Below are 55631 nucleotides of genomic sequence, written 5' to 3' on the forward strand. Positions count from 1 at the left end.
TCAGCTCGGGGAACTGGTCGGCCAGCGCCATGATCGTCATGCCGCCCATGGAGTGTCCGGCGAGCACGATCGGACCTTCGGGCACGGCCGCGTCGATCACGGCCTTGAGATCGCGCCCGAGCTGGTCGATGGAGACGGGCGTGCCGTCGGCCTGCGCCTTGCCACGCCCGGAGCGGCCATGGCTGCGCTGGTCCCAGTGCACCGTCCGCACGACACCGCGCAGCGCGGCCCGCTGGAAGTGCCAGGAGTCCTGGTTGAGGCAGTAGCCGTGGCTGAAGACGACGGTGACCGGGGCCGGGGTCTTGCGGCCGAAGAGCCTGCGGCGGCGCGGTATGGAGCCGCCCTCCGGCTCGACGTCGTCCACCTCGTAGTACAGCTCGGTCCCGTCGTCCGCGTACGCCTTGCCGGGGGTGCCGCGCAAGCCGCCGTAGGGGCCCGCCGAGTCGAGGACGAGCCGGGCCTTGCGGCGCATGTTGCGGCCGACCGTCAGCCGTTCGATGGCCACACCGGCGGCGGCACCCGCCGCGACCATGCCCAGCGCCGCGCCCGCGAGACCGGCGACGCGCCAGTTCCCGGCGGCGGAGGCGGCCTCGCCCGCGACGGCCTCCACGGCCCCGGCGCTGCTCTCGCTCACGTCCCGCTCCTCCCCGAGAGCTCCGCTCGTGCTGCCATGACGTGGGGCCTGTTCCGAGGTGTCCGTCGTCCGCGCGGACGACGGGCACCTCGGAACAGGCCCCTACCGGATTCACCCGGACGGGTCAGCCCTCGTGTTCGGTATCCACCTTCACGTAGACGCGCGGGATGCGGGCGCCGATCCGGGTCACGATTTCGTATGCAATCGTCCCGGCTGCCTGCGCCCAGTCCTCGGCGGTGGGCTCGCCGAGGTCGCCGGAGCCGAAGAGGACGGCCTCCGTGCCCGGCGCCGGCTCGTCGCCGCCCAGGTCGACCACGAACTGGTCCATGGCGATCCGGCCCGCGACCGTACGCGGCTTGCCGTCGACCAGGACCGGGCCCGCGCCGGAGGCATGGCGCGGGATGCCGTCGCCGTAGCCGACGGGGACCAGGCCGAGGGTGGTGGTGCCGGGGGTGGTGTAGAGGTGCCCGTAGCTGATGCCGTGGCCGCCGGGGACCTGCTTCACCAGGGCGAGCGAGGCCTTGAGCGCCATCACCGGGCGCAGTCCGAGGTCGGCCGGGGTGCCGAGGTCGGGGCTCGGCGAGATGCCGTACATCGCGATGCCCGTGCGGACGAGGTCGAAGTGGGCCTCGGGCAGGGTGAGCGTGGCGGGCGAGTTGGCGATGTGCCGCACCTCGGGCCGCACCCCCTGCGCCTCGGCGTACGCCACCATCTCGCGGAAGCGGGTGAGCTGGGCCTGGATCGAGGGGTGGCCGGGCTCGTCGGCACAGGCGAAGTGCGACCACAGGCCGACCACGGTGAGCAGGCCGTCCGCCTGGGCGCGCAGGGCCTCGGCGACGAGTTCGGGCCAGTCGTCGGGCTGGCATCCGTTACGTCCGAGGCCGGTGTCGGCCTTGAGATGGACGCGGGCGGGCGCGCCCGCGGCGGCTGCCGCCTCGCGCACCTCCGCGAGGGCCCACAGGCCGCTCACGGACACGTCGACATCGGCCTCGATCGCCTGCCGCCAGGGACCGCCGGGCGTCCAGAGCCAGCACATGAGACGCCCCGGAAGGCCCGCCTCGCGCAGGGCGAGGGCCTCCTCGGGCGTGGCCGTACCGAGCCACTTCGCACCGGCTTCGAGGGCCGCACGGGCGCACGGCACCGCGCCATGTCCGTACGCGTCCGCCTTGACCACGGCCATCAGGGCCGCGCCCGGCGTGCGGGCGCGCAAGGCTCGTACGTTCGCTCGAAGGGCCGCCAGATCGATCTCGGCGCGGGCGCGAAAGGGTGCTGTCTTTGAACTTGTCATGGCGCCCCAGTGTCTCAAAAGCCGTCGACGGTGATCCGGCACCGGTACCGCTCGGGTCTCAGGTGCCGGGCTTGCGCCCCCATACGTACACGCGGTCACCCTCCTTCAGGAACCCCCACAGCGCGCGGGCGTCGGCGGGGCGCATGTTCACGCAGCCGTAGGAACCGTCCCCGCTCGCGAGGTCGTCGTCCACGGCGTGGAAGGCCTGGCCGCCGCTGAAGAACTGGCTGTACGGCATGGGGGTGTCGTAGAGCGTCGACCAGTGGTTCCGGTGCTTCCAGACGATCTTGTGCCAGCCGGTGCGGGTCCGGTACCCCGGGCCGCCGGTGCGGACCGGGACGGGGCCGTAGACCACGTTCTCCCCCTTCTGCACCCAGGTGAGCTGACGCGTGAGGTCGACGCAGGCGACGCGGTACGCGCGTACGGGGCACTTCCTCGGGGCGTCGGGGGCGGCGGCGACTGTGGTGGCCGAGGAGAGGGCGGTGGCGACGGTGAGGAGGACCGTGGCACTGCGACCGGCCATGCGTGTACTGATCATGTGATCAGACAAGCGCGAGCGCGCCGGTGCGACGGAGCCGCCGCGCTCGCGGGTCACCCGTACGCGGGCGCCACGCGGGCGCGTGGCCCCGGCGGGTGGTCGCTCAGTCGCGTACGTCCCGCCAGGCCTCCGGGAGGGCGTCCGCCACGTCGTGGGCGCCCGCGGGGGCGCCGTCCGCCGCGTACCGGCCCGCGAGGCCGTGCAGATACGCCGCCGTGCTCCCGGCGTCCCGGGGCGAGAGACCGGCCGCGAGCAGCGAGCCGGAGAGCCCGGAGAGCACGTCCCCGCTGCCCGCGGTCGCCAGCCACGGCGTGCCCGTCGCGTTCACCCGCACCGGCCCGCCCTGGGGGTCCGCCACCAGCGTGGTCGAGCCCTTGAGCAGCACCGTCGCGTCGTAGCGCGCCGCCAGTTCCCGTACCGCCGTGAGCCGGGCGCCCTCGACCTCCTCGCGCGAGACCCCGAGCAGGGCGGCGGCCTCCCCGGCGTGCGGGGTCAGCAGGGTGGGGGCCGAGCGGCCGCGCACGGTGCCCCGGTCGGCCAGCCGCAGCCCGTCCGCGTCGATGAGCACGGGCACCTCGGCCTTCAGCACCTCCGCCACGGACCGCGCCTCGTCCCCGGCGCCGGGCCCGACGACCCAGGCCTGCACCCGCCCGGCCTTCGCGGGGCCCTTGTCGGACACGAGCGTCTCCGGGAAGCGGGCGATCACCGCGCTCGCGGCGGGCCCCACGTACCGCACGGCCCCGGCCCCGCCCCGCAGCGCGCCCGCCACCGCGAGCACGGCCGCGCCGGGATAGCGGGCGGACCCGGCGGCGATCCCGACCACCCCGCGCCGGTACTTGTCGCTCTCCGCGCCCGGCAGCGGCAGCAGCGCCGCCACGTCCGCGTGCTGAAGCGCCTCCAGTTCGGCCTCCTCGGGCAGTTCGAGCCCGATGTCGACGAGGCGTACGGTGCCGGCGTACTCGCGTGCCGGGTCGACGAGCAGCGCCGGCTTGTGCGTACCGAAGGTCACCGTGAGGTCCGCCCGTACGGCCGCCCCGCGTACCTCCCCGCTGTCGGCCTCCACCCCGCTCGGCAGGTCCACGGCGACGACGGCCGCGCGCGAGCGCGAGGCGAGCGCGGCGAGCCGTGCGGCGTCCGTCCGCAGGCCGCCCTTGCCGCCGATCCCGACGATCCCGTCCATGACCAGGTCGGCCCGCCGGATCGCCTCCTCGGCAGCCACCGCGGGGTCCGCGACCGTGCCACCGGCGCGCCGCAGGGCCGCGAGCCCGCCCTGGTGCGCGCGGTCGGGCGTGAGCGGCAACGCGGTGACACCGGCCCCGCGCCGGGCGAGCCGCGCCCCCGCGTACAGGGCGTCCCCGCCGTTGTCCCCGCTGCCGACCAGCAGCACCACCCGGCTGCCGTACACCCGGCCCAGCACCTGGGCGCAGGTCGCGGCCAGTCCGGCGGCGGCGCGCTGCATCAACGCGCCTTCCGGTAGCCGCGCCATGAGCGCCCGCTCGGCCGCCCTCACCGTCTCCACGCTGTACGCAGTACGCATACGCCGAGTCTCCCGCACGGCTGTCGCGGCACGGCGGAGGCGCTACCCCTCGGCGACGACCACCGCGGACGCGACACCCGCGTCATGGCTGAGGGACACATGCCAGGACCGCACGCCGAGTTCGGCGGCACGGGCCGCGACCGTGCCCGTCACCCGCAGCCGCGGCTGCCCGCTCTCCTCGACGTACACCTCGGCGTCCGTCCAGTGCAGCCCACTGGGCGCGCCCAGGGCCTTGGCCAACGCCTCCTTGGCCGCGAACCGCGCCGCCAAGGAGGCGAGCCCCCGCCGCTCCCCACTGGGCAGCGACAACTCCCGCTCCACGAAGAGCCGTTCGACCAGCCCCGGGGTACGCTCCAGCGCGGCCCGGAACCGATCGATCTCGGCCACGTCGATACCGACTCCGATGATGCTCATCCGGGCACTCTACGATCCGCCCGGCGCCCCGGCCCGGTCGCCTTACGCGCCGCTCTTCTCCGCGAGGGTGTGCGCCACCAGGGCGTTGGCGTGGCCGTGGCCCAGGCCGTGCTCGGACTTGAGCCAGTTGACCAGTTCCATGTGCTTGGTCAGCGGCGAGGAGCGGATGAGGTCCGTCCACTCGGCGATCGGGCGGCCGTACTTCTTCTCGATGGAGGGGAAGTAGCTGGCGGGGCCATTGGCGGGTGCGGTCATGGCGGGTGGTCCTTCCTGGCGGCTGCGTCCGTGCGGTCGTTGGTGTGGCGTGTGTACAACGTACGTAGTGATGACCGGAGTTGGGACGGGAATTCATCGGTCGGGCCCGGAGGCCGCCTCGGAGATCGCCCGGACGTCGGCTCGGAAGTCGGCTCGGACAGCGCCGAGTTCGGCAGGTTCGGCGGGTTCGACGAGCGCCCCCTCGCCGTCACCTGAAATCCAGTCACCTCATGTCAGACACCCCTGCTAACCTGCGCAGACTCGATCACACCGTGCACACCAGCGGTTCACATTCGCGCCCGTTCGTGCACTTGTGGATCACATCGCGCGCCCTGGGGGTCAGTCGGCGCGTGCTGCGGTCGGAACACATTCCTTACGCCAAGGGGGCGAAGCCATGAGCAGGAGCAGCAGCGGCAGAGAGGGCGGCGACGAAGGCAGAGCCGAGCGGGCCCCGGCGCTGGTGACCGACCCGTTCGACGCGCTTCGCGGACTCGCCCCGCTGCGCACCGCCGCTCGGGCCGGTGACTGGGCGGCCACCCAGGACTTCTTCGCCGGGCTCGACTCCGTCGACAAGACCTCCGTCGCCGTCGGCGCGTTCGGCGGTATCGACGGGACCGAGACCTACCTGGAGAAGGCCGTGGCGGCCCGGCCCGGCGATCCGCTGCCGCGCACGCTGCTGGCCGAGCGGTACATCCGCATCGGCTGGGAGATCCGCAGCGGTGCCCGTGCCGAGCACGTCTCGCGCGACCAGTTCGCCGAGTTCCACTCCTGGCTGCGCAAGGCCGAGCAGTTGCTGATCGAGGTCTGCGCGGAGCAGCCCGCGTACGCCCCCGCCTGGACGTCCCGCATCACCCTCGCCCGCGGTCTGCAACTGGGGCAGTCCGAGACCCGGCGCCGCTACGACCGGCTGTCCGCCCATCACCCCCACCACTTCAGCGCGCAGGCGCAGTTGCTCCAGCAGGTGTGCCCCAAGTGGGGCGGCTCCTGGGAGGACGCGCACGGCTTCGCCCAGGAGTGCGCGGCCTCCGCGCCGGACGGCTCGCACGCCGGGATCCTGGTCGCCGAGGCCCATGTCGAGCACTGGCTGGAGCTGGAGGGCAGCGAGGCGACGGCGTACATGCGCGGCGTACCCGTCCGTGACGACCTGCGCCACGCCGCCCTGGTCTCCGTCCTGCACTCGGCCTACCGTCAGGACTGGCACTGGATCACGGGTCACAGCACCTTCGCCCTCGCCTTCTCGCTGGGCGGCCATCTCGAGGACGCCGCCCGGCACTTCGCCGCCCTGGGCAATACGGCCTCCGCGTCCTCGTGGCAGTACCTGGGGGACTGGCAGAGCCGGTTCATGAAGTTCCGCAAGGCCGCGCTGGCGACGCTCTGAGAGGGAGGACGACCGATGACCACGTACGACCGGACGACCACGTACGACGCGACCACGTACGACACGACGACGGGCCGCGACAGCGCCGAACTCGCCGCCCTCGACGGCCTGATCGCCCACACCACCGCCCAGGGCGTTCCCGTCCTCCACGCGCCGCGCCCCGGCGAGATCACCGCCGGTCTCTTCTTCCGCGTGGGCCGGGCCGACGAGACGCTGCCCACCTCCGGCATCACCCACCTCGTCGAACACCTCGCCCTGCACCGCCTCGGCCTGTCCGACCTGCACTACAACGGCGCCACGGCGAACGCGTACACCCTCTTCCACGTCACCGGCAGTGAGGAGGAGGTCGTCGCGTACCTCAACGCCGTCTGCGCGGCGCTGCGCGACCTACCGCTTGACCGGCTGGAGACGGAGAAGGAGATCCTCCGTACCGAGGCCGCGGGGCGCGGCGCCGGTCCGGGCACCTCGATGCCGCTGTGGCGTTACGGCGCCCAGGGCTACGGCCTGTCCAGCTACGACGAACTCGGCACCCTGCGACTGACCGCCGACGAGGTACGGCAGTGGGCCGAGACCCGCTTCACCCGGGACAACGCGGTGCTGTGGATCACCAGCGACCACGTACCGGACGGCCTGGACCTCACGCTGCCCGCCGGCCGCCGTGTCCCGGCACCGGACCCGTCCAGCGCGCTGCCCGTCACGCCCGCCTACATCCGCGGCGAGGACGGCCATGTCGTCCTCACCTCGGTCCTGCGCCGCACCACCGCGGCGGCCGTCTTCGCCGACGTCCTCGGCCGCGCCCTCTACCAGGATCTGCGGCAGGAGGGCGGGTACTCGTACACGGCCGACGCCGACTACAGCCCGCGCGACGCGGACTTCGCCACGCTCACCGCGTACGCCGACGCGTTGCCCAGGAAGCAGGCGGCGGTGGTCGGCGGGTTCGTGGACACGCTCGCCCGGCTGCGCGCGGGCCGTATCGAACAGGCCGAACTGGACGCCGTACGCGGCAAGATGCTCAAGATGTACGACACCCCCGACCTCGGCGCCGCCCTGCTGCCGACGTACGCGCTCAGCCTGCTGCTCGGCCACCGGCTGCTCTCCCCCGAGCAGCACAAGGCCGAGCTGAACGCGGTCACGGTCGCGGATCTGCGCGAGGTCGCCCGCGAGGTGTGGGGCGGCGCGCTGCTCCAAGTGCCCACCCGGGAGGCCGAATGGGCGGGGTTCACGCCCGCTCCGCAGTACTCGTCGACTCCGGTCGTCGGCACCCGGCACCCCTCCCTGGAGGACGACGACGTCACGCTGGTCATCGGCGAGCAGGGCGTGAGTCTGCTGCTGCCGGGCGGCCCGGTCACCGTGCGCTTCGACTCCTGCGCCGCGATGACCGCCCGCCCCGACGGGGCCCGCGAGCTGACCGGCCTCGACGGCTTCCGCGTGGCCATCGAGCCCACCCTGTTCCGGGGGGTGACGGCCCAGCGGATCGCGGCCCTTGACGCGGCCGTCCCCGCCGAGTTGGTGGTCCCCCTGCCGGCCCGTGACCCGGAACGGATCCCGCGCCCGCGCGAGCGGCAGAGCGCCGCGCGGACGGCCGGGAACACCAACGGCGGCAAGGCGGCGCGGAGGTGGCCGCTCGGGCTCATCGGCATGGTGGTGCTGGACGTGGTGTTCGTCGTGGCGATGCTGTTCGCCGCCTTCGGCACGCACGACACGGAGCACCCGGCGTGGTACTACCTCGCCCGCGCGATCGTGCCGGGCGCCATGCTGGCCTACTACACCCACCGGTCCTACCACCGCGCGCAGGACGCCCGCGGCTGAGCACGGATCGCGCCCGGCCCCCCGGCTTCCGGGGGCCGGGCGGCGGCTCGCTACTCCACCGTCACCGACTTCGCCAGGTTGCGCGGCTGGTCCACCTCGTTGCCCCGGGCCGTGGCCAGTTCGCAGGCGAAGACCTGGAGCGGCACCGTCGCCACCAGCGGCTGGAGCAGGGTCGGGGTCGCCGGGATACGGATCAGATGGTCGGCGTACGGGACCACGGCCTCGTCGCCCTCCTCCGCGATCACGATCGTGCGGGCGCCCCGCGCCCGGATCTCCTGGATGTTCGAGACGATCTTGTCGTGCAGGAGCGAGCGTCCGCGCGGCGACGGCACCACGACCACCACCGGCAGGTCCTCCTCGATCAGCGCGATCGGCCCGTGCTTCAACTCGCCCGCCGCGAAGCCCTCGGCGTGCATGTACGCCAACTCCTTGAGCTTCAGGGCGCCTTCGAGGGCCACCGGGTAGCCCACATGCCGGCCCAGGAACAGCACGGTGTTCTTGCCTGCCAGTGAGCGTGCCAACTCCCGTACCGGCTCCATGGTCTCGAGGACCCGCTCGACCTCGTGGGAGATCTTCGACAGATCGCGGATGACGGCGCCGATCTCGTCGCCCCACTTCGTGCCGCGCACCTGCCCCAGATACAGGGCCACCAGATAGCAGGCGACGAGCTGCGTCAGGAACGCCTTCGTCGAGGCGACCGCGACCTCCGGCCCCGCGTGCGTGTACAGCACGGCGTCCGACTCCCGGGGAATCGTGGAGCCGTTGGTGTTGCAGATCGCCAGCACCCTGGAGCCCTGCTCACGGGCGTGCCGCAGCGCCATCAGCGTGTCCATGGTCTCGCCGGACTGGGAGATGGCGACGACCAGCGAACGCGAGTCGAGGATCGGGTCCCGGTAGCGGAACTCGCTGGCCAGCTCGACCTCGCAGGGGATGCGGGTCCAGTGCTCGATGGCGTACTTGGCGATGAGCCCGGCGTGGAAGGCGGTCCCGCACGCCACGATCACCACCTTGTCGACCTCGCGCAGTTCGGCGGCGGAGATCCGCAGCTCGTCCAGGCACAGCGAACCGGCCGCGTCGATCCGGCCGAGCAGGGTGTCGGCGACCGCCTTGGGCTGCTCGGCGATCTCCTTGAGCATGAAGTAGTCGTAGCCGCCCTTCTCGGCGGCCGAGACGTCCCAGTCGACATGGAAGCTGCGGACGTCGGCGGGCCGTCCGTCGAAGCCGGTGACCGTCACACCGTCCCGGCGCAGCTCCACGACCTGGTCCTGGCCCAGTTCGATCGCGGAGCGCGTATGGGCGATGAACGCCGCCACGTCCGAGGCGAGGAACGCCTCGCCCTCCCCGACACCGACCACGAGCGGCGAGTTCCGCCGGGCGCCCACGACCACGTCCCGCGCGTCCGCGTGCACCGCGACCAGGGTGAACGCGCCCTCCAGCCGCCCGCACACCAGCCGCATCGCCTCCGCGAGGTCCTCGGTCACCGAGAACTCCTCGGCGAGCAGATGCGCGACGACCTCGGTGTCCGTCTCGGAGGCGAGGGCGTGGCCGCGCTCCTCCAGCTCGGCCCGCAGCACCGCGAAGTTCTCGATGATGCCGTTGTGGACGACGGCGACCCGGCCCGCGTTGTCGAGATGCGGATGCGCGTTGGCGTCGGTCGGGGAGCCATGAGTGGCCCACCGGGTGTGTCCGATGCCGGTGGGACCGGTCGGCAGGGGCCGGTCCGCCAGCTCCTTCTCCAGGTTGACCAGCTTCCCGGCCTTCTTGGCCGAGGCCAGGCCGCCGTCCGCGAGGACGGCCACGCCCGCCGAGTCGTACCCCCGGTACTCCAGCCGCTTCAGTCCCGCCACGACCACGTCGAGCGCCGACTGCGGCCCCACGTATCCCACGATTCCGCACATGTGCCGCAGCCTACGGTCAGTGCGCCACCTCGACCTCCCGAAGCCTGCCCGAATTCGGAAATTCTCAGCGCTCGCGAGGCCGGGGAAGCCGACCCGATCAGCCGAGCTTGGCGAGCTGGGCGTCGACGATCTGCGTCGGGAAGGCGAAGTCCTTGCCGGTGGCGAGGGAGGTGATGTTGATGGCGGGGAAGGAGGCGAGCGTGGCGCCCTTGCGGACCACCACGGCCTTCACCGGCGCCTTCACACCGTCGGCGTCCACCGTCAGCGTCAGGGCCAGCGCCTCGTCGGCGCCGCCGGGCGCCTCGGTCGTCGCCACCTTCACGACCTTCGTCTTCGTGCCGTTCGCGGTGTAGGAGAAGCCGGCGGAGCACTTCCCGACAGCCGTCTTCAGGTCCTTCATCGCCTGCTCGGCGCCGCCGTTGTCGTAGCTGGTGAGCGTCTCGACGGCCTTCGCGTAGTTGGCGACGGCCAGCATCTTCTCCTCGTCACTGGCTCCCGCCCCGGGCTTCTTGGCGTCGCCGGTCCACGTGCGCTTGACCGTGGCCGCAGGCTTGCCGAGATACGTGGCCGCCGTGACGTACGCGAGCGGTGTGCACGCCGCGTCGTCCGACGTCACCTTGTCCTGCGCGAGGTCGTCCCCCGGCACGGCCTTGGTGATGACCTTGCCGCTCTTGACGTCCGCCTGGGCGAGCGCGGCCTTCTCCAGCTCCGCGGCGCTCAGCGCCTTGGCGGGCGCGGCGGAGGGGCTCTTCTCCGCCTGGGCCGTCTTCCCGTCGTCGCTCTTGCCCTCGCTGTCGGAGGATCCGCACGCGGTGGCGAGCAGCGCGAGGGCCGCGGCGGAGGCGGCGAGAGCGGTACGACGGACGGCGATGGTTCTCATGGAAGGGCGTTCTCTCTGTTCGTGCCTGCGGATTCCCCCCGCACGCTTTACACCCCCTTTATGCACTACTTACCGTCAGATGATCAAATTCTTATCTTCCAGCCACCGGCCGGCCGCCGCGAGACCGCCCGCGCGCCCCGGCGTGACGCAGCCCACGCGGCCACCCGTTCGAACTCCGTTCACAATGGACTGTGATCTCTCCGGTCCCCTCGATGCCCCGGAGCGCCCACCGGTCCCGGCCGGAGGCGACTCCCTACGTCGACCTCACCCGTGCCGAGTGGAGCGCGCTGCGCGACAAGACGCCGCTGCCGCTGACCGCCGAGGAGGTGGAGAAGCTGCGCGGTCTGGGCGATGTCATCGACCTCGACGAGGTACGCGACATCTATCTGCCGCTGTCCCGGCTGCTCAATCTCTATGTGAAGGCCACCGACGGTCTCAGAGGCGCCCTGAACACCTTCCTCGGCGAACAGGGCTCCCAGTCCGGCACCCCCTTCGTCATAGGCGTGGCCGGCTCGGTGGCGGTCGGCAAGTCGACCGTCGCCCGCCTCCTCCAGGCCCTGCTGTCCCGCTGGCCCGAACACCCGCACGTGGAACTGGTCACCACGGACGGCTTCCTGCTGCCCACCGAGGAACTGCGCGACCGCGGCCTGATGTCCCGCAAGGGCTTCCCCGAGTCCTACGACCGCCGCGCCCTGACCCGCTTCGTCGCCGACATCAAGGCCGGCAAGGACGAGGTGACGGCCCCCGTCTACTCACACCTGATCTACGACATCGTCCCCGACCAGGTCCTCACGGTCCGCCGCCCGGACATCCTCATCGTCGAGGGCCTGAACGTGCTCCAGCCCGCCCTGCCCGGCAAGGACGGCCGCACCCGGGTCGGCCTCGCGGACTACTTCGACTTCAGCGTGTACGTCGACGCCCGCCCCGAGGACATCGAGCGCTGGTACCTCAACCGGTTCCGCAAGCTCCGGCTGACCGCCTTCCAGAACCCGTCCTCGTACTTCCGCAAGTACACCCAGGTCTCCGAGGAGGAGGCGCTCGACTACGCCCGGACGACCTGGCGGACCATCAACAAGCCCAATCTGCTGGAGAACGTGGCCCCGACCCGCGGCCGCGCCACGCTGGTGCTGCGCAAGGGGCCGGACCACAAGGTCCAGCGGCTGGGCCTGCGCAAGCTGTAGACCGCCGGAACGCACTCGGCACGCCCACCCCGCGAGGTGAGCGTGCCGAGGAGTCGTGAAGGTGTCAGCCGAGCGCCGACTTCACCGTGTCCGCCAGGCGTCCGGCCACCGACCGCGCCTGGTCGATGTCGGCCGCCTCGACCATGACCCGCACCAGCGGCTCCGTGCCCGACGGCCGCAGCAGCACCCGGCCGGTCGCCCCCAGCTCGCGCTCCGCCTCGGTGACCGCCGACACCAGCTCCGCGGACGTACCCACCCGGGACTTGTCCACGTCCGGGACGTTCACCAGCACCTGGGGCAGCCGCTCCATCACCGACGCGAGGTCCCTGAGCGTACGGCCGGTCTCGGCGATCCGCGCCGCCAGCAGCAGGCCGGTCAGCGTGCCGTCACCGGTGGTGGCGTGGTCGAGGATGATGACGTGGCCGGACTGCTCGCCGCCGAGCGCGTAGCCCTTCTCCTTCATCTCCTCCAGCACATAGCGGTCGCCGACCGCGGTCTGCACCAGCTCGAGCCCTTCACGCTCCAGCGCGAGCTTGAAGCCGAGGTTGGACATGACGGTCGCGACGACGGTGTCGGAGCGCAGGGTGGAACGTTCCCGCATCGCCAGCGCGAGTACGGCCAGGATCTGGTCGCCGTCCACCTCCTCGCCGGTGTGGTCCACGGCCAGGCAGCGGTCCGCGTCGCCGTCGTGCGCGATGCCGAGATCGGCACCGTGGTCGAGGACGGCGGCCCGCAGTTGCTCCAGATGGGTGGAGCCGCAGCCGTCGTTGATGTTGAGCCCGTCCGGCTCCGCGCCGATCGTGACGACCTCCGCGCCCGCGCGCGAGAAGGCCTCGGGCGAGACCCTCGCGGCGGCGCCGTGCGCCTCGTCGAGGACGATCCTGAGCCCGTCGAGCCGGTTCGGCAGGGCCTTCAGAAGGTGGGTGACGTACTGGTCGAAGCCCTCGTCATAGCTCCGCACCCGGCCGACCCCGGCGCCCGTGGGCCGGTCCCAGGGGGCGCCGGTGCGGTGCTCCTCGTAGACGGACTCGATCCGGTCCTCCAGCTCGTCGGCGAGCTTGTGGCCGCCCCGGGCGAAGAACTTGATGCCGTTGTCGGGCATGGCGTTGTGGCTGGCGGAGAGCATCACGCCCAGGTCAGCGCCGAGCGCGCCCGTCAGATGGGCGACGGCGGGGGTGGGCAGCACCCCGACACGGAGCACGTCCACGCCCGCGCTCGCGAGACCGGCCACCACGGCGGCTTCCAGGAACTCCCCGGACGCCCGCGGATCGCGACCGACGACCGCCGTCGGCCGGTGGCCCGCGAAGGTGCCCGCCTCGGCCAGTACGTGCGCCGCCGCCACGGAGAGGCCGAGCGCCATCTCGGCCGTCAGATCCGCGTTGGCGACACCGCGCACGCCGTCCGTGCCGAAGAGTCGTCCCACTGTGGTGTCCTCCGAACTTGCTGCGAATGTGCGGCTCATGCCAAGTGTGCGGACAGGAACCGGGTACGACCAATCGTCCGAGGGCCCTGTCTCGAGGCTTGCGCATGGAGCGCTCCGCGTCCCGCGGGACTGCTCCATAAGCCGGTGGCAAGCAACCGTGCCAGGTAAACGTACGCCCCGGCGGCACGAAGTGTGCTGCCGGGGCGGCGGTTGCCCGCAGCAGGCGGTACGAAGCCTGCTGCGGGCAGCGAAACGCGGTTTAGCGCTTGCTGTACTGCGGAGCCTTGCGGGCCTTCTTCAGACCGGCCTTCTTGCGCTCGACCGCACGGTCGTCGCGGCGGAGGAAGCCGGCCTTCTTCAGGGCGCCACGGTTGTTGTCGACGTCCGCCTCGTTCAGCGCACGGGCGACACCGAGACGGAGCGCACCGGCCTGACCGGAGACACCGCCACCCGCGATGCGGGCGATGACGTCGTAACGGCCCTCGAGCTCGAGCACCTTGAAGGGCTCGTTGACTTCCTGCTGGTGCACCTTGTTCGGGAAGTAGTCCTCGAGGGTGCGACCGTTGATCTTCCACTTGCCGGTGCCCGGAACGATCCGGACACGGGCGATGGCGTTCTTCCGGCGGCCCAGGCCGGCGGCCGGCTGGGGCTCACCGAAGCGCGAGGCCATGGACTCGGAGGTGTACTCACCCTCGAGCGGAACCTCGGTCTCGGTGGTGTAGCTGTCGATGTCAAGCTCTTCGAGCGGCTGCTCGGCAGTGGTCTCGGCCACGATTCTCCTCAGATTCTCTTCAGCTTTGGGGGATGGCCGGAATTACTGCGCGACCTGGGTGATCTCGAACGGCACCGGCTGCTGGGCAGCGTGCGGGTGCTGGTCGCCCGAGTAGACCTTCAGCTTCGAGAGCATCTGACGACCGAGGGTGTTCTTGGGGAGCATGCCCTTGACGGCCTTCTCGACGGCCTTCTCGGGGTTGTTCGCGAGCAGGTCGTCGTAGCGGACCGAGCGCAGACCACCCGGGTAGCCGGAGTGGCGGTACGCCATCTTCTGGGTCCGCTTGTTGCCGGACAGGTGCACCTTGTCCGCGTTGATGATGACGACGAAGTCACCGGTGTCAACGTGGGGGGCGTAGATCGGCTTGTGCTTGCCGCGCAGGATGCTGGCGGCAGTCGTGGCGAGACGACCCAGGACAACGTCCTGAGCGTCGATGACGTACCACTGGCGCGTCACATCGCCGGGCTTGGGGCTGTACGTACGCACGGTTCGTAGCCTTCGCTTCTTCAGTGAGGTTCCTGACAAGGTCACCGAAGACGATCACGACAGCCCTGACCGCACCACGGTGACGCAAACCGCGTGCTGGTCGCTGGTCATCGGCCCGGCGGACCGGTGTAAGGGCCCCTCACGTGAGAATGAGCAAGCCAATACACATAACGAACAGCCAGGATAACGGGGGCGCCCGTATGGGTCAAAACAGCGCCCCCGTAGCGGCCCGTCTAAGATGCGCCGCATGACTTATGGGCAGGGGGAGCCCCCGTCGTGGGATCCCTGGAAACCGAGTTCCCAGCAACCTCAGGACAACGGCGGCGGCACTCCTGACTGGGCCGCCCTAGCCGACGCCTCCGAGGCCCGCGCCAAGCGCCGTCGGCTCCTGCTGATCCTCGGCGGCGCCCTGGCCACGGTCGCGGTGGGTGCCGCGGTCGCCGTGGCGGTCGTGACCGCGGACCGCGGCTCCGAGGCCTCCGGCAGCCCCACCCCCACGCTGCCCGGCGCCTCCCACATCCCGAGCGAGAGCGCCGACCCGGCCCCGTCGTTCGCGCCGACCTCGGCCCCTCCCCCGCTGGACCCGATGGACTTCATCTCCAGCGCGACGAAGGACACGGCCCCGATCAGCGCGGACACGCTCTTCCCCGGCACCGAGCTGACCGTGGCCTCGCACGTCTACAAGAAGGGCCCGACGGCCTCCACGACGAACTGCGCCTCCGCCGCGCAGGGCACACTCCCCGCCGTGCTCACCGGCAACGGCTGCACCCGCGTCATCCGCGCCACCTACACCAAGGACGGCGTCGCGGTCACGGTCGGCGTGGCCCTCTTCGACACCACGGCCCAGGCGACCAAGGTCAAGCAGGGGGTCGACGCCAAGAGCACCGTCGCCTCGCTCAGCGGTGGCGGCGTGCCCGCGTTCTGCCGTACGACGGTCTGCCGCCGTACGACCAACTCCGTCGGCCGCTACGCGTACTTCACCCTCGCCGGATTCACCGACGGCAAGAACGTGACGGCCAAGGACGCGCAGGTGTTCACGGCCGGTGACGATGTGGCCGAGTTCGCCTTCCGCCAGATCCGCCGCCGCGGCGAGGCCCAGGCCTCCGCCGCCACCGAGCGGTGACCTGAGGGCCGGGCGGCTCCGCGGTGATCACCGCGGAGCCCCGCCTCAGTGCACCTCGCCCCGTACCCGCCGCGCCTGCCGCTGGCGCTCGGCGAGCTGGTCGTCCGCCGGGTACGCGACCTCTTCCAGGGTCAGCCCGAGCGCGCGTACGACATGGACCGCGCTGTCGCGGACCCCGGCGTCGAGGACCTTCCGCGGCCACTCCACACCCCGGTGGCCGTCGCCCACGAACAGCAGGGCGCCGACCATGGAGCGCACCTGGTTGTGGCAGAACGCGTCCGCGCGGACCTCGATCTCGACGACGCCGTCCGCCTTCCGGCGCACCCCGAAGTCGAGGATCTCCCGGATCGTCGTCGCGCCCTCGCGCTTCTTCGCGTACGCGGCGAAGTCATGCTCCCCGATCAAGGACTTCGCGGCGGTGTCCATGACGTCGACGTCCAGCGGCCAGTCGTGCCACAGGACGTGGTTGCGCAGCAGGGGATCCACCCCGCCGGGGTTGTCCGTGACGCGGTAGACATAGCGCCGCCACATCGCGGCGAACCGGGCATTGAAGCCGCTCGGCGCCTCCCTGAGCGCCCAGACCCGCACATCCCTGGGCAGCCGCCCGGCGAGCCGCTTGAGCAGCTTGCCGCTCTGCTCGGCCCAGACCTCCCGGGGCAGATCGACATGGGCGACCTGGCCCCTCGCGTGCACCCCGGCGTCGGTCCGCCCGGCCACCGTCAGCTCGTAGGTCCGCCCGGACCGGGTGACCGTACGCAGCGCGTCCTCGATCTCCCCCTGCACGGTCCGCCGGCCACCGGCCTGCTTGGCCCAGCCGTGGAAGTCGGTGCCGTCGTAGGACAGGTCGAGGCGGATACGGACGTGTCCGGGCTGTACTTCGTCACTCACTCCTGGATCCTCTCAGGTACGCGAAAGCGGGTCCGCCCCAAGGGGGCGGACCCGCTCACTGCGAGGGCTTGCCTCAGGCGTCCTTCGACTCCTCGGCGGCGTCCTCGACCTTGGTCTCCTCGACCTTGGCCTCGTCAGCCTCCTTGACCGCACGCTTGGTGGCGGCCTCGGCCTCGCCCACGGCCTTCTGCTGCACCGTCAGCGCCTCGACCAGCTCGATCACGGCCATGGGCGCGTTGTCGCCACGGCGGTTACCGATCTTGGTGATGCGGGTGTAGCCACCCGGACGGTTCTCGTAGCGCGGGCCGATCTCGGTGAAGAGCGTGTGGACGATGCTCTTGTCCGTGATCACCTGGAGCACCTGACGGCGGTTGTGAAGGTCGCCCTTCTTCGCCTTGGTGACCAGACGCTCGGCGTAGGGACGCAGCTTGCGCGCCTTCGCCTCGGTGGTGGTGATACGGCCGTGCTCGAACAGCGCCTTCGCGAGGTTCGCGAGGAGCAGCTTCTCGTGCGCGGCGCTGCCGCCCATGCGGGCACCCTTGGTGGGCTTCGGCATTGTGTCTCTCCTTGGTATCTGCCCCGGCCGTGTCAGGTACCGGGGGCAGTATCCGAGCAGGCGGTCGCCTGTCGGAGATCCAGGCCCCCGAAGGGACCTGGAAGGGGCACGGGGCCCGGTGCGGACCGGCCGCAGCCGGTCCGCGGTCGCGGTACGGACTCCTTACGGAGCCTCAGTACTGCTCGGTCTCGACGAACCCGGCGTCCGCGTCGTCGTCGGCGCCGAAGGCGTCGGCGGCGGCGGTCGGGTCGAATCCGGGCGGGCTGTCCTTGAGGGCCAGGCCCATGCCGGCCAGCTTCGCCTTGACCTCGTCGATGGACTTCGCACCGAAGTTGCGGATGTCCAGCAGGTCGGCCTCGGAGCGCGCGACCAGCTCACCCACGGAGTGGATGCCCTCACGCTTGAGGCAGTTGTAGGAGCGGACCGTGAGCTCCAGCTCCTCGATCGGCAGCGCGAGATCGGCGGCCAGGGCGGCGTCCGTGGGGGACGGGCCCATGTCGATACCCTCGGCGTCGATGTTCAGCTCGCGGGCCAGACCGAACAGCTCCACCAGGGTCTTGCCGGCGGACGCCATGGCGTCACGCGGACGCATGGCCTGCTTGGTCTCGACGTCGACGATCAGCTTGTCGAAGTCGGTGCGCTGCTCGACACGGGTCGCCTCGACCTTGTAGGTGACCTTGAGAACCGGCGAGTAGATGGAGTCGACCGGGATACGGCCGATCTCCTGGCCCACCTGCTTGTTCTGCACGGCGGAGACGTAACCGCGACCGCGCTCGACGGTCAGCTCCATCTCCAGCTTGCCCTTGCCGTTGAGCGTGGCGAGGACCAGGTCGGGGTTGTGCACCTCGACACCGGCCGGGGGCGCGATGTCGGCGGCGGTGACCAGACCCGGGCCCTGCTTGCGCAGGTACATCACGACCGGCTCGTCGTGCTCCGAGGAGACGACGAGCTGCTTGATGTTGAGGATCAGGTCGGTGACGTCCTCCTTGACGCCCGGCACGGTGGTGAACTCGTGCAGAACGCCGTCGATACGGATGGACGTGACCGCCGCACCCGGGATCGAGGACAGGAGCGTACGGCGCAGGGAGTTGCCGAGGGTGTAGCCGAAGCCCGGCTCCAGCGGCTCGATCACGAACCGGGAGCGGAACTCGTCGACGACCTCTTCGGTCAACGAGGGACGCTGAGCGATCAGCATGTGTGGATCAATCCTTCAGTCGTGGGCGCCCGCTATATGACGCCCGACAGATCCCGCGCGCCATGACGGCACGGGGGCTACTGCAAGGGTACGGGCGGCACGGCCCCGCAAGGGCCGTACCGCCCGGAATCCCGCGACCGGGAAGCGGCGAACGCGTCAGACGCGGCGGCGCTTCGGCGGACGGCAGCCGTTGTGCGGGGTCGGGGTGACGTCCTGGATGGAGCCGACCTCGAGGCCCGTGGCCTGCAGGGAGCGGATCGCGGTCTCACGACCGGAACCCGGGCCCTTCACGAACACGTCGACCTTGCGCATGCCGTGCTCCTGAGCGCGGCGGGCAGCCGACTCGGCGGCCATCTGCGCGGCGAACGGCGTGGACTTCCGGGAGCCCTTGAAGCCGACGTGGCCGGCGGAGGCCCAGGAGATCACGTTGCCGGACGGGTCCGTGATGGAGACGATCGTGTTGTTGAACGTGCTCTTGATGTGCGCGTGGCCGTGAGCGACGTTCTTCTTTTCCTTGCGGCGCACCTTCTTGGCAGCGCCCTGACGACCCTTGGGGGGCATCTACTAACTCCTACGGGAGGTGGTCGGTCCTACAGCGAAGACCGTGGACAGGTATCCGCTGCGGACTACTTCTTGCCCGGCTTCTTCTTGCCGGCGATGGCGCGACGCGGGCCCTTGCGGGTGCGGGCGTTCGTGCTGGTGCGCTGACCGCGGACCGGCAGACCACGGCGGTGACGCAGACCCTGGTAACAACCGATCTCGACCTTGCGGCGGATGTCGGCCTGGATCTCGCGACGGAGGTCACCCTCGGTCTTGATGTTGTTGTCAACGTACTCGCGGATCGCGACGAGCTGCTCTTCGCTCAGGTCACGGACGCGGGTGTTGGGGTCGACGCCGGTCGCAGCCAGCGTCTCCTGCGAAAGGGTCCGGCCGATGCCGAACACGTAGGTGAGGGCGACCTCCACACGCTTTTCGCGCGGGATGTCAACACCGGAAACGCGTGCCATTCAATGGCTCCAGTTGATCTTCGGAGGTCTTCCGCAGAACCGGATCCCAGCCGCCGTACGAGGTACGGACTGGGTCCCCGGCCTCCGAGCCGGGGGTGTCAGACCTGGGATCCCAGGTCCGGGCCCTGCGTATGAACATGTTGCTCGCGTCGCGCGAAGCTCTGCGGATGCAGAGGGAGGGGTCGTGCTCAGCCCTGGCGCTGCTTGTGGCGCGGGTTGTCGCAGATGACCATGACCCGGCCGTGACGGCGGATCACCCTGCACTTGTCGCAGATCTTCTTGACGCTCGGCTTGACCTTCATGGGTGAGGTTCTCCGGGTCAGTGCCACAGCCCCGTGAAGCGGGGCACGGCAAGATCTACTTGTAGCGGTAGACGATCCGGCCACGCGTCAGGTCGTACGGAGACAGCTCCACCACGACCCGGTCGTCAGGGAGGATGCGGATGTAGTGCATACGCATCTTGCCGCTGATGTGTGCCAGGACCTGGTGGCCGTTCTGGAGCTCGACCTTGAACATGGCGTTCGGCAGAGACTCGACGACAGTGCCCTCGATCTCGATGGCACCTTGCTTCTTGGCCACGCTTCGCCCTTCGAATCGACTACCTTGATCGACTTCGCGTTCCCGCACGCAGACATGCAGATGCACGAGAGCCGACGAGTCAGTCTACGTCAGCGTCCCAGGAAACACGAATCGAGCAGTCTGCCCCATGCGGGAGATCATTATGCGAGGGGGTCGGGGGCGGCCGTGATGCCGTACTCCGCGAGCTTGGCCTTGCCGCCGTCGGGGGCGGTCAGCACCAGGGGGCCCTGTGCGGTGAGGGCGACGGAGTGCTCCCAGTGGGAGGACCAGGTGCCGTCCGTGGTGATCACGGTCCAGTCGTCCGAGAGGACCTCGGTCCGCGGCGTCCCCAGCGACACCATCGGCTCGATGGCCAGGCAGAACCCGGGCACCAGCTTCGGGCCCTTGCCGCGCCGCCGCTCGACGTAGTTCAGCAGGTGCGGGTCCATGTGCATCTCGGTGCCGATGCCGTGACCGCCGTAGTCCTCGATGATCCCGTAGCGCCCGCCGCCCTGCTTCGGCTGGCGGCGGATGTACGTCTCGATGGCGCGCGAGATGTCGACGAGCCGGTTGCCCAGCTTCATCGCCGCGATCCCGGCCCACATCGACTCCTCGGTGACCCGGGACAGCTCGATCAGCTCCGGGGCGTGGCCCGAGCCGACGAACGCCGTGTACGCGGCGTCCCCGTGCCAGCCGTCCACGATCGCGCCCGCGTCGATGGAGATGATGTCGCCGTCCTTGAGGACGACCTCGTCGGACGGGATGCCGTGGACCACGACCTCGTTCACGGAGGTGCAGATGGTCGCGGGGAAGCCGCCGTAACCGAGGAAGTTCGACTTCGCACCGTGCTCGGCGAGCACCTTGCGGGCAGCCTCGTCCAGGTCCTTCGTCGTGGCACCCGGCACGGCCGCCTCGCGCGTGGCCGCGTGCACGGCGGCGACGACCAGCCCCGCCTCACGCATCTTGGCGATCTGCTCGGGGGTCTTGATCTGCACCATGGCGGCTGCGGCCTTTCTGGACCGGGTAAGACGGACACCATCAAAGATACGGGGACGGCGTGGCAGGCCCGGCCGTCGTGCTGGGTCGGGCCGACCGGAGAAGGGGCGCCACGCCTGCGGCGGCCCACGCATCGGCCGCGGCCCCTCAGGGGAGCCGCGGCCGGTAGAGCGGTTGTGGCCGAGAAGGGCGACCTACTGGTCGTCGGCCTTCCCGAGCACCTGCATCGCGCGAGCGGTGACCTCGTCCACCTTGCCGAGCGCCGAGATCGTCACGACCAGGCCCTGGGCCTTGTAGTAGTCGATGATCGGCTCGGTCTGCGTGTGGTAGACCTCCAGCCGCTTGCGGACGGTGTCCTCCGAGTCGTCGTCCCGCTGGTACAGCTCGCCGCCGCAGACGTCGCAGACGCCCTCCTGCTCGGCGGGCTTGTAGGAGACGTGGAAGACATGCGCCGAGTCGTTTCGGCAGACGCGGCGGCCCGCGATGCGCTTGACGACCTCGTCCTCGGGGACCTCCAGGTCGAGGACCGCGTCCAGCTTCATGCCCTCGGCGCTGAGCATCTCGTCCAGCGCCACGGCCTGCTGCGCGTTCCGCGGGAAGCCGTCCAGCAGGAAGCCGCCCTGCGCGTCCGGCTGCTCCATGCGGTCCTTGGCCATCGCGATGGTGACCTCGTCCGGCACCAGGTTGCCCGCGTCCATGTAGGACTTCGCGAGCTTGCCCAGGTCCGTCTGCTGGCTGATGTTGGCTCGGAACAGGTCGCCCGTGGAGATGTGCGGGATCGACAGGTTCTTGGCGAGGAACGCGGCCTGCGTTCCCTTGCCCGCACCGGGCGGCCCGACGAGGACGATTCGCATCAGCGGAGGAACCCTTCGTAATTGCGCTGCTGGAGCTGGCTCTCGATCTGCTTCACCGTCTCGAGACCGACACCCACGATGATCAGGATGCTCGTCCCACCGAACGGGAAGTTCTGGTTCGCTCCGAAGCCGACCAGCGCCATGGTCGGGACAAGAGCGATCAGACCCAGATACAGCGAACCCGGCCACGTGATCCGGTTGAGTACGTAGCTCAGGTACTCAGCGGTCGGCCGGCCAGCCCGGATGCCCGGGATGAAGCCACCATACTTCTTCATGTTGTCCGCGACTTCCTCGGGGTTGAAGGAGATCGCCACGTAGAAGAACGCGAAGAACACGATGAGCAAGAAGTACAGGCTGATGTAAATCGGGTGATCGCCCTTGGTGAGGTTCTGCTGGATCCACGTCTTCCAGGTGGAGTTACCCCCGGAGAACTGGGCGATCAGAGCCGGGATGTACAGCAGCGACGACGCGAAGATGACGGGGATCACACCCGCCTGGTTCACCTTCAGCGGGATGTACGTGGACGTACCGCCGTAGGCGCGGCGGCCGATCATGCGCTTCGCGTACTGGACCGGGATACGGCGCTGGGCCTGCTCGACGAAGACCACCAGGGCGACCATGATCAGGCCGACCGCGATGACGGTGCCGAACTCGATCCAGCCGCCCGCGAGGCTGCCCTGCTTCTTGATGGCCCACAGGGCGGAGGGGAAGGTCGCGGCGATCGAGATGAACATCAGGATCGACATGCCGTTGCCGATGCCGCGGTCGGTGATCAGCTCACCGAGCCACATGACGACGGCCGTACCGGCGGTCATGGTGATGACCATCGTGATGGTCGTGAAGATCGACGGGTCCGGCACGATCGAGGACGCGACCGGGCAACCGGCGAACAGCGCACCCGTGCGGGCGGTGGCCACGAGTCCGGTGCCCTGGAGGATCGCCAGCGCCACCGTCAGATAACGGGTGTACTGCGTGATCTTCGCGGTACCGGACTGGCCTTCCTTCTTCAGGGCTTCCAGGCGCGGGATGACCACGGTCAGGAGCTGGAGGATGATGCTCGCCGTGATGTACGGCATGATGCCCAGCGCGAAGACCGTGATCTGCAGCAGCGCGCCGCCGCTGAACATGTTCACCAGTCCGAACAGGCCCTGATTGCCCTTGGCCACGTCGATACAGGTCTGGACGCTCTTGTAGTCGACACCCGGGATCGGGATGTGGGTACCGAGCCGGTACACCACGATGATGCCGAGTGTGAAGAGCAGCTTCTTGCGCAGGTCGGGCGTCTTGAACGCCCGGGCGAACGCGGTGAGCACGGTGCCTCCTGCGACCCCCGCGCAACTGCGTCAAGGGTGACGGTCTTGAGATTCCGACTGGACAACGACATGGATAACGATCAACTACCGCTTTGGGTGCCCGTACCGCGACACCTCACGGAAGTTGACAGTGCAGGCCACCTTACCGGCGAGAGCGCCCCCCTAGGAACGACCAACCGGGGATACCCCAATTGTGGGGTATCCCCGGTCGGGATCGTTCATGCCATCGAGGCGCCCGCGAGAATCAGACGAGCTCGGTGACCGTACCGCCCGCGGCGGTGATCTTCTCCTTGGCGGAGCCGGAGACGGCGTCCACCGTCACCTGCAGCGCCACGGAGATCTCGCCCTGGCCCAGGACCTTGACCAGGCTGTTCTTGCGAACGGCGCCCTTGGCCACCAGGTCCTCGACCGTGACCTCGCCACCCTGCGGGTACAGCGCGGCCAGCTTGTCGAGGTTCACGACCTGGAACTCGGTCTTGAACGGGTTCTTGAAGCCCTTCAGCTTCGGGAGACGCATGTGGAGCGGCATCTGGCCACCCTCGAAGCGCTCCGGAACCTGGTAACGGGCCTTGGTGCCCTTGGTACCACGACCGGCCGTCTTACCCTTCGACGCCTCACCACGACCGACACGGGTCTTCGCGGTCTTGGCGCCCGGGGCGGGACGGAGGTTGTGGATCTTCAGCGGGTTCTGCTCCGCCATGATCAGTCGACCTCCTCGACCGTCACGAGGTGGCGGACGGTGTGCACCATGCCGCGGAACTCGGGGCGGTCCTCCTTGACGACCACGTCACCCAGGCGCTTGAGGCCCAGGGAACGCAGGGTGTCACGGTGGTTCTGCTTGCTGCCGATGTAGGACTTGACCTGCGTGATCTTGAGCTGTGCCATCACGCACCCGCCCCTGCACGCGCACGCAGCAGAGCCGCGGGGGCGACGTCCTCGAGCGGCAGGCCACGGCGGGCCGCGACCTCCTCGGGACGCTGCAGGCCCTTGAGGGCCGCCACGGTCGCGTGCACGATGTTGATCGCGTTGTCGGAGCCGAGCGACTTCGACAGGATGTCGTGGATACCGGCGCACTCGAGCACGGCACGCACCGGACCACCGGCGATAACACCGGTACCCGGAGACGCGGGCTTGAGCAGCACGACGCCGGCAGCCTTCTCACCCTGGATCGGGTGCGGGATGGTGCCCTGGATACGGGGGACCTTGAAGAAGTGCTTCTTGGCCTCCTCAACACCCTTGGCGATGGCGGCCGGCACCTCCTTGGCCTTGCCGTATCCGACACCCACGGTGCCGTCACCGTCGCCCACCACGACCAGCGCGGTGAAGCTGAAGCGACGACCACCCTTCACAACCTTGGCGACACGGTTGATCGCGACAACGCGCTCAACGTAAGCGGTCTTCTCGGCGGCAGCTGCGCCGCCGTCACGGCCCTTCCGGTCCCGCCGCTCGCCGCCACCGGCACCGCCACCGCGGCGCTGGGGTCCAGCCATTGGAATTACCTCTCTCTGTTTCCGCTAGCTCGGAACCGACTCAGAACTTCAGGCCGGCTTCGCGGGCGGCGTCCGCCAGGGCGGCGATGCGCCCGGCGTACTGGTTGCCACCACGGTCGAACACGACAGCCTCGACGCCGGCGGCCTTGGCACGCTCGGCGACCAGGGCGCCGACCTGCTTGGCCTGCGCGGACTTGTCGCCCTCGCCACCACGGATCGAGGTGTCCAGCGTGGACGCCGATGCCAGGGTGTGGCCCTTGAGGTCGTCGATCACCTGCGCCACGATGTGGCGGTTGGAGCGGGTCACGACCAGACGGGGACGCTCCGCCGTGCCCGAGATCCGCTTGCGGATCCGGATGTGACGGCGCTTGATCGCGGCGCGCTTGTAGGCGTCGCCCTTGAGGATCTTCTGCCCGTATGCCATGGCTTACTTACCCGCCTTTCCGACCTTGCGGCGGATGACTTCGCCCTCGTACTTGACGCCCTTGGCCTTGTACGGGTCGGGCTTGCGCAGCTTGCGGATGTTGGCCGCAACCTCGCCGACCTTCTGCTTGTCGATGCCCTCGACCGAGAAGCGGGTCGGGGTCTCCACCTTGAAGGTGATGCCCTCGGGCGCCTCGACGGTGATCGGGTGGCTGTAGCCGAGCGCGAACTCGAGGTTCGAGCCCTTGGCGGTCACGCGGTAACCGACACCGCTGATCTCGAGCTTCTTCACGTAACCCTGGGTCACGCCGGTGATCATGTTCGCCACCAGCGTGCGGGACAGGCCGTGCAGGGCCTTGTTCTGACGCTCGTCGTTGGGGCGGGTCACCTGAAGGGTGCCGTCCTCGTTCTTGACGATCTCGATGGGCGAGGCGACGGTGTGGGTCAGCGTGCCCTTGGGGCCCTTGACCGAAACCGTGCTGCCGTCGAGGGTGACGTCCACGCCGGCGGGAACCGCGATGGGGAGCTTGCCGATGCGCGACATAGCTGTTTCCTCCGTTCCCTTCCGTTACCAGACGTAGGCGAGAACTTCTCCGCCTACGCCCTTCTTGCCGGCCTGCTTGTCGGTGAGGAGCCCGTGGGACGTGGAGATGATCGCCACGCCGAGGCCACCCAGCACCTTGGGCAGGTTGGTGGACTTCGCGTAAACCCGCAGACCGGGCTTGGAGATTCGCTTGATGCCCGCGATGGAGCGCTCACGGTTCGGGCCGAACTTCAGCTCGAGAACGAGGTTCTTGCCGACCTCGGCGTCCTCGACCTTCCAGCCCGTGATGAAGCCCTCCTGCTGGAGGATCTCCGCGATGTGCGACTTGATCTTCGAGTGCGGCATCGCCACGGAGTCGTGGTACGCCGAGTTCGCGTTCCGCAGACGCGTAAGCATGTCTGCGATCGGATCAGTCATGGTCATGAATTGGCCTTCGGCCTCTCTCGCCGGGGTTTCCTGGTGCGCCATCCCTCTCCCCGATCCGAGACGGGACGGGTGCGGCGCGGTGGACCTACGGCGTAGTAAGTCGTACGGGCACGGCAGGCGCCCAACCCCACAAGCCTACGGCATGTGTGCTGGGCGTCCCGCCGCCCCCAGATGCTTACCGAGAGCCTTGGGAATCCCGAACTACGGAATTACCAGGAGCTCTTGGTCACGCCCGGCAGCTCGCCACGGTGAGCCATCTCACGAAGGCACACGCGGCACAGGCCGAACTTGCGGTACACGGAGTGCGGACGACCGCAGCGCTGGCAGCGGGTGTACGAGCGCACACCGAACTTCGGCTTGCGAGCAGCCTTGGCAATCAGAGCCTTCTTCGCCATCTCGCTCACGCCTCCTTGAAGGGGAAGCCGAGGTGACGAAGGAGCGCGCGGCCCTCTGCGTCGTTGGTCGCCGTGGTGACCACGGTGATGTCCATACCCCGGACGCGGTCGATCTTGTCCTGGTCGATCTCGTGGAACATGACCTGCTCCGTGAGACCGAAGGTGTAGTTGCCACGGCCGTCGAACTGCTTGGGGGACAGGCCGCGGAAGTCGCGGATGCGCGGCAGCGCGAGCGACAGGGTGCGGTCCAGGAACTCCCACATGCGGTCGCCACGGAGCGTGACGTGGGCACCGATCGGCTGACCCTCACGCAGCTTGAACTGCGCGATGGACTTGCGGGCCTTGGTGACGGCCGGCTTCTGACCGGTGATCGTGGTGAGGTCGCGGATGGCGCCCTCGATCAGCTTGGAGTCGCGGGCGGCGTCGCCCACACCCATGTTGACCACGATCTTGACGAGGCCCGGGGTCTGCATGACGTTCTCGTACTTGAACTCGTCACGCAGCTTGCCCGCGATCTCGTCGCGGTACTTCTGCTTCAGACGCGGAGTGGTGGTAGCCATCAGATGTCCTCACCCGTCCGCTTGGCAACGCGGATCTTGTTGCCGTTCTCGTCGAAGCGGTAGCCGACACGCGTGACGACCTTGTTGCCGTCCTTCTCCACGACCAACTGGACGTTGGACACGTGGATCGGGGCCTCGGTGGTCACGATGCCGCCGGCCTGGGAACCGCGAGCGGTCGGGCCGGCCTTGGTGTGCTTCTTGACCCGGTTGACACCCTCGACCAGGACACGCTCGTCGCGCGGGTAAGCGGCAATGACCTTGCCCTGCTTGCCCTTGTCCTTGCCGGTGATGACCTGGACCAGGTCGCCCTTCTTGATCTTCATGCTTACAGCACCTCCGGCGCGAGCGAGATGATCTTCATGAACTTCTTCTCGCGCAGCTCACGGCCGACCGGGCCGAAGATACGGGTGCCGCGAGGGTCGCCGTCGTTCTTCAGAATGACGGCGGCGTTCTCGTCGAAGCGGATGTACGAGCCGTCCTGACGGCGGCGCTCCTTGACGGTGCGAACGATGACCGCCTTGACGACGTCACCCTTCTTCACGTTGCCACCGGGGATCGCGTCCTTGACGGTGGCGACGATGACGTCACCGATGCCCGCGTAGCGGCGACCGGAGCCACCGAGCACACGGATGCAAAGGATTTCCTTCGCACCAGTGTTGTCGGCGACGCGCAGTCGCGACTCCTGCTGGATCACGTCTATCTCCTGTTTGTCTGCCGGTTCCCGGCAGGGGTCCGGTGAGGAACCCCTGCCGAGCCTGGCGGAACTGTCCTGCGAAGCAACTGCCCCGCAGGCCTACTCATGGGAATTCCCTTGCGGGAATTGCCTACTTGGCCTTCTCGAGGATCTCGACGATGCGCCAGCGCTTGGTCGCGGACAGCGGCCGGGTCTCCATCAGGAGGACGCGGTCGCCGACACCCGCGGCGTTCTGCTCGTCGTGCGCCTTGAGCTTGTTCGTACGGCGGATGACCTTGCCGTACAGCGCGTGCTTGACGCGGTCCTCGACAGCGACGACGACGGTCTTGTCCATCTTGTCGCTGACGACGAGGCCCTCACGGGTCTTGCGGAAGCCGCGCGCCGAACCCGCGGCGGAGCCGCTGGTGTTTTCAGTCTCAGTCACGTTCTTCTCGCTCATCAGGCGTTCTCCACCGTTTCGATGCCCAGCTCACGCTCGCGCATCAGGGTGTAGATCCGCGCGATGTCCTTGCGGACCGCCTTCAGACGGCCGTGGTTCTCGAGCTGACCCGTAGCCGCCTGGAAGCGGAGGTTGAACAGCTCTTCCTTGGCCTCGCGGAGCTTGCCCAGAAGCTCCTCGTTGCCCAGCTCGCGCAGCTCGGACGCCTTGGTACCGGCCGACATCACGCTTCACCTGCCTCGCGCTTGACGATCCGGCACTTCATCGGCAGCTTGTGGGCAGCACGAGTCAGCGCCTCACGGGCGATCTTCTCGTTCGGGTAGGACAGCTCGAACATCACCCGACCGGGCTTGACGTTCGCGATCCACCACTCCGGGGAACCCTTACCGGAACCCATGCGGGTCTCGGCGGGCTTCTTGGTCAGCGGGCGGTCCGGGTAGATGTTGATCCAGACCTTGCCGCCACGCTTGATGTGACGAGTCATGGCGATACGAGCCGCTTCGATCTGGCGGTTCGTGACGTACGCCGGGGTCAGCGCCTGGATGCCGTACTCGCCGAACGCAACCTGCGTTCCACCCTTGGCCATACCAGAGCGCTTCGGGTGGTGCTGCTTGCGGTGCTTGACCCTACGGGGGATCAGCATGTCGGTCAGGCCTCCGTTCCGGTGCTCTCAGCCGGAGCGGCGGCGGGAGCCTCGGCCTTGGGGGCCTCGGCAGCCTGCTGAGCCTGCTGCGGCTTACGACCGCGCCGCTCGCCACCGCGGCCACCACGGGCCGGGCGGTCGGAGCCACCGCGCGCCGGGCGGTTACCCGCACGGGCAGCGGCGTTCTCGGCGCGGACCTCGGCGATGTTCTTGACATCGCCCTTGTAGATCCAGACCTTCACACCGATACGGCCGAAGGTCGTCTTGGCCTCGAAGAAGCCGTAGTCCACGTTCGCGCGGAGCGTGTGCAGGGGCACACGGCCCTCGCGGTAGAACTCCGAGCGGGACATCTCGGCGCCGCCGAGGCGGCCACCGCACTGGATCTTGATGCCCTTCGCGCCCGCCTTCATCGCCGACTGCATGCTCTTACGCATGGCGCGACGGAAGGAGACACGGGAGGAGAGCTGCTCGGCAACGGCCTGGGCCACGAGCTGAGCGTCCGTCTCGGGGTTCTTGACCTCGAGGATGTTCAGCTGGACCTGCTTGCCCGTGAGCTTCTCGAGGTCACCGCGGATGCGGTCGGCCTCGGCGCCACGGCGGCCGATGACGATGCCCGGACGCGCGGTGTGGATGTCCACGCGGACACGGTCACGGGTGCGCTCGATCTCCACCTTCGAGATGCCGGCGCGCTCCATGCCGGACGTCATCATCCGACGGATGGCGACGTCTTCCTTGACGTAGTCCTTGTACAGCTTGTCGGCGTACCAACGCGACTTGAAGTCGGTCGTGACACCGAGCCGGAACCCATGCGGGTTTACCTTCTGGCCCATTACCGGGTTCCTTCCTTGCTGCTGACGACCACGGTGATGTGGCTGGTCCGCTTGCGGATCCGGTAGGCACGGCCCTGGGCGCGCGGCCGGAACCGCTTCAGGGTCGGACCCTCGTCGACGTAGGCCTCGGAGATGTAGAGGCTGTCGACATCGGTGTGGTCGTAGTTGTGCGCGGCGTTGGCAATGGCGCTGTCCAGCACCTTGCCGACCGGCACGCTCGCGGCCTGCGGGGCGAAACGCAGGACCGCCTGAGCCTCCGTGGCGTCCATGCCACGGATGAGGTCCACCACACGGCGGGCCTTCATGGGCGTGACGCGGATGTACCGCGCCTGGGCCCTGGCTTCCATGGTTGTCCCTTCGATGTTTGTCATGGTCAATCGCACCCCGCTGACTAGCGGCGCTTCGACTTCCGGTCGTCCTTGATGTGACCCCGGAAGGTGCGGGTCGGCGAGAACTCACCGAGCTTGTGGCCGACCATCGACTCGGTGACAAACACCGGGATGTGGGTCTTGCCGTTGTGCACCGCGATCGTGTGGCCGAGCATGGCCGGGACGATCATCGAGCGGCGGGACCAGGTCTTGATGACGTTCTTGGTGCCGGCTTCGTTCTGGACGTCCACCTTCTTCATCAGGTGGTCGTCGACGAAGGGCCCCTTCTTCAAGCTACGAGGCATCTCAACCCGTCCTTAGCGCTTCTTGTTCGTCTTGCGGCGGCGGACGATGTACTTGTTCGACGCCTTCTTGGGCGAACGAGTACGGCCTTCCTTCTTGCCCCACGGGGACACAGGGTGGCGGCCACCGGAGGTCCGGCCCTCACCACCACCGTGCGGGTGGTCAACCGGGTTCATGACCACACCACGGACGGTCGGGCGAACGCCCAGCCACCGCTTGCGGCCCGCCTTGCCCCAGTTGATGTTCGACTGCTCGGCGTTGCCGACCTCGCCCACAGTGGCGCGGCAGCGGACGTCGACCAGGCGGATCTCGCCGGACGGCATGCGCAGGTGGGCGTAGGCGCCCTCCTTCGCGAGGAGCTGCACCGAGGCGCCGGCGGAGCGGGCGAACTTCGCGCCGCCGCCGGGACGCAGCTCGATGGCGTGCAGCGTCGTACCGACCGGGATGTTCCTCAGGGCCAGGTTGTTACCCGGCTTGATGTCGGCCCCGGGACCGTTCTCGACGCGGTCGCCCTGCGACAGGCCACGCGGCGCGAGGATGTAGCGCTTCTCGCCGTCCGCGTAGTGCAGCAGCGCGATGCGCGCGGTGCGGTTGGGGTCGTACTCGATGTGCGCGACCTTCGCCGGCACGCCGTCCTTGTCGTGACGACGGAAGTCGATCACGCGGTAGGCGCGCTTGTGTCCGCCACCCTGGTGGCGAACGGTCACACGACCGGTGTTGTTACGGCCGCCCTTGCTGTGCAAGGGACGGACCAGCGACTTCTCCGGCGTGGACCGCGTGACCTCGACGAAGTCGGCGACGCTGGCGCCACGACGGCCAGGAGTCGTCGGCTTGTACTTGCGGATACCCATTTCTCAGTCCTCGTCCGATATCGGACGATCCGGACCGCCCTCAGGCGGTCGGACCGCCGAAGATGTCGATACGGTCGCCCTCGGCGAGGGTCACGATCGCGCGCTTGGTGGCGGCACGCTGGCCGAAGCCCGTGCGGGTCCGCTTGCGCTTGCCCTGGCGGTTGATCGTGTTGACCCCGGTGACCTTGACCGAGAAGACCGCCTGGACGGCCTGCTTGATCTGGGTCTTGTTGGCGTTCGGGTCGACGATGAACGTGTACTTGTTCTCGTCGATGAGCGCGTAGCTCTTCTCCGACACGACCGGCTTCAGCAGGACGTCACGGGGGTCCGTGTACGCCTTGCTCGCCGGGGTGACGACGGTGTTCTTGCCCTCGGCGGCGTGACGACGCGCCTTGGCGACGCGCGCGGCCTTGGCGGCCTTGGCGGCCTTCGAGGCAATGCTCGGGTGACGCGTAGCCATCAGGCCTCGCTCCCTTCGATGTCGTTGGCCTTCGGGCCGGCGACGAAGGACTCGAGAGCGGCCTGGGTGAAGACCACGTCGTCCGAGACGATCACGTCGTACGTGTTCAGCTGGCCCGGCTCCAGGATGTGAACCTGGGGCAGGTTACGAGCGGACAGCAGGGCCTTCTCGTTCTCACGCTCGACGACCAGGAGCACGTTCTTGCGCTCGCTGATCTTGCCGAGGAGAGCCTTGGCAGCCTTGGTGGAGATGCCCGACTCGACCACGTCGGAGACGACGTGGATGCGGTTGTTGCGGGCCCGGTCGGTGAGGGCGTGGCGCAGGGCCGCGGCCTTCATCTTCTTCGGGGTCCGCTGCGAGTAGTCACGCGGCACGGGACCGTGCACGACGCCACCACCGGCGAACTGCGGCGCGCGGGTCGAACCCTGGCGGGCGCGACCGGTGCCCTTCTGGCGGTACGGCTTGCGGCCACCACCGCGGACTTCCGCGCGGGTCTTGGTCTTGTGCGTGCCCTGACGGGCCGCAGCGAGCTGGGCGACGACGACCTGGTGGATCAGCGGGATGCTGACCTTCTCCACGTCGAAGATCTCCGCGGGGAGCTCGACGGTACCGGCCTTCTCGCCAGCCGGCGAAAGGATGTCAACAGTGCTCATCGGTTACCTCAGGCCCCCTTGGCCGCGGTGCGGACCAGGACGAGGCCGCCGTTCGGACCGGGAACCGCGCCCTTGATGAGCAGCAGACCCTTCTCCGCGTCAACGGCGTGGACGGTCAGGTTCTGGGTGGTGACACGCTCGTTGCCCATGCGACCCGCCATGCGGACGCCCTTGAACACACGGCCCGGGGTGGCGCAGCCACCGATGGAACCGGGCGAGCGGTGCTTGCGCTGCACGCCGTGACCGGCGCCGAGGCCCTTGAAGTTGTGACGCTTCATGACACCGGCGAAGCCCTTGCCCTTGCTCTTGCCGGTGACGTCGACCTTCACGCCGGCCTCGAACACCTCAGCGGTGATCTCCTGGCCGAGGATGTACTCGCTGGCGTCCGCGGTGCGGATCTCGACGAGGTGGCGGCGCGGGGTGACGTCGGCCTTGGCGAAGTGGCCCTTGAGGGGCTTGTTCACCTTGCGCGGGTCGATGTCGCCGAAGGCGATCTGGACCGACTCGTAGCCGTCGACGTCGTTCGTACGAACCTGGGTCACGACGTTCGGGCCCGCCTTGACGACGGTCACGGGAACAACGCGGTTGTTCTCGTCCCAGACCTGCGTCATGCCGAGCTTCTCGCCCAGGATGCCCTTGATCTGCTTCATCTCTCAGATCACCGGCCTCAGAGCTTGATCTCGATGTCGACACCGGCCGGGAGGTCGAGTCGCATCAGGGAGTCAACGGTCTTGGGAGTCGGGTCGAGGATGTCGATGAGGCGCTTGTGCGTGCGCATCTCGAAGTGCTCGCGCGAGTCCTTGTACTTGTGCGGCGACTTGATGACGCAGTACACGTTCTTCTCAGTGGGCAGCGGCACCGGGCCCGCGACCGACGCACCAGTACGGGTCACCGTCTCGACGATCTTCTTCGCCGAAGAGTCGATGACCTCGTGGTCGTAGGCCTTGAGCCGGATGCGGATCTTCTGTCCCGCCATGGCTACTTCGTAGTCCTGTCTCTCATACGCTCTGGAACCCGGTGGATTCCAGGTCCCGCTCCGACCCACGCGGTCGGGTGTGTCGCGTTCCCGCTGACATGAATGTCCCTTGTCCGAACATTCCCTGCTGGGGAACACGGCCCTTCCGGAACCGTGGAACCGGGAGCGAAATACCCACCGGGTGCCTGGTCGGTGCCGCGCTCACACTTCCCGGAAGATTCCCGTACGTCCGCCCCAGTGCTGCCGTGAGGCAGTTAGGGCGACGAGTACTGTGGGACTCGCTTCCGGTCCTCCCGGCGGGAGGCGCGCAGCATCAACACTCGACCGAGCAACTCGGACAGTCTGCCATAGACAATGGCGCGCTGGCCAATCGAGCCGAAGAGATTACCCCGAGCGTGACGGACGTCAAACCGGAGCGCGCCGTACGGGCGAGATCCACCGCTCGCGAGCTGTTGCGATCATCACGTTAGAGTCGCGTGGCACAGGCACGAACACGCACTCGGGGGGCGACGTGACAGCAGCCGACGAGCACGGCACCGCGCGGGCGCCGGAGACCACCGGCACCGATGAGCAGGCGCGGCTGCGGCAGGCCGCGGACCGCATGGACAACTGGTCGAAGGGCTGGATCACGCTGGCGGTGCTGGCGTGGGCCTGGTTCGCGTACCTGATGTTCGCCTCGTACGGCCCCGAGGTCGGCTCCTGGAGCTCCACCGCCCAGCAGCTCTGCCAGGGCCCGCTGGTCGACCCGTTCCCGCAGAACGAGGAGTGCCGCGCCTACGAGCTGCACCAGTGGCCGGCGCTCGTCGGCGTCCTGGCCCTGACGACCGTGGTGACGGTCATCGCGGCGGCGACGACCGTCTACGCACAACTGCTGACGCGCCTGTCGGAGGCGCCCGGCCCCGGGAGGGCCGGAGGACCGGACGCGACATCCGCCGACAAGGCCGACGGCGAGGGCGGGGACGCCCCGACCGTCAGATGACGCCCTGGGCGAGCATGGCGTCGGCGACACGCTCGAAGCCGGCGATGTTCGCGCCGGTCACGTAGTCGCCGGGGGCTCCGTAGCGCTCGGCGGTCTCATGGCAGGTGGAGTGGATGTCCCGCATGATGTGGGCCAGTTCCTCCTCGACGCGCGCGGCCGTCCATGACGTACGGGAGTGGTTCTGCGCCATCTCCAGCGCGCTGACCGCGACGCCGCCCGCGTTGGCCGCCTTGCCTGGCCCGAAGGCGACTCCGGCCTGCTGGAAGATGTGCACGGCCTCCGGCGTGGTCGGCATGTTGGCGCCCTCGGAGACCGCCTTCACGCCGTTGCGGACGAGCATGGCCGCGTCGTTCTCGTCCAGCTCGTTCTGGGTCGCCGAGGGCAGCGCGACATCGGCCGGGACCTCCCAGACGCGCCCGCCGGGCACGAACCGGGCGGAGGCGCCGCGGCGCTGCGCGTACTCGCTGATCCGGCCGCGCTCGACCTCCTTGATCTGCTTGAGCAGCGCGACGTCGACACCCTTCTCGTCCACGACGTACCCACTGGAGTCCGAGCAGGTCAGCGGGTTCCCGCCGAGGGCGATGAGCTTCTCTATGGTGTAGATCGCGACGTTCCCGGAACCGGAGACGACGGCCGTCTGGCCCTCCAGGTCCTCACCGCGCTCGCGCAGCATGGCCTCCGCGAACAGCACGTTGCCGTAGCCGGTCGCCTCGGGGCGGATCAGGGAGCCGCCCCAGTGGGCGCCCTTGCCGGTGAGGACACCGGCCTCCCAGCGGTTGGTGATCCGGCGGTACTGGCCGAACAGGTAGCCGATCTCGCGCGTGCCGACGCCGATGTCACCGGCCGGGACATCGGTGTGCTCGCCGATGTGGCGGCTGAGTTCCGTCATGAACGACTGACAGAAGCGCATGACCTCCGCGTCGCTGCGGCCGTGCGGGTCGAAGTCGCTGCCGCCCTTGCCGCCACCGATGCCGAGGCCGGTGAGCGCGTTCTTGAAGATCTGCTCGAACCCGAGGAACTTCACGATCCCGAGGTTCACGGAGGGGTGGAAGCGCAGGCCGCCCTTGTACGGGCCCAGCGCGCTGTTGAACTCGACTCGGAAGCCCCGGTTGACGTGCACGCGCCCCCGGTCGTCCTGCCACGGCACCCGGAAGATGATCTGCCGCTCCGGCTCGCACAGCCGCTCGACGAGCCCCGCGTCCGCGTACTCGGGCCGGGCCGCCAGTACGGGCGCGAGCGTCTCCAGGACCTCGTGAGCGGCCTGGTGGAACTCGGGCTCGGCGGGGTTGCGGCGCTCGATGTCGGCGAGCAGGGCGGTGAGCTGGGTGGTGATCTCAGGGCGGGTCTGGGTCGTCACAGGGTCCCTTTCTGGCACGGCTATGACCGGCGTGAGGGCCGGTAACCGACATGAAAGCCGGTGATGGGCGCTCGGCGCCGTTGCCGCGCGCGGGAGATCGACCGCCCGGGGAACGACATCCGGGAAACGGCCGCTCCCTCACTGTTACTCCTGTGCGAGCCCGATGACCAGTACCCACGGCGCACCGAGGCGAACGTCACGGCGTGCCGAAGGGGCGCGGGAACAGCGAAGAGGCCCGTACGACCGGAGTCGTACGGGCCTCTTCTGGTCAGTCAGTGACCTTCAAGCAAGCGGAACTTACTTGACGATCTTGGTGACCTGGCCGGCACCCACCGTGCGGCCACCCTCACGGATGGCGAACTTCAGGCCCTCTTCCATGGCGACGGGCTGGATGAGCTCCACCTTCATCTCGGTGTTGTCACCCGGCATGACCATCTCGGTGCCCTCGGGGAGGGTCACCACGCCGGTCACGTCCGTCGTACGGAAGTAGAACTGCGGACGGTAGTTGTTGAAGAACGGCGTGTGGCGGCCACCCTCGTCCTTGGACAGGATGTAGGCCTGCGCCTCGAACTCGGTGTGCGGGGTGACCGAGCCCGGCTTGATGATGACCTGGCCGCGCTCGACGTCCTCGCGCTTGATGCCGCGGAGCAGCAGACCGACGTTCTCACCGGCCTGGCCCTCGTCGAGCAGCTTGCGGAACATCTCGATGCCGGTGACCGTGGTGGTGGTCTTCTCCGGCTTGATGCCGATGATGTCGACGGTCTCGTTGACCTTCAGGACACCACGCTCGATACGGCCGGTGACGACCGTACCGCGACCGGTGATCGTGAAGACGTCCTCGATCGGCATCAGGAACGGCTTGTCGACGTCGCGCTCGGGCTGCGGGATCGACTCGTCGACGGCCTGCATCAGGTTCAGGACCGACTGGCCCCACTCCTTGTCGCCCTCGAGGGCCTTCAGAGCGGAGACCTTGACGACCGGAACGTCGTCGCCCGGGAACTCGTACTCGGAGAGCAGCTCACGGACCTCGAGCTCGACGAGCTCCAGGATCTCCTCGTCGTCCACCATGTCGGCCTTGTTCAGGGCGACAACGATGTACGGAACGCCGACCTGGCGGGCCAGGAGCACGTGCTCCTTGGTCTGCGGCATCGGGCCGTCGGTGGCGGCGACCACGAGGATGGCGCCGTCCATCTGCGCGGCACCCGTGATCATGTTCTTGATGTAGTCCGCGTGACCGGGGCAGTCGACGTGGGCGTAGTGACGCGTCTCGGTCTGGTACTCGACGTGCGCGATCGAGATCGTGATACCGCGCTGGCGCTCCTCAGGAGCCTTGTCGATCTGGTCGAAGGCCGAGGCCTCGTTCAGGTCCGGGTACGCGTCGTGCAGCACCTTGGTAATGGCGGCCGTGAGGGTCGTCTTACCGTGGTCGATGTGACCGATGGTGCCGATGTTGACGTGCGGCTTAGTCCGCTCGAACTTCGCCTTCGCCACTGGGTCCTCCTGTGGAGTGGTTCTGTACGCCTTACTTCATCGGCGCCAGGTGATCTTTGCTGGGGTGCCGCCCGCCGGGAATCCTTCGCGGGGAAGGGTCCCCGGCGGTCGGTGTCAAGCCTAAAGCGTGTAAACGGGGTGCGTTACTCGCCCTTGGCCTTCGCGATGATCTCCTCGGCGACGTTCCGCGGAACCTCGGCGTAGGAGTCGAACTGCATCGAGTAGCTTGCGCGACCCGACGTCTTGCTGCGGAGGTCTCCGACGTAGCCGAACATCTCCGAGAGGGGCACGAGACCCTTCACGACGCGGGCACCGGCCCGCTCCTCCATGGCCTGGATCTGACCACGGCGGGAGTTGATGTCGCCGATGACCTCACCCATGTAGTCCTCGGGCGTGGTGACCTCGACGGCCATCATCGGCTCGAGCAGCACGGGGGACGCCTTGCGCGCGGCCTCCTTGAAGGCCTGCGAACCGGCGATCTTGAAGGCCAGCTCGGAGGAGTCGACCTCGTGGTAGCCACCGTCGAGGAGGATGACGCGCACGCCGGTCATCTCGTAACCGGCGAGGATGCCGAACTGCATGGCCTCCTGCGCACCGGCGTCGACCGAAGGGATGTACTCCTTCGGGATACGACCACCGGTCACCTTGTTCACGAACTCGTACGAGGTGTCGCCGCCCTCGATGGGCTCGATCGCGATCTGCACCTTGGCGAACTGACCGGTACCACCGGTCTGCTTCTTGTGGGTGTAGTCCACGCGCTCGACGGCCTTGCGGATCGTCTCGCGGTACGCGACCTGCGGCTTGCCGACGTTGGCCTCGACCTTGAACTCGCGCTTCATGCGGTCGACCAGCACCTCGAGGTGAAGCTCGCCCATACCGCCGATGACGGTCTGGCCGGTCTCCTCGTTGGTGTGCACCTGGAAGGAGGGGTCCTCCTCGGCCAGGCGCTGGATCGCGACGCCGAGCTTCTCCTGGTCGCCCTTCGACTTGGGCTCGATGGCGACCTCGATGACCGGCGCCGGGAAGTCCATGGACTCCAGGATGACCGGCTGCTTGTCGTCGGACAGCGTCTCACCGGTGGTGGTCTGCTTCAGGCCCATGACGGCGACGATGTCACCGGCGCCCACCGACTCGATCTCCTCACGCTTGTTGGCGTGCATGCGGTAGATCTTGCCGATGCGCTCCTTCTTGCCCTTGACGGAGTTCAGCACCTGCGTGCCGGACACCAGGCGGCCCGAGTAGACCCGGACGAAGGTGAGCTTGCCGAGGTGCGGGTCGCTCATGATCTTGAACGCAAGAGCGGCCAGCGGCTCGTCCTCGGACGGCTTGCGCTTGATGACGACCTCGGGGTCCTTGACGTCGTGGCCCTCGATGGCCTCGACGTCGAGCGGGGTCGGCAGGTAGCGCACGACCGCGTCGAGCAGGGGCTGAACGCCCTTGTTCTTGAACGCGGTTCCGCAGAACACCGGGGTGACCGTGGTCTCGGTGGCCTTGCCGGAGCGGATGGTGATACGACGGATCGCGGCGTGCAGCTGCTCCTCGGTGGGCTCTTCGCCCTCGAGGTACAGCTCCATGATCTCTTCGTCGTTCTCCGCGACGGCCTCGACCAGCTTGCCGTGCCACTCCTCGGCGGCCTCGGTGTGCGTGGCCGGGATGTCGACGGTCTCGTACATCTCGCCCTTGGCCGCCTCGACGGGGTACACCAGGGCCTTCATCTTCACCAGGTCGACGACCCCGCGGAAGTCCGCCTCAGCGCCGATCGGCAGCTGCATGACGAGCGGCTGAGCGCCCAGGCGGTCGGAGATCATGTCGACACAGCGGTGGAACTCGGCACCGGTGCGGTCGAGCTTGTTGACGAAGCAGATGCGCGGAACGCCGTAACGGTCGGCCTGACGCCACACCGTCTCGGACTGGGGCTCAACGCCGGCAACACCGTCGAACACCGTCACCGCACCGTCGAGCACGCGGAGCGAACGCTCCACCTCGACGGTGAAGTCCACGTGGCCCGGGGTGTCGATGATGTTGATCGTGTGATCGACGCCCTCAAGCGGCCAGTGACAGGTGGTGGCAGCAGACGTGATCGTGATGCCACGCTCCTGCTCCTGCTCCATCCAGTCCATGGTGGCAGCGCCGTCGTGGACCTCACCGATCTTGTAAGAACGACCGGTGTAGAACAGGATCCGCTCGGTGGTGGTCGTCTTGCCCGCGTCGATGTGGGCCATGATGCCGATGTTGCGCACCTTGGCCAGGTCAAGTGAAGTGGTAGCCATAAGGCTTCAGTCTTCTCTCGGTTCTCGATGGGGTAGCGACTACCAGCGGTAGTGCGCGAAGGCCTTGTTGGACTCGGCCATCTTGTGGGTGTCCTCGCGCTTCTTCACAGCGGCGCCGAGGCCGTTGGAGGCGTCGAGGAGCTCGTTGAGCAGACGCTCGGTCATGGTCTTCTCACGACGGGCGCGGGAGTAACCGACCAGCCAGCGCAGCGCGAGGGTGTTGGCACGACCGGGCTTGACCTCGATCGGAACCTGGTACGTCGCACCACCGACACGGCGGGACTTGACCTCGAGGGTCGGCTTGATGTTCTCAAGCGCGCGCTTCAGCGTGATGATCGGGTCGTTGCCCGTCTTCTCACGCAGACCCTCCATGGCGCCGTAGACGATGCGCTCGGCGGTGGAGCGCTTGCCGTTCAGCAGCACCTTGTTGATCAGCGAGGTCACCAGAGGAGAACCGTAGACCGGGTCGATGATGACCGGGCGCTTCGGGGCGGGGCCCTTACGAGGCATTCTTACTTCTCCTTCTTGGCGCCGTAACGGCTGCGAGCCTGCTTGCGGTTCTTGACACCCTGGGTGTCGAGCGAACCGCGGATGATCTTGTAGCGAACACCCGGCAGGTCCTTCACACGGCCGCCGCGCACGAGCACGATGGAGTGCTCTTGCAGGTTGTGTCCCTCACCCGGAATGTAAGCGGTGACCTCGATGCCGCTGGTCAGACGCACACGCGCGACCTTGCGGAGGGCCGAGTTCGGCTTCTTCGGGGTGGTCGTGAACACACGCGTGCAGACGCCACGACGCTGAGGGGAACCCTCGAGTGCGGGCGTCTTGTTCTTCTCGACCTTGTCCTGCCGGCCCTTACGGACCAGCTGCTGGATCGTAGGCACTACTTCTCCGGTTTCTGTGTGCCGATGGGTACAGCTAACCTGGAACGTTGCCGACCCACGCGGTCGGGTGTGTCGAATCCCGCCGACTCTCACTGCACAGCAGAAAGAGCGCAGATTACGGTGGCCGATGGCGACTCGCACTGCGGTTGAAGGCACGCAGGCAAGCCAGGGCACACCCCAGGCACAAGGTCTGAGCGTACCTACCTCACGGACTTCGGTCAAAACAAATGGAGTGGGCTCCGACACGCCGCCCTTTTGCGAGATGTCCCGTCACGGCCCTGAACGCCCGAGATAGCCGCGAAACGGCTTGATGTCAGGTGATGTCAGGCATGGTGGGAAACGCGGCCCTGAGCCCGCTCCAGGCCCGTCCTCTCCCCCACGCGACGCCGAAGGGCGGCCACCCCTCGCGGGGTGACCGCCCTTCACAGCGTCAGACGTACGCCTTACTGGTTGTACGGACCGTAGTCGTAGTCCTCCAGCGGCACGGCCTGGCCGGAGCCCGTACCGAACGGCGAGTAGTCGATGTCGTCGTAGCCGACGGTCGAGTACATCGCGGCCTTGGCCTCCTCGGTCGGCTCGACCCGGATGTTGCGGTAGCGGGACAGACCCGTACCGGCCGGGATGAGCTTACCGATGATGACGTTCTCCTTGAGGCCGATCAGGGAGTCGGACTTGGCGTTGATCGCCGCGTCCGTGAGGACCCTGGTCGTCTCCTGGAAGGACGCGGCGGACAGCCACGACTCGGTCGCCAGCGACGCCTTGGTGATACCCATGAGCTGCGGACGGCCGGAGGCGGGGTGACCGCCCTCCTGGACCACACGACGGTTCTCGGTCTCGAACTTCGAGCGCTCGACCAGCTCGCCAGGCAGCAGCTCGGCGTCGCCGGACTCGATGATCGTCACGCGGCGGAGCATCTGCCGGATGATGATCTCGATGTGCTTGTCGTGGATCGACACACCCTGCGAGTTGTAGACCTTCTGGACCTCGCCGACCAGGTGGACCTGGACGGCACGCTGACCCAGGATGCGCAGCACGTCGTGCGGGTTGGTGGCACCCACGGTGAGCTTCTGGCCCACCTCGACGTGCTCGCCCTCGCCGACCAGGAGACGGGCGCGCTTCGAGATCGGGTACGAGCTCTCGTCGCTGCCGTCGTCCGGCGTGATGACGAGCTTCTTGGTCTTCTCGGTCTCCTCGATGCGCACGCGACCGGACGCCTCGGAGATCGGGGCGACACCCTTCGGCGTACGGGCCTCGAAGAGCTCGACGACACGCGGCAGACCCTGGGTGATGTCGTCACCGGCCACACCACCGGTGTGGAAGGTACGCATCGTGAGCTGGGTACCGGGCTCACCGATGGACTGGGCGGCGATGATGCCGACCGCCTCACCGATGTCGACCAGCTTGCCGGTGGCCAGCGAACGGCCGTAGCACATGGCGCAGGTGCCGACCGCGGACTCACAGGTCAGGACCGAGCGGGTCTTGACCTCCTCGATGCCGCGCGAGACCAGGTCCTCGATGAGCACGTCACCCAGGTCCGTACCGGCCGGAGCCAGCACCTGACCGTCGACGACGATCTCCTCGGCGAGGCAGCGCGCGTACACCGAGGTCTCGACGTCCTCGGTCTTGCGCAGCACGCCGTCCGCGCCCCGTTCCGCGATCTTGAGCTTGAGACCGCGCTCGGTGCCGCAGTCCTCCTCGCGGATGATGACGTCCTGGGAGACGTCGACCAGACGACGGGTGAGGTAACCCGAGTCGGCGGTACGCAGAGCGGTGTCCGCCAGACCCTTACGGGCACCGTGCGTGGAGATGAAGTACTCCAGCACGGACAGACCCTCACGGAACGAGGCCTTGATCGGACGCGGGATGGTCTCGTTCTTCGCGTTCGACACCAGACCACGCATACCGGCGATCTGCCGCATCTGCATCATGTTTCCTCGGGCACCCGAGTCAACCATCATGAAGATGGGGTTCGTCTTGGGGAAGTTCTCGTTCATCGCCTCGGCGACCTCGTTGGTCGCCTTGGTCCAGATCGCGATGAGCTCCTGAGTGCGCTCTTCCTTGGTGATCAGACCGCGCTCGTACTGCTTCTGGACCTTCTCGTCCTGCGCCTCGTAGCCCTTGACGATCTCCTTCTTCGCCTCGGGAACGACGACGTCGGAGATGGCCACGGTGACACCGGAACGGGTCGCCCAGAAGAAGCCGGACGCCTTCAGGTTGTCGAGCGTCGCCGCCACGATGACCTTGGGGTAGCGCTCGGCCAGGTCGTTGACGATCTCGGAGAGCTGCTTCTTGCCCACCGAGTAGTCGACGAACGGGTAGTCCTCGGGCAGCAGTTCATTGAAGAGCGCGCGGCCCAGCGTGGTGCGCAGCCGGAAGCTGTCGCCCTGCTGCCACTCCGGCTCGCCCTCTTCCCGCGCCGGCGGGGTCCAGCCGCGCGGCGGGATGGTGCCCACCGGGAAGCGGATGTCGACCGACGACTGCAGCGCCAGCTCGCCGGCGTCGAACGCCATGATCGCCTCGGCCGTGGAGCCGAACGCGCGGCCCTCGCCCTTGACGTCACGCAGCTCGCCGTCCGTGGTGAGGAAGAACAGACCGAGGACCATGTCCTGGGTCGGCATCGTCACCGGGCGGCCGTCGGCCGGCTTGAGGATGTTGTTCGAGGACAGCATCAGGATGCGGGCCTCGGCCTGCGCCTCCGCGGACAGCGGCAGGTGCACGGCCATCTGGTCACCGTCGAAGTCCGCGTTGAACGCGGTGCAGACGAGCGGGTGGATCTGGATGGCCTTGCCCTCGACGAGCTGCGGCTCGAAGGCCTGGATGCCGAGGCGGTGCAGGGTGGGCGCACGGTTCAGCAGCACGGGGTGCTCGGCGATGACCTCTTCGAGGACGTCGTACACGACCGTGCGGCCGCGCTCGACCATGCGCTTGGCGCTCTTGATGTTCTGCGCGTGGTTCAGGTCGACCAGACGCTTCATCACGAACGGCTTGAACAGCTCCAGCGCCATGGCCTTGGGCAGACCGCACTGGTGCAGCTTGAGCTGCGGGCCGACGACGATGACGGAACGCGCCGAGTAGTCGACTCGCTTACCGAGCAGGTTCTGCCGGAAGCGGCCCTGCTTGCCCTTGAGCATGTCGGACAGCGACTTCAGCGGACGGTTGCCGGGGCCTGTGACCGGGCGACCACGACGGCCGTTGTCGAAGAGCGCGTCGACGGCCTCCTGGAGCATGCGCTTCTCGTTGTTCACGATGATCTCGGGGGCACCGAGGTCGAGAAGGCGCTTCAGGCGGTTGTTGCGGTTGATGACACGGCGGTACAGGTCGTTGAGGTCGGAGGTCGCGAAGCGGCCACCGTCGAGCTGCACCATCGGACGCAGGTCCGGCGGGATGACCGGCACGCAGTCGAGGACCATGCCCTTGGGGCTGTTGGACGTCTGCAGGAACGCGGAGACGACCTTCAGGCGCTTGAGGGCGCGGGTCTTCTTCTGGCCCTTGCCGGTGCGGATGATCTCGCGGAGCCTCTCGGCCTCTTCCTCGAGGTCGAAGGACTCCAGGCGCTTCTGCAGCGCCGCGGCACCCATCGAGCCGTCGAAGTACGTGCCGAAGCGGTCACGCAGCTCGCGGTAGAGCAGCTCGTCGCCCTCGAGGTCCTGGACCTTGAGGTTCTTGAACCGGGTCCACACCTCGTCGAGGCGGTCGATCTCGCGCTGCGCACGGTCGCGGAGCTGCTTCATCTCGCGCTCGGCACCCTCGCGCACCTTGCGGCGCACGTCGGCCTTGGCGCCCTCGGCCTCCAGCTCGGCCAGGTCGGTCTCGAGCTTCTTGGCGCGGGCCTCCAGGTCGGAGTCGCGACGGTTCTCGATGTGCTGCCGCTCGACGGAGACATGCGCCTCCAGGGAGGGCAGGTCGCGGGTGCGGCGCTCCTCGTCGACGTACGTGATCATGTACGCCGCGAAGTAGATGACCTTCTCCAGGTCCTTCGGGGCGAGGTCGAGCAGGTAGCCCAGCCGCGACGGAACGCCCTTGAAGTACCAGATGTGGGTGACGGGAGCGGCAAGCTCGATGTGGCCCATCCGCTCACGGCGCACCTTGGCGCGCGTGACCTCGACGCCACAACGCTCACAGATGATGCCCTTGAAGCGGACGCGCTTGTACTTGCCGCAGTAGCACTCCCAGTCCCGGGTGGGGCCGAAGATCTTCTCGCAGAAGAGGCCGTCCTTCTCGGGCTTGAGGGTGCGGTAGTTGATGGTCTCGGGCTTCTTGACCTCGCCGTGGCTCCACTGTCGGATGTCGTCCGCAGTGGCCAGGCCGATCCGGAGCTCGTCGAAGAAGTTGACGTCGAGCACTATGCGTCAATCCCTCTCAGGGTCGTAAGTCTTGGGGTCTGATACGGGGGTCCTGGGGCCGGCGGGCCTTGAGCGATCAAGGCCCGCCGGACTCCCGTCAGACCTCTTCGACGCTGCTCGGCTCGCGCCGGGACAGGTCGATGCCGAGCTCCTCCGCAGCGCGGAAGACGTCCTCGTCGGTGTCACGCATCTCGATGGACATACCGTCGCTGGACAGCACCTCCACGTTCAGGCACAGGGACTGCATCTCCTTGATGAGCACCTTGAAGGACTCGGGGATGCCGGGCTCCGGGATGTTCTCGCCCTTGACGATGGCCTCGTAGACCTTCACGCGGCCGGTGACGTCGTCGGACTTGATGGTCAGCAGCTCCTGGAGGGCGTACGCGGCGCCGTAGGCCTCGAGGGCCCACACCTCCATCTCACCGAAGCGCTGGCCACCGAACTGGGCCTTACCACCCAGCGGCTGCTGGGTGATCATCGAGTACGGACCGGTCGAACGGGCGTGCAGCTTGTCGTCGACCAGGTGGTGCAGCTTCAGGATGTACATGTACCCGACCGAGATCGGGTCCGGGAACGGCTCACCGGAGCGGCCGTCGAACAGCCGGGCCTTGCCGGACGGGAGCACCATGCGCTCGCCGTCGCGGTTCGGGATGGTGTGCTGGAGCAGACCAGCCAGCTCGTCCTCGCGGGCACCGTCGAAGACCGGGGTGGCGACGTTGGTGCCCGGGGCGACCTGGTCGGCACCGATGGTCTGGAGACGCTTGGCCCACTCGTCGGCGAGACCGGAGACGTCCCAGCCGCGGCTGGCGAGCCAGCCGAGGTGGATCTCCAGGACCTGTCCCGGGTTCATTCGGGACGGCACACCCAGCGGGTTGAGGATGATGTCGACCGGGGTGCCGTCCTCCAGGAACGGCATGTCCTCGATCGGGTTGATCTTGGAGATGACACCCTTGTTGCCGTGACGGCCGGCGAGCTTGTCACCGTCGGTGATCTTGCGCTTCTGCGCGACGTAGACGCGGACGAGCTGGTTCACGCCCGGCGGCAGCTCGTCGCCCTCCTCGCGGTCGAAGACGCGCACGCCGATGACCTTGCCGGTCTCGCCGTGCGGCACCTTCAGCGAGGTGTCACGGACCTCACGGGCCTTCTCACCGAAGATCGCGCGCAGCAGGCGCTCCTCGGGGGTCAGCTCGGTCTCGCCCTTCGGCGTGACCTTGCCGACGAGGATGTCGCCGGCGATGACCTCGGCGCCGATGCGGATGATGCCGCGCTCGTCGAGGTCGGCGAGGACCTCCTCGGAGACGTTCGGGATGTCCCGGGTGATCTCCTCGGGGCCGAGCTTGGTGTCACGGGCGTCGACCTCGTGCTCCTCGATGTGGATCGAGGAGAGGACGTCGTCCTGCACGAGGCGCTGCGACAGGATGATCGCGTCCTCGTAGTTGTGACCCTCCCACGGCATGAACGCCACGAGCAGGTTCTTGCCGAGGGCCATCTCGCCGTTCTCGGTGGCCGGACCGTCGGCGAGGACCTGGCCCTCGATGACGCGGTCGCCCTCGTTGACGATGACCTTCTGGTTGACCGAGGTGCCCTGGTTGGAGCGCGAGAACTTGTGCAGGCGGTACGTGATGTACGTGCCGTCGTCGTTGGCGGTGGTGATGTAGTCCGCGGAGACCTCCTGGACCACACCCGCCTTCTCGGCCTTGACCACGTCGCCGGCGTCGACCGCGGAGCGGTACTCCATGCCGGTGCCGACGAGTGGCGCCTCGGACTTGATGAGCGGCACGGCCTGACGCATCATGTTCGCGCCCATGAGGGCACGGTTGGCGTCGTCGTGCTCGAGGAAGGGGATCATGGCGGTCGCGACCGACACCATCTGGCGCGGCGAGACGTCCATGTAGTCCACGTCCTCGCCGCCGACGTAGTCGACCTCGCCGCCGCGGCGGCGGACCAGCACGCGGGCCTCGGCGAAGCGGAGCTCGTCGGTCAGCGGCGCGTTGGCCTGCGCGATGACGAAGCGGTCCTCCTCGTCAGCGGTCAGGTAGTCCACCTCGTCGGTGACCTGGCCGTCGACGACCTTGCGGTACGGAGTCTCGATGAAACCGAACGCGTTGACCCGGCCGTAGGAGGCGAGCGAGCCGATCAGACCGATGTTCGGGCCTTCCGGCGTCTCGATCGGGCACATGCGGCCGTAGTGCGACGGGTGAACGTCACGGACCTCGAAGCCGGCCCGCTCACGGGAGAGACCACCCGGGCCGAGGGCGTTGAGACGACGCTTGTGCGTCAGGCCCGACAGCGGGTTGTTCTGGTCCATGAACTGGGAGAGCTGGCTGGTGCCGAAGAACTCCTTGATGGAGGCGACGACCGGCCGGATGTTGATCAGGGTCTGCGGCGTGATCGCCTCGACGTCCTGGGTGGTCATGCGCTCGCGCACGACGCGCTCCATACGGGCGAGACCCGTACGGACCTGGTTCTGGATCAGCTCGCCGACGCTGCGGATGCGGCGGTTGCCGAAGTGGTCGATGTCATCGGTCTCGACCATGATCGAGCGGCCGGACTCACCGGTCGTCTCGGTCTCCCCGGCGTGCAGCTTCACCAGGTACTTGATGGTGGCGATGACGTCGTCGGTGGTGAGCACGCCGGCGTCCAGCGGCTCGTCCGCACCGAGCTTCTTGTTGACCTTGTAGCGGCCGACCTTCGCCAGGTCGTAGCGCTTCGGGTTGAAGTAGAGGTTCTCCAGCAGCGTCTGCGCGGCCTCACGGGTGGGCGGCTCGCCCGGACGCAGCTTGCGGTAGATGTCGAGCAGCGCGTCGTCCTGGCCCTGGGTGTGGTCCTTCTCCAGGGTGGCGCGCATGGACTCGTACTGGCCGAACTCCTCGAGGATCCGCTCGGTGCTCCAGCCGAGCGCCTTCAGGAGGACGGTCACGGACTGCTTGCGCTTGCGGTCGATGCGCACACCGACCATGTCGCGCTTGTCGATCTCCATCTCCAGCCAGGCACCCCGGGACGGGATGATCTTGGCGGAGAAGATGTCCTTGTCGGACGTCTTGTCGATGGAGGAGTCGAAGTAGACGCCGGGGGAACGGACGAGCTGCGACACCACGACACGCTCGGTGCCGTTGATGACGAAGGTGCCCTTGTTCGTCATGAGCGGGAAGTCGCCCATGAAGACGGTCTGGGACTTGATCTCGCCGGTCTCGTTGTTGGTGAACTCGGCGGTGACGAAGAGCGGAGCCGCGTACGTGAAGTCGCGCTCCTTGCACTCGTCGATCGAGTTCTTCGGCGGCTCGAAGCGGTGGTCGCGGAAGGTCAGCGACATGGACCCGGAGAAGTCCTCGATCGGGGAGATCTCCTCGAAGATCTCCTCGAGGCCGGACTTGGTGGGAACGTCCTGACCGGACTCCAGAGCCGCCTCGACGCGAGCCTTCCATACGCTGTTGCCGAGCAGCCAGTCGAAGCTCTCGGTTTGCAGCGCGAGAAGGTTCGGAACCTCGAGGGGCTCCTTGATCTTTGCAAAGGAGATGCGCAGCGGGGCAGTGCTGGCGCCGTTGTTCGTATTCGCGGTCGAGGCGGTGCGCGAGGCGGCCAAGAGGGGGTCCTTCCGAGGGCTCGGACTCACTACGCGCGTGCCGGTCCCCACCAGACACAGAGATGGAAAGTCCCAGGTCAGAGACTCTTCAACGTCGATGCTCAAGTGAGGGGCGTGCTCCTGGTGACGGGCAGGAAGCAGCTAACAGGCAGCGCAAAGGGTCAGTGTAGCCACTTGGCACACTGAAGTCCAGTGCGGGTTTGCAGACTCACGATGGAGCCCCTCGTTGTTCCTCAACACCTGCGGCAAGCCACGCCCTCGCTGCACATCGATACTGCCCTCTTCGTCAGCGATCCATGCCTCGGATCCGGATCGTTGTGACGACGCGTTCCTGAGAATTGCGCGCTGCGTGCGGTTCGTCAAGAGCCCACTTGCCCAAACCGGGTGCTGCCATCGTCACTTGCAGCCATTCGCCGGGGCCTCGGAGGCACGACGAAGATCACCATACCCTCCGCGACGACGGCTGCAAGGCAGTCGGCACCCGGCCGTCGGGAACGCCGAAGAGCGACCACCCGGTTGGGTGATCGCTCTTCAGTGCGTCCGCGTTACAGCCCTACGAGTGAGCCGTGACGGCGTCCCGTACGGGGGCCGCGGCCCGTGTTCGAACGGGCGGTGTGAGGCGTTCGCGGAGCCGTACGGAGCAAGGCCCCGTACGGCCCGTGAGTCCACTGGGAACCCGAGGAGGTGTTACTTGACCTCGACGGAGGCGCCGGCGCCCTCGAGGGCCTCCTTGGCCTTGTCCGCGGCGTCCTTGGCGACCTTCTCGAGGACGGGCTTCGGGGCGCCGTCCACCAGGTCCTTGGCCTCCTTCAGGCCGAGGGAGGTCAGCTCGCGCACGACCTTGATGACCTGGATCTTCTTGTCGCCGGCGCCGGTGAGGACGACGTCGAACTCGTCCTTCTCCTCGACAGCCTCGGCGGTCGGGGCGCCCGGGCCGGCCATCATGACCGGGGCAGCCGCGGCGGCGGTGACGTCGAACTTGTCCTCGAAGGCCTTCACGAACTCGGAGAGCTCGATGAGGGTCATCTCCTCGAACTGGGCAAGCAGCTCGTCCTGGGTGAGCTTCGCCATGATGGCGGTCCTTCCACTAAATCGGCAGGTGCCGGGTGTACTGGGTAAGGCGGGCGTACGTCGGGCCCGCATCGACCCTCACCTCACGCGGCGAGGATCGGAAAGCGAGCCGAATTACTCGGCACCGCCCTGCTCGTCCTGCTTGGCACGAAGCGCGTCCACGGTGCGGACGAGCTTCGACGGGAGCGCCTGGAAGACAGAGGCAGCCTGGGACTGCTTGCCCTTGAACGCACCGGCCAGCTTGGAGAGCAGAACCTCGCGGGACTCGAGGTCCGCAAGCTTCTTGATCTCATCGGCGGACAGCGCCTTGCCGTCAAGGACACCGCCCTTGATGATGAGATTCGGGTTGTCCTTGGCGAAGTCACGCAGACCCTTCGCCGACTCCACCGGGTCACCGGTGACGAAGGCGACGGCCGTCGGACCAGCGAAGAGCTGGTCGTCCAGCGTGATCCCGGCCTCGTTGGCCGCAATCTTGGTCAGCGTGTTCTTCACCACGGCGTACTGGGCGTTCTCACCGAGCGACCGGCGCAGCGTCTTGAGCTGCGCCACGGTGAGACCGCGGTACTCGGTCAGCACGGCGGCGTTGGAGCTGCGGAACTTGTCCGTCAGCTCGGCAACCGCGGCAGCCTTGTCGGGCCTCGCCATAGAGCCTCGGCCTCCTTCCGGGTGATTCGGACCGCGCGGACCCCGAAGGAGGACTGGGGAAAACGAAACGCCCCGGCGCAGGCGCACGGGGCGTACTCAACCGGTTGTACGGGCGGTGATCGCTCACACTCCGGGAGTTCTTCCACAGTCACCTGCGCGGGTCGTCCGCAATTCAGCGGATCCTTCGGCCACCATGCCCTCGTTCGAGTTCACGGCAACGACCAGCGGTCTTTGGCTTCTGGAGAAGAATAAGGGAACGGGTCCGCGTCAAGCAAATCCGTTCCCGAGGCGCGCTCAGCTCTGGTCGGCTTCCTTCATCATCTCGGCGAGATCGACCGTGTCCTTGGCGGGCGGGGCGGTCACGGTCACCGGCTTGTTGAGGTCGAGGAACGTGATCGTCGTGTCGAGTTGACCCTCGTCGGCGTCGCTGCGCATGCGGAACTGCTTGGTGTGGTCGGCACCATCGATCCACATGTCCATGTCGATCGTGGTGGCGCCCATCTTCTCGTACACCTGGAGGCTCTTCTCCTGCTGATCCCGGATCGCCTTGTTCTTGCCCTTGAGGGAGTCGCGCAGGTCATCAAGAGTGAGCGTGCCGGTGTAGTGCGTCGTCTTCACGCCACCGACGGTCTCGGTGCCGACCTTCTTCACCTTCTTGGAGCTGGTGAGAAAGGTGGACTCCTGAGCCGGGTTCTGATTGGCCTGGCCGAGCTGGTCGGTGTTCAGGCCCTTGTCCGCGCCCATGGCGGCCATGTCGAACTTGAGCCAGTGCTTGCCGTCCATCTCCTTGGCGGCCTGGGCGCCGCCGTCGATGTACATCACGTTGTCGACGAGCCGGATCTCGACCTTGCCGTCAGCGCCCTTGTCCGGGGCCGTCATATTCATGCTCATGGCGAGTGGCTTCATGGCCATCTCGGCCTCGGCGCGGATCTTCCCCTCACCCGGGACCGTGCCGGTCATCCGGTAGTGGAGGGAGGTGATCTCCTCGGTGTTCTTCGCCGCCTTGGCCACGGCCGCGGCGGGCGTCATCTTCGGTTCCTCCGAACCACCGCCGCCGTCACCGCCCTTCGAGCAGGAGACCGCTCCGGCACTCAGGACCAGAGCCACCAGCGCCGCACCCACCGCACCGCGACCAGCCGCACCACGCACAAACTTCATGATTCCCCCCAAGGAACCCAACGAGATCTTGACCCTATCTTGAGTGGATGGGAAAGGCTGTTCAATTCCGGGCCCAGGAAGCCACGGAGGCTCCTTCGGTTCCGGACACAGGAAACCGCCGCCTCGGCGTCCGTCGAGTGCTCGCAGAACGCCGACGGGCCCCGCACCTCGGAAGGTGCGGGGCCCGTCGTCAGCTACGCGTGCCCGCGGCTGCCGTCAGGTTCAGACGGCGGCCGGGTCCTCCTCGACGAGGAGGTTGCGGGTGCGGTTGGAGTCCACCAGGATGCCGGGGCCCATCGTGGTGCTGATGGCGGCCTTCTTGATGTAACGCCCCTTGGCGGCGGACGGCTTCAGACGGAGGATCTCCTCCAGGGCCGCGCCGTAGTTCTCCACCAGCTTGGTGTCGTCGAAGGACACCTTGCCGATGATGAAGTGCAGGTTCGAGTGCTTGTCGACGCGGAACTCGATCTTGCCACCCTTGATCTCGGTGACAGCCTTCGCCACGTCCGGGGTCACGGTGCCGGTCTTGGGGTTCGGCATCAGACCACGGGGACCGAGCACGCGGCCGAGGCGGCCGACCTTGCCCATGAGGTCCGGGGTGGCGACGACGGCGTCGAAGTCCAGACGGCCCTTCGACACCTCGTCGATCAGCTCGTCGGCGCCGACGATGTCGGCGCCCGCGGCACGAGCGGCCTCGGCACGGTCACCGGTCGCGAAGACCAGGACCCGGGCGGTCTTACCGGTGCCGTGCGGGAGGTTCACGGTGCCACGGACCATCTGGTCGGCCTTGCGCGGGTCGACACCCAGACGGAAGGCGACCTCGACAGTGCTGTCGAACTTGGTCGTGGAGGTCTCCTTGGCGAGACGGACGGCCTCGAGCGGGGCGTACAGCTTCTCCCGGTCGATCTTGGCGTCCGCAGCGCGGAGAGCCTTGCTGCGCTTGCTCACAACTGCTCCTGTGTTGTTCTGAAAGGAGGCGTGGTACGGGCCGAGCAGGCCCTGCCACGTGCGGCCCTCAGGCCGCGGTTTCTACGAAGGTGGGGTTCAGCCCTCGACCGTGACGCCCATGGAACGCGCGGTACCGGCGATGATCTTCGCGGCGGCGTCCAGGTCGTTGGCGTTGAGGTCGGGCATCTTCGTCGTGGCGATCTCGCGGACCTGCGCCTCGGTGATCTTGGCGACCTTGGTCTTGTGCGGCTCGCCGGAGCCCTTCTCCACGCCCGCGGCCTTGAGGATCATCTTGGCGGCCGGCGGCGTCTTGGTGATGAAGGTGAAGGAACGGTCCTCGTAGACCGTGATCTCCACCGGGATGACCCAACCGCGCTGCGACTCGGTCGCGGCGTTGTAGGCCTTGCAGAACTCCATGATGTTGACGCCGTGCTGGCCCAGCGCCGGGCCGACCGGCGGAGCCGGGTTGGCGGCACCGGCCTGGATCTGGAGCTTGATGAGCCCCGTGACCTTCTTCTTCTTGGGAGGCATAGCTCTCCGGGTCCTTTCGATTCGGGTCCTGCCCGCTCCCGGGTGCCACCCGGATGCAGGCATACCGCACAACGATAACGGGTATAGCTGCGCGGCCAAAAACCGACCAGGTCAGGCAGGCTGGGACAGCCCGCCTGACCTGGTCGGAAGCGATAGGTCCAGAAGTGACTAGTTCTTCTGGATCTGGTCGAAGGAAAGCTCGACCGGCGTCTCGCGGCCGAAGATCTCCACCAGGCCCTTGACCTTCTTGGAGTCGGCGTTGATCTCGTTGATGGTCGCCTGCAGCGTCGCGAACGGGCCGTCGGTGACGGTGACCGAGTCGCCCACCTCGAAGTCCAGCACCTGGACCTCGACCTTGCGCTGCGGCGCCGGCTTGCCCGCGGCCTCGGCGGCCTCACGGGCGGCCTTCTCCTCCGCCTCCGGGGCGAGCATCTTGACGATCTCGTCCAGGGTCAGCGGGTACGGGTCGTAGGCGTTGCCGACGAAGCCGGTGACACCGGGGGTGTTGCGGACGACGCCCCAGGACTCGTTCGTCAGATCCATGCGCACCAGGACGTAACCCGGGAGCTTGTTCTGGCGGATGGTCTTGCGGTCGCCGTTCTTGATCTGGACGACCTCTTCCTGGGGCACCTCGGCCTGGAAGATGTAGTCCTCGACGTTCAGCGAGACGGCGCGCTGCTCGAGGTTGGTCTTCACGCGGTTCTCGTAACCGGCGTACGTGTGGATCACGTACCACTCGCCGGGCAGAGCGCGCAGCTCCTGGCGGAGCTTCTCGACCGGGTCGAGGTCGGGCTCCTGCTCGCCCTCGGCGGCCTCTTCCTCAGCGCTCTCGTCCTCGTCCACGACGTGCATGGCGGCCTCTTCGGCCGGCTCACCCGCGGTGGCTTCGGCAGCCTCGGCCTCGTCGACCTCGTCCGCGCCCTCGACGATCTCGAGCTCGTCGTCCACGGACTCGACGGCCTCGGGCTCGACGGCCTCCCCGCGCGGCTCCTTGGCGTCGTTCAGGTTCGGGTCAGACACGGTGGCTGCTTCTTCCTGGATACATAGGGGTGGAACATGCGAAACGGACGCCGGGCATCACGGCGTCCTTCGCGCTCGGCTCAGCCGAAGACGTACTTGGCAGCGTGGTTGAGCCCATAGTCAATCAGAGTCACCAGCGCGATCATGATCGCGACGAAGAAGATCACCACGGTGGTGTAGGACGTGAGCTGGTTCCGCGAGGGCCAGACGACCTTGCGCAGCTCCGCGATGATCTGACGGTAGAAGAGGGCAAGGCGCTTCAGCGGGCCCTTCTTGGCTCGCTTGCCACCCTTGCGGGTCTTCTTCTCCTGCACGTCGTCCCTGGCGTCAGGCATGTCGATGGAGCCCACGGCATCCGTCACTCGTCCTCACCTGATTCCGGGTCGTGGCCGTGCCGCGCCCGGTTGAGCCGCACGGCGAGTGCAATACGTACGTACTGTGCGCACACTTCCTGGTCGGGGAGTGTGTAGCAGGGCCGGAGGGACTTGAACCCCCAACCGCTGGTTTTGGAGACCAGTGCTCTACCAATTGAGCTACGACCCTTTGCTGCGTACCCCAACGTACCGCATCCGGACGGGTGCTCGGTGTGCACCAGCTCGATCGCGGCCGCCGAAGGCCAACGAGGTGAGAGTGTACGTGCTTCGGGGCCGGGCGTCGAACAGAAAGTGCTCGTCGGTGGTGTGCGGAGGCGAGATCGACGCCGGTTCGCCTGAAGATCCACCACCTCACGGCCCGGCCGCGGACATTTGTTCCCACCCTGCCCCCTGGTGCCCTCGTTCCCCGCCGCAGGGCCCCGGAGCAGCGGCTTCCGCGGAAAGTCAAACCGGAGTGTGCGCGGCGAATCCGGTCTGGAACGATGGGTCCCATGAGCGCTGCAACCCCTCCCACCGAGCGCCGGGTCTCCGCCCGGATCGGCGCGATCTCCGAGTCCGCCACCCTTGCCGTGGACGCCAAGGCCAAGGCCCTCAAGGCCGCCGGACGCCCTGTCATCGGCTTCGGTGCCGGCGAGCCGGACTTCCCGACGCCGGACTACATCGTCGAAGCGGCCGTCGAGGCCTGCAAGAACCCGAAGTACCACCGCTACACGCCGGCCGGCGGTCTGCCGGAGCTGAAGAGCGCCATCGCCGCGAAGACGCTGCGCGACTCGGGCTACGAGGTGGACCCCTCCCAGGTCCTGGTCACCAACGGCGGCAAGCAGGCGATCTACGAGGCCTTCGCCGCGATCCTGGACCCGGGCGACGAGGTGATCGTCCCGGCGCCGTACTGGACCACGTACCCCGAGTCGATCCGGCTGGCCGGCGGTGTCCCGGTGGAGGTCGTCGCGGACGAGACGACCGGCTACCGCGTCTCCGTCGAGCAGCTCGAGGCGGCCCGCACGGAGAAGACGAAGGTCGTCCTCTTCGTCTCGCCCTCGAACCCGACCGGCGCGGTCTACAGCGAGGCCGACGCCGAGGCGATCGGCCGCTGGGCGGTCGAGCACGGCCTGTGGGTGCTGACGGACGAGATCTACGAGCACCTGGTCTACGGCGACGCGAAGTTCACCTCGCTGCCCGCGCTCCTGCCCGAGCTGCGCGACAAGTGCATCGTGGTCAACGGTGTCGCCAAGACGTACGCGATGACGGGCTGGCGCGTGGGCTGGCTCATCGGCCCGAAGGACGTCGTCAAGGCCGCGACCAACCTCCAGTCGCACGCGACGTCCAACGTGTCGAACGTCGCGCAGGTCGCGGCCCTGGCGGCCGTGTCGGGTGACCTGGACGCGGTCGCGAAGATGCGCGAGGCCTTCGACCGGCGCCGCCGGACCATCGTGCGGATGCTGAACGAGATCGAGGGTGTTCTCTGCCCCGAGCCCGAGGGCGCGTTCTACGCGTACCCGTCGGTCAAGGGCCTGCTCGGCAAGGAGATCCGCGGCAAGCGTCCGCAGACCTCCGTGGAGCTGGCCGCGCTGATCCTGGAGGAGGCCGAGGTCGCGGTCGTCCCGGGCGAGGCCTTCGGCACCCCCGGCTATCTGCGCCTGTCCTACGCCCTCGGTGACGAGGACCTCGTCGAGGGCGTGAGCAGGATCCAGAAGCTGCTCGCGGAGGCGCGGGACTGACCTCCCGCTCCGGATGCCCCGGGGACCTGTCGCCCACCCCAGCGGGAAGGCGGCGGGTCCCCGTTTGTTTGTGCGGGCAAGACCACGGACGGTGAAAGCGCTACCGGTGGGGCGGGGACCTGCGGCACGATCTGGGAATGGAGCGTGTACGTGATCTCTCTGAGCTGCCGAAGGCCCATCTCCACCTGCACTTCACGGGGTCGATGCGGCCCACCACCCTG

At 68.0% G+C, this 55631-nt stretch carries 62 protein-coding genes, 1 tRNA gene and 1 pseudogene (2 of these 64 running past the window's edge); 7 read left to right on the forward strand and 57 right to left on the reverse strand.

The window, feature by feature from the left end; translation table 11 throughout:
* The 6 genes and pseudogenes from ACZ60T_RS10295 to ACZ60T_RS10320 form a co-directional block, all read right to left on the reverse strand.
* Positions 1-634: the 5' portion of an alpha/beta fold hydrolase gene (locus ACZ60T_RS10295; RefSeq protein WP_365634573.1), read on the reverse strand. The gene continues 584 nt to the left of window position 1, outside the view; the window shows 634 of its 1218 coding nt (coding positions 1-634); it begins with the start codon at positions 632-634; its stop codon lies off the left edge, out of view.
* A 124-nt stretch (positions 635-758) separates the two neighbouring features.
* A complete protein-coding gene (gene alr / locus ACZ60T_RS10300) occupies positions 759-1922 on the reverse strand; it encodes an alanine racemase (protein ID WP_365632530.1) in 1164 nt (387 codons plus the stop codon).
* A gap of 58 nt (positions 1923-1980) precedes the next feature.
* A pseudogene (locus ACZ60T_RS10305) lies at positions 1981-2370 on the reverse strand (L,D-transpeptidase); the annotation flags it as partial.
* A gap of 193 nt (positions 2371-2563) precedes the next feature.
* On the reverse strand, positions 2564-3997 hold the full coding sequence (locus ACZ60T_RS10310; RefSeq protein ID WP_469665515.1) for an NAD(P)H-hydrate dehydratase: 1434 nt from the start codon (positions 3995-3997) through the stop codon (positions 2564-2566).
* A gap of 42 nt (positions 3998-4039) precedes the next feature.
* Positions 4040-4411 carry a holo-ACP synthase gene (locus tag ACZ60T_RS10315; RefSeq protein WP_365632524.1) on the reverse strand — a complete coding sequence of 124 codons (372 nt, stop codon included), beginning with the start codon at positions 4409-4411 and terminating at the stop codon, positions 4040-4042.
* A gap of 42 nt (positions 4412-4453) precedes the next feature.
* Positions 4454-4666 carry a DUF4287 domain-containing protein gene (locus ACZ60T_RS10320; RefSeq protein WP_469665516.1) on the reverse strand — a complete coding sequence of 71 codons (213 nt, stop codon included), beginning with the start codon at positions 4664-4666 and terminating at the stop codon, positions 4454-4456.
* Positions 4667-5060: 394 nt separating this feature from the next.
* Between ACZ60T_RS10320 and ACZ60T_RS10325 the strand changes: the two genes are divergently transcribed.
* A complete protein-coding gene (locus tag ACZ60T_RS10325) occupies positions 5061-6044 on the forward strand; it encodes a hypothetical protein (RefSeq protein ID WP_469665517.1) in 984 nt (327 codons plus the stop codon).
* A gap of 15 nt (positions 6045-6059) precedes the next feature.
* Positions 6060-7853, forward strand: a complete 1794-nt coding sequence (locus ACZ60T_RS10330) for a M16 family metallopeptidase (RefSeq protein WP_469665518.1) — start codon at positions 6060-6062, stop codon at positions 7851-7853.
* Between the two features lie 50 nt (positions 7854-7903).
* On the opposite strand, the gene glmS is transcribed toward ACZ60T_RS10330, so the two are convergent.
* Entirely contained in the window at positions 7904-9751 is a 1848-nt protein-coding gene (gene glmS, locus ACZ60T_RS10335) for a glutamine--fructose-6-phosphate transaminase (isomerizing) (protein WP_469665519.1), read from the reverse strand.
* Positions 9752-9848: 97 nt separating this feature from the next.
* A complete protein-coding gene (locus ACZ60T_RS10340) occupies positions 9849-10631 on the reverse strand; it encodes a hypothetical protein (protein ID WP_365632509.1) in 783 nt (260 codons plus the stop codon).
* Positions 10632-10843: 212 nt separating this feature from the next.
* Here ACZ60T_RS10340 and coaA point away from each other — a divergent pair, with 212 nt between their 5' ends.
* Positions 10844-11812, forward strand: a complete 969-nt coding sequence (coaA, locus tag ACZ60T_RS10345) for a type I pantothenate kinase (RefSeq protein WP_365632506.1) — start codon at positions 10844-10846, stop codon at positions 11810-11812.
* A 64-nt stretch (positions 11813-11876) separates the two neighbouring features.
* On the opposite strand, the gene glmM is transcribed toward coaA, so the two are convergent.
* The 3 genes from glmM to rplM form a co-directional block, all read right to left on the reverse strand.
* Positions 11877-13235, reverse strand: a complete 1359-nt coding sequence (gene glmM, locus ACZ60T_RS10350) for a phosphoglucosamine mutase (protein ID WP_365632555.1) — start codon at positions 13233-13235, stop codon at positions 11877-11879.
* A 259-nt stretch (positions 13236-13494) separates the two neighbouring features.
* Positions 13495-14007, reverse strand: coding sequence for a 30S ribosomal protein S9 (gene rpsI, locus ACZ60T_RS10355; RefSeq protein WP_252424636.1), 513 nt, complete (start codon positions 14005-14007; stop codon positions 13495-13497).
* 42 nt (positions 14008-14049) lie between these two features.
* On the reverse strand, positions 14050-14493 hold the full coding sequence (rplM, locus tag ACZ60T_RS10360) for a 50S ribosomal protein L13 (protein WP_365632503.1): 444 nt from the start codon (positions 14491-14493) through the stop codon (positions 14050-14052).
* A 247-nt stretch (positions 14494-14740) separates the two neighbouring features.
* Between rplM and ACZ60T_RS10365 the strand changes: the two genes are divergently transcribed.
* Positions 14741-15616, forward strand: a complete 876-nt coding sequence (locus tag ACZ60T_RS10365) for a hypothetical protein (RefSeq protein WP_469665520.1) — start codon at positions 14741-14743, stop codon at positions 15614-15616.
* 45 nt (positions 15617-15661) lie between these two features.
* Here the strand turns inward: ACZ60T_RS10365 and truA are convergent, their stop codons facing one another.
* The 31 genes from truA to rpsJ form a co-directional block, all read right to left on the reverse strand.
* A complete protein-coding gene (gene truA / locus ACZ60T_RS10370) occupies positions 15662-16504 on the reverse strand; it encodes a tRNA pseudouridine(38-40) synthase TruA (protein WP_365632497.1) in 843 nt (280 codons plus the stop codon).
* A 73-nt stretch (positions 16505-16577) separates the two neighbouring features.
* Positions 16578-17060, reverse strand: a complete 483-nt coding sequence (rplQ, locus tag ACZ60T_RS10375; protein WP_365632494.1) for a 50S ribosomal protein L17 — start codon at positions 17058-17060, stop codon at positions 16578-16580.
* A gap of 172 nt (positions 17061-17232) precedes the next feature.
* Positions 17233-18255, reverse strand: coding sequence for a DNA-directed RNA polymerase subunit alpha (locus tag ACZ60T_RS10380; RefSeq protein WP_003966937.1), 1023 nt, complete (start codon positions 18253-18255; stop codon positions 17233-17235).
* Between the two features lie 156 nt (positions 18256-18411).
* Positions 18412-18816 carry a 30S ribosomal protein S11 gene (rpsK, locus tag ACZ60T_RS10385; RefSeq protein ID WP_003956432.1) on the reverse strand — a complete coding sequence of 135 codons (405 nt, stop codon included), beginning with the start codon at positions 18814-18816 and terminating at the stop codon, positions 18412-18414.
* 65 nt (positions 18817-18881) lie between these two features.
* Positions 18882-19262 (reverse strand): 30S ribosomal protein S13, encoded by a 381-nt coding sequence (rpsM, locus tag ACZ60T_RS10390; RefSeq protein ID WP_030811707.1) that lies wholly within the window; start codon positions 19260-19262, stop codon positions 18882-18884.
* A gap of 188 nt (positions 19263-19450) precedes the next feature.
* The gene (gene rpmJ / locus ACZ60T_RS10395; RefSeq protein ID WP_003974245.1) at positions 19451-19564 is read right to left on the reverse strand and encodes a 50S ribosomal protein L36; all 114 of its coding nucleotides are present in this window, start codon (positions 19562-19564) and stop codon (positions 19451-19453) included.
* A gap of 55 nt (positions 19565-19619) precedes the next feature.
* Positions 19620-19841 (reverse strand): translation initiation factor IF-1, encoded by a 222-nt coding sequence (infA, locus tag ACZ60T_RS10400; RefSeq protein ID WP_003948620.1) that lies wholly within the window; start codon positions 19839-19841, stop codon positions 19620-19622.
* 140 nt (positions 19842-19981) lie between these two features.
* A complete protein-coding gene (gene map, locus ACZ60T_RS10405) occupies positions 19982-20818 on the reverse strand; it encodes a type I methionyl aminopeptidase (RefSeq protein WP_365632489.1) in 837 nt (278 codons plus the stop codon).
* A gap of 192 nt (positions 20819-21010) precedes the next feature.
* A complete protein-coding gene (locus ACZ60T_RS10410) occupies positions 21011-21670 on the reverse strand; it encodes an adenylate kinase (RefSeq protein WP_469665521.1) in 660 nt (219 codons plus the stop codon).
* Entirely contained in the window at positions 21670-22983 is a 1314-nt protein-coding gene (gene secY / locus ACZ60T_RS10415; RefSeq protein WP_365632484.1) for a preprotein translocase subunit SecY, read from the reverse strand. Before secY ends, ACZ60T_RS10410 begins: the two co-directional genes overlap by 1 nt.
* Positions 22984-23227: 244 nt before the next feature.
* Positions 23228-23683 (reverse strand): 50S ribosomal protein L15, encoded by a 456-nt coding sequence (gene rplO / locus ACZ60T_RS10420; RefSeq protein WP_071364957.1) that lies wholly within the window; start codon positions 23681-23683, stop codon positions 23228-23230.
* A 2-nt stretch (positions 23684-23685) separates the two neighbouring features.
* On the reverse strand, positions 23686-23868 hold the full coding sequence (gene rpmD, locus ACZ60T_RS10425; RefSeq protein ID WP_030174559.1) for a 50S ribosomal protein L30: 183 nt from the start codon (positions 23866-23868) through the stop codon (positions 23686-23688).
* A complete protein-coding gene (gene rpsE, locus ACZ60T_RS10430) occupies positions 23868-24473 on the reverse strand; it encodes a 30S ribosomal protein S5 (protein WP_007494753.1) in 606 nt (201 codons plus the stop codon). Before rpsE ends, rpmD begins: the two co-directional genes overlap by 1 nt.
* A gap of 40 nt (positions 24474-24513) precedes the next feature.
* Positions 24514-24897, reverse strand: a complete 384-nt coding sequence (gene rplR / locus ACZ60T_RS10435; protein WP_019980869.1) for a 50S ribosomal protein L18 — start codon at positions 24895-24897, stop codon at positions 24514-24516.
* 3 nt (positions 24898-24900) lie between these two features.
* A complete protein-coding gene (gene rplF, locus ACZ60T_RS10440) occupies positions 24901-25440 on the reverse strand; it encodes a 50S ribosomal protein L6 (protein ID WP_365632477.1) in 540 nt (179 codons plus the stop codon).
* A gap of 24 nt (positions 25441-25464) precedes the next feature.
* Positions 25465-25863, reverse strand: a complete 399-nt coding sequence (gene rpsH / locus ACZ60T_RS10445) for a 30S ribosomal protein S8 (RefSeq protein WP_004984520.1) — start codon at positions 25861-25863, stop codon at positions 25465-25467.
* Between the two features lie 212 nt (positions 25864-26075).
* Positions 26076-26261: a type Z 30S ribosomal protein S14 gene (locus tag ACZ60T_RS10450; protein ID WP_059127180.1), complete on the reverse strand. Its 186-nt coding sequence runs from the start codon at positions 26259-26261 to the stop codon at positions 26076-26078.
* Positions 26262-26266: 5 nt separating this feature from the next.
* Entirely contained in the window at positions 26267-26824 is a 558-nt protein-coding gene (rplE, locus tag ACZ60T_RS10455; protein ID WP_252424732.1) for a 50S ribosomal protein L5, read from the reverse strand.
* Positions 26821-27144, reverse strand: coding sequence for a 50S ribosomal protein L24 (gene rplX, locus ACZ60T_RS10460; RefSeq protein ID WP_043443039.1), 324 nt, complete (start codon positions 27142-27144; stop codon positions 26821-26823). Before rplX ends, rplE begins: the two co-directional genes overlap by 4 nt.
* Before the next feature lie 2 nt (positions 27145-27146).
* Positions 27147-27515 (reverse strand): 50S ribosomal protein L14, encoded by a 369-nt coding sequence (gene rplN, locus ACZ60T_RS10465; protein WP_003956455.1) that lies wholly within the window; start codon positions 27513-27515, stop codon positions 27147-27149.
* A gap of 130 nt (positions 27516-27645) precedes the next feature.
* Positions 27646-27954 (reverse strand): 30S ribosomal protein S17, encoded by a 309-nt coding sequence (gene rpsQ / locus ACZ60T_RS10470; RefSeq protein ID WP_365632474.1) that lies wholly within the window; start codon positions 27952-27954, stop codon positions 27646-27648.
* Positions 27954-28178 (reverse strand): 50S ribosomal protein L29, encoded by a 225-nt coding sequence (gene rpmC / locus ACZ60T_RS10475; protein ID WP_018564811.1) that lies wholly within the window; start codon positions 28176-28178, stop codon positions 27954-27956. The genes rpsQ and rpmC overlap by 1 nt, the downstream gene beginning before the upstream one ends.
* A complete protein-coding gene (gene rplP, locus ACZ60T_RS10480; protein WP_030811678.1) occupies positions 28178-28597 on the reverse strand; it encodes a 50S ribosomal protein L16 in 420 nt (139 codons plus the stop codon). The genes rpmC and rplP overlap by 1 nt, the downstream gene beginning before the upstream one ends.
* Positions 28598-28602: 5 nt before the next feature.
* Positions 28603-29427, reverse strand: a complete 825-nt coding sequence (rpsC, locus tag ACZ60T_RS10485; protein WP_071364964.1) for a 30S ribosomal protein S3 — start codon at positions 29425-29427, stop codon at positions 28603-28605.
* Positions 29427-29774 carry a 50S ribosomal protein L22 gene (rplV, locus tag ACZ60T_RS10490; RefSeq protein WP_028420772.1) on the reverse strand — a complete coding sequence of 116 codons (348 nt, stop codon included), beginning with the start codon at positions 29772-29774 and terminating at the stop codon, positions 29427-29429. The genes rpsC and rplV overlap by 1 nt, the downstream gene beginning before the upstream one ends.
* A gap of 44 nt (positions 29775-29818) precedes the next feature.
* Positions 29819-30100: a 30S ribosomal protein S19 gene (gene rpsS / locus ACZ60T_RS10495; RefSeq protein ID WP_365632471.1), complete on the reverse strand. Its 282-nt coding sequence runs from the start codon at positions 30098-30100 to the stop codon at positions 29819-29821.
* A gap of 12 nt (positions 30101-30112) precedes the next feature.
* The gene (rplB, locus tag ACZ60T_RS10500; RefSeq protein ID WP_252424622.1) at positions 30113-30949 is read right to left on the reverse strand and encodes a 50S ribosomal protein L2; all 837 of its coding nucleotides are present in this window, start codon (positions 30947-30949) and stop codon (positions 30113-30115) included.
* A 40-nt stretch (positions 30950-30989) separates the two neighbouring features.
* Positions 30990-31409 carry a 50S ribosomal protein L23 gene (gene rplW, locus ACZ60T_RS10505; protein WP_365632468.1) on the reverse strand — a complete coding sequence of 140 codons (420 nt, stop codon included), beginning with the start codon at positions 31407-31409 and terminating at the stop codon, positions 30990-30992.
* A complete protein-coding gene (gene rplD, locus ACZ60T_RS10510; protein ID WP_252424621.1) occupies positions 31409-32062 on the reverse strand; it encodes a 50S ribosomal protein L4 in 654 nt (217 codons plus the stop codon). Before rplD ends, rplW begins: the two co-directional genes overlap by 1 nt.
* An 8-nt stretch (positions 32063-32070) precedes the next feature.
* A complete protein-coding gene (gene rplC, locus ACZ60T_RS10515; RefSeq protein ID WP_365632465.1) occupies positions 32071-32712 on the reverse strand; it encodes a 50S ribosomal protein L3 in 642 nt (213 codons plus the stop codon).
* 17 nt (positions 32713-32729) lie between these two features.
* Entirely contained in the window at positions 32730-33038 is a 309-nt protein-coding gene (gene rpsJ / locus ACZ60T_RS10520; RefSeq protein ID WP_003948644.1) for a 30S ribosomal protein S10, read from the reverse strand.
* A gap of 511 nt (positions 33039-33549) precedes the next feature.
* Between rpsJ and ACZ60T_RS10525 the strand changes: the two genes are divergently transcribed.
* On the forward strand, positions 33550-34017 hold the full coding sequence (locus ACZ60T_RS10525) for a hypothetical protein (RefSeq protein WP_469665522.1): 468 nt from the start codon (positions 33550-33552) through the stop codon (positions 34015-34017).
* On the opposite strand, the gene gdhA is transcribed toward ACZ60T_RS10525, so the two are convergent.
* From gdhA to ACZ60T_RS10600, 15 genes are all read right to left on the reverse strand, one after another.
* Entirely contained in the window at positions 34010-35374 is a 1365-nt protein-coding gene (gdhA, locus tag ACZ60T_RS10530; RefSeq protein ID WP_469665523.1) for an NADP-specific glutamate dehydrogenase, read from the reverse strand. The two genes, ACZ60T_RS10525 and gdhA, sit on opposite strands and share 8 nt — an antisense overlap.
* A 297-nt stretch (positions 35375-35671) precedes the next feature.
* Positions 35672-36865 carry an elongation factor Tu gene (gene tuf, locus ACZ60T_RS10535; RefSeq protein ID WP_252424601.1) on the reverse strand — a complete coding sequence of 398 codons (1194 nt, stop codon included), beginning with the start codon at positions 36863-36865 and terminating at the stop codon, positions 35672-35674.
* 143 nt (positions 36866-37008) lie between these two features.
* Positions 37009-39135: an elongation factor G gene (gene fusA, locus ACZ60T_RS10540; RefSeq protein WP_365632455.1), complete on the reverse strand. Its 2127-nt coding sequence runs from the start codon at positions 39133-39135 to the stop codon at positions 37009-37011.
* Between the two features lie 39 nt (positions 39136-39174).
* Positions 39175-39645 carry a 30S ribosomal protein S7 gene (gene rpsG, locus ACZ60T_RS10545; RefSeq protein WP_003992340.1) on the reverse strand — a complete coding sequence of 157 codons (471 nt, stop codon included), beginning with the start codon at positions 39643-39645 and terminating at the stop codon, positions 39175-39177.
* 2 nt (positions 39646-39647) lie between these two features.
* Positions 39648-40019 (reverse strand): 30S ribosomal protein S12, encoded by a 372-nt coding sequence (rpsL, locus tag ACZ60T_RS10550; RefSeq protein ID WP_003948652.1) that lies wholly within the window; start codon positions 40017-40019, stop codon positions 39648-39650.
* Positions 40020-40462: 443 nt separating this feature from the next.
* Complete coding sequence (locus ACZ60T_RS10555) at positions 40463-44362, reverse strand: DNA-directed RNA polymerase subunit beta' (RefSeq protein ID WP_365632452.1); 3900 nt, start codon at positions 44360-44362, stop codon at positions 40463-40465.
* Positions 44363-44459: 97 nt separating this feature from the next.
* The gene (gene rpoB, locus ACZ60T_RS10560) at positions 44460-47945 is read right to left on the reverse strand and encodes a DNA-directed RNA polymerase subunit beta (RefSeq protein ID WP_365632449.1); all 3486 of its coding nucleotides are present in this window, start codon (positions 47943-47945) and stop codon (positions 44460-44462) included.
* Between the two features lie 687 nt (positions 47946-48632).
* On the reverse strand, positions 48633-49016 hold the full coding sequence (gene rplL / locus ACZ60T_RS10565) for a 50S ribosomal protein L7/L12 (RefSeq protein WP_365632446.1): 384 nt from the start codon (positions 49014-49016) through the stop codon (positions 48633-48635).
* Positions 49017-49130: 114 nt separating this feature from the next.
* Positions 49131-49661, reverse strand: a complete 531-nt coding sequence (gene rplJ, locus ACZ60T_RS10570; protein WP_020941659.1) for a 50S ribosomal protein L10 — start codon at positions 49659-49661, stop codon at positions 49131-49133.
* Between the two features lie 294 nt (positions 49662-49955).
* Positions 49956-50819: an SCO4651 family lipoprotein gene (locus ACZ60T_RS10575; protein ID WP_469665524.1), complete on the reverse strand. Its 864-nt coding sequence runs from the start codon at positions 50817-50819 to the stop codon at positions 49956-49958.
* Positions 50820-51041: 222 nt separating this feature from the next.
* Positions 51042-51767: a 50S ribosomal protein L1 gene (rplA, locus tag ACZ60T_RS10580; protein WP_365632440.1), complete on the reverse strand. Its 726-nt coding sequence runs from the start codon at positions 51765-51767 to the stop codon at positions 51042-51044.
* 96 nt (positions 51768-51863) lie between these two features.
* Complete coding sequence (gene rplK / locus ACZ60T_RS10585) at positions 51864-52298, reverse strand: 50S ribosomal protein L11 (protein WP_053846805.1); 435 nt, start codon at positions 52296-52298, stop codon at positions 51864-51866.
* Between the two features lie 168 nt (positions 52299-52466).
* Entirely contained in the window at positions 52467-53318 is an 852-nt protein-coding gene (gene nusG / locus ACZ60T_RS10590) for a transcription termination/antitermination protein NusG (RefSeq protein ID WP_365632437.1), read from the reverse strand.
* 80 nt (positions 53319-53398) lie between these two features.
* A complete protein-coding gene (gene secE / locus ACZ60T_RS10595) occupies positions 53399-53680 on the reverse strand; it encodes a preprotein translocase subunit SecE (protein WP_252424585.1) in 282 nt (93 codons plus the stop codon).
* Between the two features lie 108 nt (positions 53681-53788).
* Positions 53789-53861 (reverse strand) — tRNA-Trp (locus ACZ60T_RS10600).
* Between the two features lie 322 nt (positions 53862-54183).
* On the opposite strand from ACZ60T_RS10600, the gene ACZ60T_RS10605 reads away from it, so the two are divergent.
* Both ACZ60T_RS10605 and ACZ60T_RS10610 read left to right on the forward strand, forming a co-directional pair.
* On the forward strand, positions 54184-55410 hold the full coding sequence (locus tag ACZ60T_RS10605; protein ID WP_365632434.1) for a pyridoxal phosphate-dependent aminotransferase: 1227 nt from the start codon (positions 54184-54186) through the stop codon (positions 55408-55410).
* A 137-nt stretch (positions 55411-55547) separates the two neighbouring features.
* Positions 55548-55631, forward strand: the 5' portion of a protein-coding gene (locus ACZ60T_RS10610) for an adenosine deaminase (protein WP_365632431.1). The gene runs 978 nt beyond the window's last position; 84 of the gene's 1062 nt are visible here — the first part of the coding sequence; the start codon lies at positions 55548-55550; its stop codon lies beyond the right edge, outside the window.

The sequence above is a fragment of the Streptomyces sp. NPDC104371 genome, assembly GCF_055583785.1.

Coding starts and splice junctions, on each gene's coding strand:
- ACZ60T_RS10450 (WP_059127180.1), bottom strand. CDS start 26,261: ATGGCGAAGAAGGCTCTGATTGCCAAGGCTGCTCGCAAGCCGAAGTTC.
- rplB (WP_252424622.1), bottom strand. CDS start 30,949: ATGGGTATCCGCAAGTACAAGCCGACGACTCCTGGCCGTCGTGGCGCC.
- rplW (WP_365632468.1), bottom strand. CDS start 31,409: ATGGCTACGCGTCACCCGAGCATTGCCTCGAAGGCCGCCAAGGCCGCC.
- rplJ (WP_020941659.1), bottom strand. CDS start 49,661: ATGGCGAGGCCCGACAAGGCTGCCGCGGTTGCCGAGCTGACGGACAAG.
- rpsJ (WP_003948644.1), bottom strand. CDS start 33,038: ATGGCGGGACAGAAGATCCGCATCCGGCTCAAGGCCTACGACCACGAG.
- ACZ60T_RS10315 (WP_365632524.1), bottom strand. CDS start 4,411: ATGAGCATCATCGGAGTCGGTATCGACGTGGCCGAGATCGATCGGTTC.
- rpsE (WP_007494753.1), bottom strand. CDS start 24,473: ATGGCTGGACCCCAGCGCCGCGGTGGCGGTGCCGGTGGCGGCGAGCGG.
- rplC (WP_365632465.1), bottom strand. CDS start 32,712: ATGAAGCAGATCAAGGGCATCCTGGGCGAGAAGCTCGGCATGACGCAG.
- rpsQ (WP_365632474.1), bottom strand. CDS start 27,954: ATGAGCGAGAAGAACGTGACTGAGACTGAAAACACCAGCGGCTCCGCC.
- rpmC (WP_018564811.1), bottom strand. CDS start 28,178: ATGTCGGCCGGTACCAAGGCGTCCGAGCTGCGCGAGCTGGGCAACGAG.
- ACZ60T_RS10380 (WP_003966937.1), bottom strand. CDS start 18,255: ATGCTGATCGCTCAGCGTCCCTCGTTGACCGAAGAGGTCGTCGACGAG.
- rpsC (WP_071364964.1), bottom strand. CDS start 29,427: ATGGGCCAGAAGGTAAACCCGCATGGGTTCCGGCTCGGTGTCACGACC.
- ACZ60T_RS10605 (WP_365632434.1), top strand. CDS start 54,184: ATGAGCGCTGCAACCCCTCCCACCGAGCGCCGGGTCTCCGCCCGGATC.
- coaA (WP_365632506.1), top strand. CDS start 10,844: ATGCCCCGGAGCGCCCACCGGTCCCGGCCGGAGGCGACTCCCTACGTC.
- fusA (WP_365632455.1), bottom strand. CDS start 39,135: ATGGCTACCACTTCACTTGACCTGGCCAAGGTGCGCAACATCGGCATC.
- ACZ60T_RS10575 (WP_469665524.1), bottom strand. CDS start 50,819: ATGAAGTTTGTGCGTGGTGCGGCTGGTCGCGGTGCGGTGGGTGCGGCG.
- rplF (WP_365632477.1), bottom strand. CDS start 25,440: ATGTCGCGCATCGGCAAGCTCCCCATCGCGGTTCCCGCCGGCGTGGAC.
- rplV (WP_028420772.1), bottom strand. CDS start 29,774: ATGGAAGCCAGGGCCCAGGCGCGGTACATCCGCGTCACGCCCATGAAG.
- rplO (WP_071364957.1), bottom strand. CDS start 23,683: ATGGCGGAGCAGAACCCGCTGAAGATCCACAACCTCCGTCCCGCCCCG.
- ACZ60T_RS10325 (WP_469665517.1), top strand. CDS start 5,061: ATGAGCAGGAGCAGCAGCGGCAGAGAGGGCGGCGACGAAGGCAGAGCC.
- rplQ (WP_365632494.1), bottom strand. CDS start 17,060: ATGCCGAAGCCCACCAAGGGTGCCCGCATGGGCGGCAGCGCCGCGCAC.
- map (WP_365632489.1), bottom strand. CDS start 20,818: ATGGTGCAGATCAAGACCCCCGAGCAGATCGCCAAGATGCGTGAGGCG.
- rplD (WP_252424621.1), bottom strand. CDS start 32,062: ATGAGCACTGTTGACATCCTTTCGCCGGCTGGCGAGAAGGCCGGTACC.
- glmS (WP_469665519.1), bottom strand. CDS start 9,751: ATGTGCGGAATCGTGGGATACGTGGGGCCGCAGTCGGCGCTCGACGTG.
- ACZ60T_RS10310 (WP_469665515.1), bottom strand. CDS start 3,997: ATGCGTACTGCGTACAGCGTGGAGACGGTGAGGGCGGCCGAGCGGGCG.
- rplP (WP_030811678.1), bottom strand. CDS start 28,597: ATGCTGATCCCCCGTAGGGTCAAGCACCGCAAGCAGCACCACCCGAAG.
- ACZ60T_RS10320 (WP_469665516.1), bottom strand. CDS start 4,666: ATGACCGCACCCGCCAATGGCCCCGCCAGCTACTTCCCCTCCATCGAG.
- rpsG (WP_003992340.1), bottom strand. CDS start 39,645: ATGCCTCGTAAGGGCCCCGCCCCGAAGCGCCCGGTCATCATCGACCCG.
- rplR (WP_019980869.1), bottom strand. CDS start 24,897: ATGGCATACGGGCAGAAGATCCTCAAGGGCGACGCCTACAAGCGCGCC.
- rpsS (WP_365632471.1), bottom strand. CDS start 30,100: ATGCCTCGTAGCTTGAAGAAGGGGCCCTTCGTCGACGACCACCTGATG.
- rpsH (WP_004984520.1), bottom strand. CDS start 25,863: ATGACCATGACTGATCCGATCGCAGACATGCTTACGCGTCTGCGGAAC.
- rpmJ (WP_003974245.1), bottom strand. CDS start 19,564: ATGAAGGTCAAGCCGAGCGTCAAGAAGATCTGCGACAAGTGCAGGGTG.
- alr (WP_365632530.1), bottom strand. CDS start 1,922: ATGACAAGTTCAAAGACAGCACCCTTTCGCGCCCGCGCCGAGATCGAT.
- ACZ60T_RS10365 (WP_469665520.1), top strand. CDS start 14,741: ATGACTTATGGGCAGGGGGAGCCCCCGTCGTGGGATCCCTGGAAACCG.
- rpsK (WP_003956432.1), bottom strand. CDS start 18,816: ATGCCCCCCAAGGGTCGTCAGGGCGCTGCCAAGAAGGTGCGCCGCAAG.
- rpsM (WP_030811707.1), bottom strand. CDS start 19,262: ATGGCACGCGTTTCCGGTGTTGACATCCCGCGCGAAAAGCGTGTGGAG.
- rplL (WP_365632446.1), bottom strand. CDS start 49,016: ATGGCGAAGCTCACCCAGGACGAGCTGCTTGCCCAGTTCGAGGAGATG.
- ACZ60T_RS10340 (WP_365632509.1), bottom strand. CDS start 10,631: ATGAGAACCATCGCCGTCCGTCGTACCGCTCTCGCCGCCTCCGCCGCG.
- ACZ60T_RS10410 (WP_469665521.1), bottom strand. CDS start 21,670: ATGCGAATCGTCCTCGTCGGGCCGCCCGGTGCGGGCAAGGGAACGCAG.
- rpmD (WP_030174559.1), bottom strand. CDS start 23,868: ATGGCACAGCTCAAGATCACGCAGGTCAAGTCCTACATCGGCAGCAAG.
- rplX (WP_043443039.1), bottom strand. CDS start 27,144: ATGAAGATCAAGAAGGGCGACCTGGTCCAGGTCATCACCGGCAAGGAC.
- rplK (WP_053846805.1), bottom strand. CDS start 52,298: ATGCCTCCCAAGAAGAAGAAGGTCACGGGGCTCATCAAGCTCCAGATC.
- ACZ60T_RS10330 (WP_469665518.1), top strand. CDS start 6,060: ATGACCACGTACGACCGGACGACCACGTACGACGCGACCACGTACGAC.